Source organism: Streptomyces sp. BE303 (assembly GCF_036290945.1).
Lineage (GTDB): Bacteria > Actinomycetota > Actinomycetes > Streptomycetales > Streptomycetaceae > Kitasatospora.
The window spans coordinates 1-57,671 of sequence record NZ_JAQYWZ010000654.1; the positions used below are offsets into that span (position 1 = coordinate 1).

Here is a 57,671-nt window from a genome sequence, read left to right on the forward strand (position 1 = left end):
ATGCCGATGCGCTGGCGCTGGCCGCCGGAGAACTGGTGCGGGTACCGGTTGATGTACTCCGGGTTCAGGCCCACCACGTCCAGCAGGTCCTGGACGGCCTTGCGGCGGTCGCCCTTCGGGGCCACCTCCGGGTGGATCTCGAAGGGCTCACCGATGATGTCGCCGACCGTCATGCGCGGGTTCAGCGAGGTGTACGGGTCCTGGAACACCATCTGGATGTTCCGCCGCACCGCCTTCAGCCCGGCCCCGGAGAGCCGGGAGATCTCCTCGCCCTTGAACCGGACCGATCCCGCGGTGGTGGGCTCCAGGTTCATCAGCACCTTGGCCAGCGTCGACTTGCCGCAGCCCGACTCGCCGACGATGCCCAGTGTCTCGCCCTGCCGCAGGTCGAAGGAGACCCCGTCGACCGCCTTCACCGCGCCGACCTGCTTCTTGAACAGCACCCCCCTGGTCAGCGGGAAGTGCTTGACCAGGTCGCGGACCTCCAGGATCGGCTCGCCGCGCGCCACCTTCTGGGCGAAGGCGGCCTCCACGGGCGCAGCGCTCACCCCGGTCACCCTCGTCGCCCCGGCCCCCGTCCCACCGGAGCCCGTCGCCCCGGCGCCCGTCCCACCGGCGCCCGTCCCGTCAGCGGTCATGGAGGGTCTCCTTCCAGAAGAAGCAGGCACTGCCCCGCCCGGCCAGCTCGGTGCCGTCGTCCTCGGTGACCGGGAACAGCTCCGGCACCTCCCGCCGGCAGATGTCCTGCGCCCGCGGACAGCGCGGGTTGAACGCGCAACCCGGCGGGATCCGCAGGAGGTTGGGCGGCAGGCCCTTGATCGCGTAGAGCTCCTGGCCCTTCTGGTCCAGGCGCGGGATCGAGTCCAGCAGACCCCTGGTGTACGGGTGGGCCGGGCGCGCGTACAGGTCGTGCACCGGCGCCGTCTCGACGATCCGGCCCGCGTACATCACGGCGATCTTGTCGGCCACGTCGGCGACCACGCCGAGGTCGTGGGTGATCAGGATCAGACCCATGTGGTACTCGGCCTGGAGCTCCGCGAGCAGGTCCATCACCTGGGCCTGGACGGTGACGTCCAGGGCCGTGGTGGGCTCGTCCGCGATGATCAGGTCGGGCTCCAGCGCCAGCGCCATGGCGATCATGATGCGCTGGCGCATGCCGCCCGAGAACTGGTGCGGGTAGTCGCCGACCCGGTCCCTGGCGGCGGGGATGCGCACCCGGTCCATCAGCTCGATGGCCTTCTCCTTGGCCTCCTTGCGCGAGGCGCCGTGGTGGGCGCGGAACATCTCGCCGAGCTGGAAGCCCACCGTGAGCACCGGGTTCAGCGAGGAGAGCGCGTCCTGGAAGATCATCGCGATCTTCTGCCCGCGGATCTTCCGCCGTTCCTCCCTGCCCATGGTGAGCATGTCCTGTCCGCGGAACCGGATCTCGCCGCGGGGGATGCGGGCCGGCGGCATGTCGAGGATGCCCATGATCGCCTGCGCGGTCACCGACTTGCCCGAACCGGACTCGCCGAGCACCGCCAGGGTCTCCCCCGCCCGCACGCTGTAGTTGACCCCGTTGACCGCCTTGGCCACCCCGTCCCGGGTGACGAACTCGACGTGCAGGTCGCGGACGTCGAGCAGCGGCCCCTCGTAGGGCTTCTCGTGCTGGGATTTGCCGGTATCGACTGCTGTGGTCACGATGCGTCCCCTCGCTCAGCGAAGCTTCGGGTCGAGGGCGTCGCGCACCGCGTCGCCCAGCATGATGAAGGCCAGCACGGTGACGGAGAGTGCCGCGGCCGGGAAGAACATCACGTACGGGGCGGTCCGGATCACCTTCTGGGCGGAGGAGATGTCGATGCCCCAGGAGATGGTCGGATCCTGCAGGCCGATGCCGAGGAAGCTCAGCGTCGCCTCGGTGGCGATGTACCCGCCCAGGGCGATGGTGGCCACCACGATCACCGGGGCGACCGCGTTCGGCAGGATGTGCCGGAGCATCAGCCGGCCGGTGCCGGCGCCGAGCGCCCGGCCGGCCACCACGAAGTCGGACTGCTTGACCGTCAGCACCGCACCGCGCATGACGCGCGCGATCTGCGTCCAGCCGAGGAAGGCGAGCGCGATCACCACGCTCCACACCGTGCGGTGGGAGAAGGAGTTCAGCAGGACCAGCGCGCCGAGCAGCAGCGGGATGCCGAAGAAGATGTCGATGATCCGGGAGATCACCGCGTCCACGCCGCCGCCGAAGTAGCCGGCCACCATCCCGGCCAGTCCGCCGAGCACGGTCACCGCGGCGGTCACGCAGATGCCGACGGTGATCGACGCCCGGGCGCCGTACACCACCCGGGCGTAGATGGACCGGCCCTGGCCGTCGTAGCCGAACCAGCCGGCGCCGAAGAAGTCCGTCCAGTCCGGCCGCTTGAGGTAGTCGTTGACCAGGTCGGCCTTGCGCGGGTCGGCGTCGGTGAACGCCCAGGGGAAGATCGCCATCACGACCAGCAGCAGGATCAGCACCGCCGAGATCAGGAAGATCGGCCGCCGCCGGAGGTCCCGCCAGGCATCGCCCCAGAGGCTGCGGGCCTCCTCCCGCTTGACCGGGTCGGGCTCCACCAGGGTCTCCAGCTCGACCGCCATGCCCTGCTCACCGGCGTAGTCCAGGTGGTCCATCCCCGGCTTGGGGTGCGGTTCGTACGAGCTCTCGTCGTGGATGTCAGGCATAGCGGATCCTCGGGTCCAGGACCGCGTAGAGCAGGTCGACGATGAGGGAGGCGACCAGGTAGACGATCACCAGGACGGTCACGATGCCGACCACGGTGGGTCCCTCCTTCTGGTTGATCGCCCGGTACAGGACGTTGCCGATGCCCTGGACGTTGAAGATGCCCTCCGTGACGATCGCGCCGCCCATCAGCGCGCCCAGGTCGGTGCCGAGGAAGGTGACCACCGGGATGAGCGAGTTGCGCAGCAGGTGACGGGAGATGATGGTGCGCCGGGGCAGGCCCTTGGCGACCGCCGTGCGGAGGTAGTCGGCCCGCAGGTTCTCGCCGATCGAGGTCCGGGTGAGCCGCGCGACGAAGGCCAGTGAGAGCGAGCCCAGGACGATCGCCGGCAGGATCAGTTGGGAGAGGTCCGTCGAGTCCTGCACCGTCGGGGTGACCCAGCCCAGATTGGTCGCGAAGATCGTCTGGGCGATGTAGGCCAGCACGAAGACCGGGATCGAGATCACCAGCAGGGTGAGGACCAGCACCAGGGTGTCCTGGAGGCTGCCGCGCTTCAGACCGGAGACCAGGCCCAGGCAGAGGCCGAGGATCATCTCGAAGAGGAAGGCCATCACGGCCAGCCGGATGGTGACCGGGAAGGCGTCCGCCATGATCTCGGTGACCGGCCGGCCGGTGAAGCTGGTGCCGAAGTCCCCCTGGAAGAGGTTCCCCATGTAGTGCAGGTACTGCTTCCAGAGCGGCTGGTCCAGGTAGTACTTGTGCTTGAGGTTGGCCACCACGGCGGGGTCGGCGGCCTTGTCGCCGAACAGCGCCGAGACCGGGTCGCCCGGCAGGGTGTAGACCATCAGGAAGATCAGCAGCGTGGTGCCGAAGAACACCGGGATCATCTGCAGTACCCGACGCAGCACATAACTGCCCATCCGAGCCTCCTTCCTAGCTATCTGACCGAGTGCCCGGGCCCCGCCCTCCGTGCGGGGAGGGCGGGGCCGGCGCAGGGGGGCTGATCAGCCCTTGACCTCGACCTGGGTCCAGGCGGGGTTGCCGAAGGAGTCGAACTCGACGTTCTGCACCTTGGTGGAGTAGCCCGAGTTGGTGCGGTAGTACCAGAGCGGGACCGCCGGCATGTCGCCCGCCAGCACGGCCTCGGCCTGCTGGTAGCCGGTCACCGTGTCGGCCACGCTGGGAGCCTGGTCGGCCTGGTTCGCCAGCTGGTCGAACTGCGGGCTGCTGTAGCCGAAGTCGTTGGAGGCGGCGCCGGTGCGGTAGACGTCCGCGAGGAAGTTGGCGTTCAGCGGGTAGTCCTGCACCCAGCCGGTACGGAACGCACCGTTGATCTGGTGGCCGGTGATCGCCGCGCGGGCGGTCTTGAAGTCGGGCTTCGGGTCGCCCACGCAGTCCACGCCGGTGCTCTGCCGGATCGAGTTGCAGACCGCGTCGACCCACTCCTTGTGGCCGCCGTCCGCGTTGTAGGTGATCGTCAGCCTGTTGCCGGGCACGCCGCCGCCCTCGGCGATCAGCTGCTTCGCCTTGGCCGGGTCGAACGTGCAGTTGGCACCGCACTGGCCGTCCTTGTAGCCCTCGACGCCCTCGGCGACCCAGGCGGTGGCCGCCTTGCGCGAGCCCTGCAGCACCGTCTTGGTGATGGTCTCGCGGTCGATCGCCATCGACAGGCCCTGGCGGACCTTGGCCTTCTCCGGCGGGGCCCAGTCCGGCTGGTACAGGGTGAAGCCGATGTTCTGGATGGCGCCCTGCGGCGCGTCGATCGCCCGGTCGCCGAGGTCGCTCTTGTAGGTGGCCAGCGCCGACGGGGGCACCTGGTCGATCACGTCCAGGTTGTTGGACTGGAGGTCCGCGTAGGCGGCCTCCGCGGTGCTGTACATCTTGAAGACGATGCCGCCGTTCTTCGGCTTGTCGACGCCCTGGTAGTCCGGGAACGCCTTGGTGACCACCTGCTGGTTGTGGTCCCAGCTGACGAACTGGTAGGCGCCGTTGCCGACCGGCTTCTGGCCGTACCCGGCCGGGTCGTTGAAGAAGGCGTCGGGCAGCGGGGAGAAGGCGATGTAGCCGAGCTTGTACTCGAAGTAGGAGACCTTGCCGTTGAGCTTCACGGTGAAGTGCAGGTCGTCCACGACGGTCAGCCCGGACATCTTGTTCGTGGCGGGCTGGCCGCTCGTCGGGTGGACGTCCTGGTAGCCCTCGATGTCGGAGAACCAGGAGCTGTTGATCTGGTTGTTGCTGGTGGTCGCGGCCCAGTTCCACGCGTCGACGAAGTTCTTGGCGTGGACCGGGGTCCCGTCGTGGAACTTCCAGCCGTCCTTCAGGGTGATGGTGAAGGTCTGGGAGTCGCTCGTCTCGATGGTGTCGGCGACCTGCATCCGGATCTTCGCGTTGGTGGGGTCGTAGTCGACCAGGCCCTTGAACAGGTTCTGCAGGATGCGCCCACCACCCGTCTCGTTGGCGTTCGCCGGCTGCAACGGGTTCTGCGGTTCACTGCTCTGGTAGCTGAAGGTCTTGGTGCTGTCCGACGAACCGCTGCTGCTGCCGCCGCCGCTGCTGCACCCGCTGGCCACCAGGGCCACGGATGTCGCTGCGGCGAGGACCCATCGAGCACGGGTGGCTGCGGGCATGGAGGTCCCTCCTCAAGGTGTGTGACGCATCACACCCCATGAGAAGCGCGCCCGTGCGGCGGCGCGAGTCGGGTACCCCCGGACGGGTGCACCGGGGGCCGGAGGAGTTGACGGAACGCCGGAAGGGCCCGCAGCACGGGGCTGCGGGCCCTTCCGGGCGGAGTGAAGCGGGATCAGGCCGCAGCCGGCTCCCGGACCTCGGCGAAGTGGCACGCCGACTGGTGCTTGGCCGCACCGGTCAGCACCTCGGGGACCGCCAGCAGCGGGACCTCGGTGGAGCAGCGCTCCTCGGCCTTCCAGCAGCGGGTGCGGAACCGGCAGCCGGACGGCGGGTTGGCCGGCGAGGGGATGTCACCGGTCAGGATGATCCGGTCGCGGGACTCGCGCGCCGTCGGGTCCGGCACCGGCACCGCGGAGAGCAGCGCCTGGGTGTACGGGTGCGTGGCGTTCTCGTAGATCTCCTCGTCCGAGCCGATCTCGACCATCTTGCCCAGGTACATCACGCCGACGCGGTCGGAGATGTGCCGGACGATCGAGAGGTCGTGCGCGATGAACATGTACGAGAGCTCGAACTCGCTCTGGAGCTGCTCCAGCAGGTTGATCACCTGCGCCTGGACGGAGACGTCCAGGGCGGAGACCGGCTCGTCGCAGATGATGATCTCGGGCTTGAGCGCGAGGCCGCGGGCGATGCCGATGCGCTGGCGCTGGCCGCCGGAGAACTGGTGCGGGTACCGGTTGATGTACTCCGGGTTCAGGCCCACCACGTCCAGCAGGTCCTGGACGGCCTTGCGGCGGTCGCCCTTCGGGGCCACCTCGGGGTGGATCTCGAACGGCTCACCGATGATGTCGCCGACCGTCATGCGCGGGTTCAGCGAGGTGTACGGGTCCTGGAACACCATCTGGATGTTCCGGCGGACGGCCTTGAGGCCCGCGCCGGACAGCTTGGAGATGTCCTCGCCCTTGAACAGCACCTGACCGGAGGTGGCCCGCTCCAGGTTCATCAGCACCTTGGCCAGCGTGGACTTGCCACAGCCGGACTCGCCGACGATGCCGAGGGTCTCGCCCCTCGCCAGCTCGAAGGAGACGCCGTCGACGGCCTTGACCGCGCCGACCTGCTTCTTGAAGAGGATGCCCTGGGTCAGCGGGTAGTGCTTGACCAGGTCCTTGACCTCCAGGATGGGCTCAGCCATGGAGGGTCTCCTTCCAGAGGTGGCACGCGCTGCGGCGGCCGGTGAGCTCCTTGCCGTCCTTGTCGGTCACCTGGTGCAGCTTCGGGATCTCCGAGCGGCACAGGTCGGTGGCGACGTCACAGCGGGGGTTGAACGCGCAGCCGGCCGGGACCTTGAGCAGGTTCGGGGGCAGGCCCTTGATCGCGTACAGCTCCTGGCCCTTCTGGTCCAGGCGCGGGATGGAGCGGAGCAGGCCCTTGGTGTACGGGTGCGCCGGGTTGGCGTACAGCTCGTGCACCGGCGCCGTCTCGACGATCCGGCCCGCGTACATCACGGCGATCTTGTCCGCGACGTCGGCGACCACGCCGAGGTCGTGGGTGATCAGGATCAGGCCCATGTTGTACTCGGCCTGGAGCTCCGCGAGCAGGTCCATCACCTGGGCCTGGACGGTGACGTCCAGGGCGGTGGTGGGCTCGTCCGCGATGATCAGGTCGGGCTCCATGGAGAGCGCCATGGCGATCATGATGCGCTGGCGCATACCGCCGGAGAACTGGTGCGGGTAGTCGCCGACGCGCTGCCGGGCGGCGGGGATGCGCACCCGCTCCATCAGCTCGATGGCCTTCTCCCGGGCCTCCTTCTTGGAGGAGCCGCGGTGCACCCGGAACATCTCGCCGAGCTGGGCGCCGACGGTCATCACGGGGTTCAGCGAGGAGAGCGCGTCCTGGAAGATCATCGCGATCTTCTGGCCGCGGATCTGCCGGCGGTCCTCCTCCTTCATGGCGAGCATGTCCTGCCCGCGGAAGAGGATCTGGCCCTGGCTGATCTTGCCGGGCGGCATGTCGAGGATGCCCATGATGGTCTGGGCGGTCACGGACTTGCCGGAGCCGGACTCGCCGAGCACCGCCAGGGTCTCACCGGCGGCCACGGAGTAGTTGACGCCGTTCACGGCCTTGGCGACGCCGTCCCGGGTGTGGAACTCCACGTGGAGGTCCTTGACCTCCAGCAGCGGGGTGCCAACCTCCAGGCGGCCGGTCTTCTGGTTCTTCTCGATCACGGTGGTCATCGGGTCGTCACCTCTTCTCTCAGCGGAGCTTCGGGTCGAGGGCGTCGCGGACCGCGTCGCCGAGCATGATGAAGGCCAGGACGGTGACGCTCAGTACCGCGGACGGGAAGAGCAGCACGTGGGGCGCGTCGAGGAAGCGGACCGACGCGTCGCTGATCATCAGGCCCCAGGAGATCTCCGGCGGCTGGACGCCGATGCCCAGGTAGGACAGGGCCGCCTCGGCGCCGATGTAGACACCCAGGCTGATCGCGGAGACGACGATGACCGGCGCGATGGCGTTCGGCACGATGTGCCGGAAGGTGATCCGGCCGGAGCCGGCGCCGAGGGCGCGGGCCGCCATCACGTAGTCGTTGTTCTTGTTCGACAGCACCGAGGCACGCATGATGCGGAAGATCTGCGGCCAGCCGAGCACGGTCATCACGACCGAGACCGTCCAGGCGTTGCCCTTGCCGAGCATCGACATGATCAGCATGCCGCCGAGCAGCAGCGGGATCGAGAAGAAGATCTCGGTGAAGCGCGAGAGGAAGCTGTCGACGATCCCGCCCTTCCACCCGGCCAGCAGGCCGAGGAGGGCGCCCACCAGGGTGACCATGGTGGTGGTCAGGACGCCGACGATGATCGAGTTGCGCGCGCCCCACACCGTGCGGGTGTAGATGTCGCAGCCCTGGACGTCGAAGCCGAACCAGTGGTCGCCGCTCGGACGCTTCAGCGAGTCGGCCAGGTCGCAGGCCCCCGAGTCGAACGGGCTGCCGTCCGTGAACCACTGCGGCACGACGGCCAGCAGGAGCAGGAACGACACCAGCGCGGCGCCGATGATGAAGACCGGGTTGCGGCGAAGGTCGCTCATCGCGTCCGACCAGAGACTGGCGACGCGCTCCGGCTTCTGCTTCTTCTCCGGGGAGGACTTCGGGGAGTTGTCCTCGGAGGGGGCCTCGGCGCCCTTGGTGATGGTCTCACTCATAGCGGATCCTCGGGTCGAGCACGGCGTACAGCAGGTCCACGAGCAGGGTGGTGACGAGGTAGATCATCACCAGCAGCGTGACGACGCCGACGATGATCGTGCCCTGCTTCTGGTACACGGCCTGGGCGAGCAGACCGCCGATGCCGTGGATGTTGAAGATCTTCTCCGTGATGACCGCGCCGCCCATCAGACCACCGAGGTCGGCACCGAGGAAGGTGACGATCGGGATGAGCGCGTTGCGCAGGGCGTGCCGGCCGATCACCCGACGCCGCTTCAGACCCTTGGCGACCGCGGTGCGCACGTAGTCGGCGCGCATGGTCTCCATGAGGCTGGTGCGGGTCAGTCGGGCCACGTAGGCGAGCGAGGTCGACGCCAGCACGAAGGCCGGCAGCAGGTACGCCCGCAGACCGTCCTCCTCGTTGAAGGAGACGGAGAAGATCTCGAGACCGTAGTCGTTCTTGAGCTTGACGCCGAGCACGAGCTGGAGCACGAAACCGGTGACGAAGACCGGGATCGAGATCACGAACAGCGTGCTGATCAGGACCAGTTGGTCCAGGAACTTGCCCTTGCGCAGGGCCGCCATGACGCCCGCCAGCACACCGATGATCGCCTCGATGACGAAGGCCACGATGGCGAGGTTCACGGTGAAGGGGAACGCCTCGCTGATCATGTCGCTCACCGAACGACCGGTCAGGCTCTCGCCCAGGTTGCCCTGGAACACGCCGGAGATGTAGTTCCAGTACTGGAGCAGGAACGGGTCGTTCAGGTGGTACTTCTGGCGGATCATCTCCGCCACGAGCGGGTCGGCCTTCTTCTCGCCGGCCAGCGCCTGCACCGGGTCACCGGGCAGGCTGAAGCACAGCCAGTAGATCAGGAACGTCGCACCGATCAGGACAGGGATTGCCTGTATAAGTCGGCGGATGACATAGCGGCCCATCAGACCTCCATACTTTCGGACAAGGAAGGGAGGCGGGAGGACCCGGACTGTAGTCCGGTCCGCCCGCCCCCGTTCGTCTGATTAACCGGATCAGCCGGCGAGCTCGACCTCGTCCAGGTTCATGCGACCCTGGGCGTCGGTGTCGAAGTTCTTGATCTTCTTGCTGTACGCGGCGGAGGACATGTAGGTGTACACCGGGATGTACGGCAGGTCCTGGACCAGGATGTCGTCAGCCTGCTGGTACAGCTTCTGACCCTCCTCCGGGCTCTTCGCCTGGTCGGCCTGGTCCAGCAGCGCCTCGAACTTCTCGTTGACGTAGCCGCCGTAGTTCGAGCCGTTGTCGATCGCGACCTTGGAGAAGATCGGACGGAGGTAGTTCTCGATCGACGGGTAGTCCATCGACCACGCCATGCGGAAGCCGCCGGAGTACTGCTTGTCGCCCAGCGCGTCCAGGATCTTGCCGAACTTCTCGAACGGCTTGAGGGTGACCTCGACGCCCAGGTTCTTCTTCAGCTGGTTGGCGACGGCCTCGATCCACTCCTTGTGGCCACCGTCGGCGTTGTAGCCGAGCTCCAGGGTGTTGTTCGGGACACCGTTGGCCGCGGTGAAGATCTCCTTGGCCTTGGCCGGGTCGTACTTCGCCGCGTCGCCCATGGCGCCCTTGCGGTAGCCCGGGATCAGCGGGTTGACGAAGTCGTCGGCCGGGACGCGGGTGCCCGAGAAGATCGTCTTGGTGATCGCCTCGCGGTCGATCGCCATCGAGATCGCCTTGCGGATCTCCGGCTTGCCGTAGGTCTCCGGGTTGGTGGCGATCGGGAAGCCGATGTAGCCGACGCCGGACTCCGGCTTGTAGATGTAGCGGTCGCCGAACTCGCCCTTGACCGTGCCCATGGCCGAGATCGGGAGCTTGTCGGTGGCCTGGATGTTGTCGGCGCGCAGGTCGTTGTACGCCGTCTCCAGCTTGTCGTAGATCTTGAAGGTGACGCCCTGGAGCTTCGCCTTGCCGTCAGCGGCCGGGAAGCCCTCGAAGCGCTTGACCTTGATCTGCTGGTTGTGCTCCCACTTGCCGTCCATCTGGAACGGGCCGTTGCCGATGGGGGCCTCTTCGAAGGTCTTCTTGTCAGCGAAGAAGGCCTTCGGCAGCGGGTAGAACGCGTTGTAGCCCAGCATGGTCTTGAACTGGGAGAACGGCGCGGTCAGGGAGACCGTGAAGGTCTTGTCGTCGACGACCGTCAGGCCCTTGAGCTTGTCGGTGGCCGGCTTCTTGTCCTTGCCCGGGGCCAGGTCGGCGGAGCCGTCGATCTTGGCGAAGAACGGGAGGCCCTCGGCCGCGTTGTCCTGGTTGGCGCCCCAGTTCCAGGCGTCCACGAAGGACTGCGCGGTGACCTTCTCACCGTTGTGGAAGGTGTAGCCGTCCTTCAGCTTGATCGTCCAGACCTTGCTGTCGGGGGACTCGATCGACTCCGCGACGCGCAGCTTCGGCTCGTTGGTCTTGTTGTCGTACTCGACCAGGCCGGCGAAGAGGGCGTTCAGGACCTCGGCACCCTCGGACTCCGCGGTGTTCTGCGGAATCAGGCCGTGCTGCGGCTCACCGAGCTGAACGGCGATCGTGCCGCCGCCCGAGGCAGCCTTGTCGCTGCTCTTCGAGCTGGTGCTGCAAGCGGTCGCCGCAAGGGCGATCGCGGTCGCCGCGACGAGCCACTTGGTCTGGGTTGCACCACGCATGGGGGGATGCCTCCTGAATTCGACTTTCCAACGAGGAGAGCACCGCGGTTGGTCGGGACCGGATCCGCTGTGCCGTCCGCGCTCGTGGTTTCGGCGCGCACCCCTGCGCGTTAACCCTTGACCCGAGCCTGACTGCACCCACTATGTGTCACGCACGGACACGAAAGTGACCACTACCGATCTCAATTAGGTCACATGAACGGTCGGTAAGTTTCGAAAATCGGACATATGAGACATACTCAGACAGGCATTAAACGGACAGTCGTCATGAATGACGGACTGTCACGTTCGCTCAGCGGACACCTTGCCGTGGTAAGCGCTATTCCGTTTATACGCGCGTCGACAGCATGGAGTAGTTGAAAAAGTTCGCCCCCCTCTCCATCGGAAAGGGGGGCGACGGTTTCCGGCCAAAGCACGGCCGGAAGGCCTCAGAAGGCGGTGATCAGACCTTCTTGGCGCGCGAGGCGGTACGACCACGGTCCTTCTGGTCCAGCACGACCTTACGGATGCGAACAGTCTCCGGGGTCACCTCGATGCACTCGTCCTCGCGGCAGAACTCCAGCGACTGCTCCAGGGAGAGCTTCCGCGGCGGGACGATCGACTCGGCAACATCGGCGTTCGACGACCGCATGTTGGTGAGCTTCTTCTCCTTGGTGATGTTGACGTCCATGTCGTCGGCGCGCGAGTTCTCGCCGACGATCATGCCCTCGTACACCTCGGTGCCCGGGTCGCAGAAGAGCACGCCGCGCTCCTGCAGGTTGGTCATCGCGAAGGCGGTCACCACACCGGCCCGGTCGGCGACCAGCGAACCGTTGTTGCGGGTCGTCAGGGTGCCGAACCACGGCTCGTGGCCCTCGTGGATCGAGTGCGCGATACCGGTGCCGCGGGTGTTGGTGAGGAACTCGGTCCGGAAGCCGATCAGGCCGCGGGACGGCACCACGAACTCCATCCGGACCCAGCCCGAACCGTGGTTGGACATGTTGTCCATCCGGCCCTTGCGGATGCCCATGAGCTGGGTGACGGCACCCATGTGCTCCTCGGGGACGTCCACGGTGAGGCGCTCGACCGGCTCGTGCGTCTTGCCGTTGACCTGCTTGGTGACCACCTGCGGCTTGCCGACGGTCAGCTCGAAGCCCTCGCGACGCATGGTCTCGATCAGGATGGCCAGCGCCAGCTCACCACGGCCCTGCACCTCCCAGGCGTCCGGGCGCTCGGTCTCCAGGACGCGCAGCGAGACGTTACCGATCAGCTCGCGGTCCAGGCGGTCCTTGACCTGGCGGGCGGTGACCTTGCGGTCGACCCGGCCGCTGGACTTGGCGTCCGCGCCCTTGCCGCTGCCGCCACGGCCGACCAGCGGCGAGGTGTTGGTGCCGATGGTCATCGAGATGGCCGGCTCGTCCACCGTGATCAGCGGCAGCGCGATCGGGTTCTCCGGGTCGGCGAGGGTCTCGCCGATCATGATGTCGGAGATACCGGCGACGGCACAGATGTCGCCCGGACCGGCCACCTCGGCCGGCTTGCGGGTGAGCGCCTCGGTCATCAGCAGCTCGGAGATGCGGACGCTCGAAATGGTGCCGTCGCGCTTGATCCAGGCCACGGTCTGGCCCTTGCGCAGCTCACCCTGCTCGACGCGGAGCAGGGCGATGCGGCCGAGGAAGTTGTCCGCGTCGAGGTTGGTGACGTGGGCCTGGAGCGGCGCGTCCTCCTCGAACGTCGGAGCCGGGACGTGCTCCAGGATGGTGGAGAAGAACGGCTCCAGGCTGTCGCTGTCCGCGGGGACGGTCCCGTTGTCCGGCTTGGTCAGGGAGGCCACGCCGTCACGCGCACAGGCGTAGACGATCGGGAACTCGATCTGGTCCTCGTCGGCGTCCAGGTCCAGGAACAGGTCGTAGGTCTCGTTGATGACCTCGTCGATCCGGGCGTCCGGGCGGTCCGTCTTGTTGATGCAGAGGATGACGGGGAGCCGCGCGGTGAGCGCCTTGCGGAGCACGAAGCGGGTCTGCGGAAGCGGACCCTCGGAGGCGTCGACCAGGAGGACGACCGCGTCCACCATCGAGAGACCTCGCTCGACCTCGCCACCGAAGTCGGCGTGGCCCGGGGTGTCGATGATGTTGATGGTGATCGGAGCGCCACCATCCTTCGGGTGGTACTTGACCGCGGTGTTCTTCGCGAGAATGGTGATGCCCTTCTCGCGCTCCAGGTCGTTGGAGTCCATCATGCGGTCGTCCAACTGCTGGTGGGCAGCGAAGGCGCCGGCCTGCTTGAGCATGGCGTCGACCAGGGTGGTCTTGCCGTGGTCGACGTGGGCGACGATGGCGACGTTACGGATGTCGTTGCGCGTGGGCATGCCTAGCAGATTCTCCCGGAATCGTGGGTTTCGGCGCCCGGCTGCGTGACGCGCACTTGCGACCACTGTTGGTCGCCGCCGCCCGTTCCGCCTGCTACTACCGGTCCACCCGCCGGGCAGGACATGCCACGGCTTCCTCCTATGGTACGGGGAACCGCCCAGCTCGGCCGAAACGAGCAGGTCGGGCGGGATCAAGATCACAACTCGGACACCGGCTCTTCACCCTGTGGACGTCCGGCGGCACGTTCCGGACCCGTCCGCCGACCCGTCCACCGACCCCTCCGGCGGTCCCTCCGGCGGTCCCCTCCGCCGCGCCCGGCGACGCTCCACGGACCGGTCCGGTCGCACGGCGATCGGGTGACCGCGTCCGTCCGCCCTGCCCGCCGGGACCCGGCCCCTGTCTCACGGCTCCTGCCGGACGCACGAGACCCGGGAGAGCGGGCCTGACGGAGGGACTGACGGAGGGACTGACGGAGGGCCTGACCGCGACCTAGCCGGCCGACCACCCCACGTCCTGGAAGCGCGGCCGGCCGAAGCCCCAGACCCCCGCACCCGCGAGCCCCGCCCGGACGGCCGTCAGCTCGGGGCGCTGGAACAGCGGCACCGAGTGGCCCAGCTGCCAGATCCGGACGTCCGCCTCCTGGAGGAGGGCCTGGCGGGCGGCGGGGTCCGGTTCGGCGCCGGCACGCTCGAAGAGGCGGTCGATCTCCTCGGTGCCCGCGCGGGCGAAGTTGGTACCGGCCCGGAGGGCTCCGTCGGGGCCCGGCCGGGGCTTGGCGTAGACGGGCTGCTGCTCGCCGGCCGGGTCCGGCCCGGCCGGCCAGGAGAAGAGGGCGAGGTCGTAGTCCCCGGCGGCCAGGTGGTCGCGGACGAAGGTGTCCGCCGGCGCCTCCGTCACCCGGACCGCGATCCCGGCCGCGCCGAGGTCCGCCACCACCGCGTCCGCGGTGCGCCGGGCGGTGGCGGAACCGGCCGGGGCCAGGAGGGTGAGGGCGAGCTCACGGCCGTTCCGGGCCCGGGTGGCGCCGGCGGCGGGGCGCTTCCACCCGGCCGTGTCCAGCATCCGCCCGGCGTCGGTGGCGCCGAGCGCGTCGGCGTTGTCGCGGTAGCCGTCCTGGTCGCCGGTGAGCAGGTGGTGGCCGTGCGGGGCGGCCGGCAGCCCGAGCGGGGTGAGTGCGGCGTCGGCGGCGTGCCGGCGGTCGACCGCACGGGCGACCGCACGCCGCAGGACCGGGTCTGTGAGGAGGTCGCGGGCCGCGTTGAGGGTGAGCTGGGTGAGGGCGGCGCCGGCGGCGCGGTGCAGGATGACGCCGGGCAGGGTCTCCGCCCGGTGGAGCGCCTGGGCGGCCCCGCCCCCGGCCGGGGCGCCGGCCCCGCCGGCCGCGTGGTCGACGGCGGCCGTCAACGGGGCGATGTCCACCCGGTTCTGTTCGAGCGCGTCGGCACGTTGTTCGGCCGGGACGGCGAGGAAGTCGATCCGGTCGGCCTTGGCCGGCTCGCCCCACCAGTACGGGTTGCGGACGAGGGCGGCCCGTCCGCCGGCCGGGTCGTACCCGGAGACCAGGAACGGCCCGGCGGTCGGGTGGGCGGTGCCACCGGGCAGCGGGCGGCCGAAGGCGGCGGCGGTGGCGGTCTCGGCGGCCGGGTAGAGCGGGCCGAACAGGGCGCGCCACTGCGCGCAGGGCTGCCGGAAGGTGACCTTGACCTCCTGCGGGCCGGCGCCCTGGACGATCGAGTCGATCGTGCCGTAGCCGGCGGGGCGGGCGGAGGTATAGGCCGGGTCGAGGCCGGAGAGCGCGGCCCGCTGGGCGATGAAGTCGGCGGCGGAGAGCGGGGTGCCGTCGCTCCAGACCGCCCGCGGGTTGAGGCGGTAGGTCACCACCTGCGGCAGCTGCCCGGGCGGCGTGGACTCGGCGGCGGCCAGGTAGTCGGGGTCGGCCTCCCAGCCGCCGTGCGCACCGGGCCGGAACAGCGCGGGGTAGAGGGCGTGCGCGAGCAGCGCGGAGTCGGCGGTGGCGGCCGGCTGGTAGACGTTCAGGGTGGCGGGGACGGCGTCCACCGCCCAGCGCAGGGTACCGCCGTCCCGCACGGTGGAGCGGTCGACCGGGAGGACGTCCCCGGTCACGGTGGCCGGCGCGGGCGGTGCGGGGACGGGCGTCGGGGCGGTGCCGGCCGGGAACGGGCCGCCGGAGCAGCCGGCCGAGGCGGCGAGGGCGAGCAGCAGCGCGGCGGCTGCGGCGGGGAGGCGGGCGCGCATGGCGGCCATGGAACGCCGCCGCTCCGGGCCGGGCCGCGCCGACACGGCGGCTGCCCGGGGACTGCACCCGGTCGGCCGAGCCTCCGCCGCCCGTGCCGCGACGGCGCGCGGGGGCGGCGTGCGGGGGCGGCGGCCCCGGTGGGCCCGCGGCCCGGGCCCGTCTACAGCCCGAGCTCGAACCAGACGATCTTGCCCTTGGGCGTCCGCCGGCTGCCCCAGCGTTCGGCGAGCAGGCTGACCAGCTGGAGTCCCCGCCCGCCCTCGTCGGTCTCCTGGGCGCGCCGCTGCCTGGGCTGGGCGTAGCCGTCGTCCCAGACCTCGCACACCATGGTCCGGTCGCGCAGCAGACGGAGCCGGATCTCGCCCCGGCCGTGCCGCAGGGCGTTGGTGACCAGCTCGCTGACCAGCAGCTCGGTGGTGTCGACCAGCTCGTCGAGGCCGCGGGCCAGCAACCAGCTGCAGGCGAGTTCGCGGGCCTTGGCGACGGAGGTCGGCTCGGGCGGCAGGAACCAGTTGCCGACGGCGTCCTCGGGGAAGGCGTGCACCCTGGCCATGAGCAGGGCGATGTCGTCCTCCCCGTGGTGCGGGTTGAGCTCGCCGAGGACGTGGTCGCAGAGGTCCTCCAGGCCCTTGCCCTCGGCGGAGAGCGCGACGCGGAAGGCGCGGAGCCCCTCGTCGAGCTGGTGCTTGCGGCTCTCCACCAGGCCGTCGGTGTAGAGGCCGAGCACGGCGCCGTCCGGGAGGGTCAGCTCGACCTCCTCGAAGGGCTCGCCGCCGACGCCGAGCGGCAGGCCGGGCGGGACGTCCAGCATCCGGGCCGGTTCGCCGGGGCCGAGCAGGACGGGCGGCAGGTGGCCGGCGTTGGCGAAGGTGCAGCGCCGGGTGACGGCGTCGTACACCGCGTAGACGCAGGTCGCCAGGTAGACCTCGCGGGCCTCCTCGTCGGCGGTCGAGGTGAGTCGCCCGTACGGGGCGGGCACGACGGCCGGCGCGGTGTCGTCGCCGAGGCCGCGGGCGATCTCGTCGAGGGCGGTGAGCACCTCGGCGGGGTCGAGGTCGAGCATGGCCAGGGTGCGGACGGCAGTGCGCAGCTGCCCCATCGCGACGGCGGCCCGCAGGCCGCGGCCCATCACGTCGCCGATGACCAGCGCGGTGCGGTTGCCGGGCAGCGGGATGACGTCGAACCAGTCGCCGCCGACCTCGGTGTTGTTGTTGCTGGGCAGGTAGCGGCAGGCGATCTCCAGGCCACTGGCGGCCGGGTTGCCCGGGGGCAGCAGGCTGCGCTGGAGGATCAGCGCGCGCTCGTGCTCGCGGCGGTAGAGCCGCGCGTTGTCGATGCAGACCGCGGCCCGGGCGACCAGTTCCTCGGCGATGGCGACGTCGCGGGCGTCGAACGGCTCGCTGCCGATCGCGCGGGAGAGCTGGACGAGGCCGAGCACCTGGTCGCGGGCGACCAGCGGGACGATCAGGGTGGAGCGGAGCAGCGGGTCGGGCCCGGGCTCGGGGACGACGCTGCGGCCGGTGCGCAGGGCCCGGGCGTGCGGGGAGCGGCGCGGGTAGCAGAGGGTGCCGCCGGCCTCCGCGATGGGCAGGCCGGTGACCGAGCCGAGCACCGAGGAGGCGCCGCCGACCACGCTGGAGACGGCGACCCGGCGCAGTTCGCCGCTGCCGTCGGTGAGCACGCCGTCGCCGTACCGGCCGGCGCTGGGGACGGTCTCGCCGGAGAGCAGCGCGGTGTAGAGGTCCACGGTGGCGAGGTCGCAGAACGGCGGGACGACGACGTCCAGCAGCTCCTTGGCGGTGGTCTCCAGGTCGAGGGTGGAGCCGATGTGGGCGCTGGCCTCGTTGAGCAGGGCGAGGTTGCGGCGGACGCCGTCGGCCTCGCGCTCGGCGACGTGCCGGCTGGTGACGTCGGAGACCTGTCCGGCGACGCCGGTCGGCTGGCCGGCCGCGCCGTTGAGGCGGTAGAGCGAGACGGCCCAGAGCCGGTTGCCCTCGCGGGTCGGGACGGTGGAGTGGAAGCGCAGGTCGAAGACGGGCTCGCCGCTGGCGAGGACCTTGCGCAGGGCGGCGGTGAGCCGGTCGGCCTCGGAGCCGGGGAAGAGGTCGTGCGGGGTGAGCCCCTCCAGGTCGGTGGGGGCGAGGCCCATCCCGGAGGCGAAGGCGTCGTTGACCCGCTGGAGCCGGAGCCGGTCGTCGAAGAGGATGAACCCGGTCGGAGTCTGGCCGAAAACCGCCTCGGAGGCGGCGAGGTCGGTCTCGATCCGGCGGAGCCGGCCGAGGTCGACGGCGAGACAGGTGGCGCCGGCGGTGGGCAGCGCGCTGTCGGGCATCAGGTAGAGCTCGGCGAGGCCCTCGCCGCCGTTGGCGTCGCGGTACGGGGTGGTGCCGACCCACTCCTCGCCGGCCAGGGTCCGTTCGAGCCGGGCCCGGCCGCGCTGCCAGAGCTCGCGCGGGACGAAGGTGGTGACCGGGTCGGCGCCGACCGCCTCGGAGGCGGGGACCCCGAAGAACTCGGCGGCGCGCTCGCTCCACTGGCTGATCCGGCCGTCGGGGCCGATCGCGAAGGTGGCGACCCGGATGTAGTCGTAGATCGATCCCGGGTCCCCGGCGCCCCAGCGGTGTGCCTCGGCCACCCGGTGGGCGGCGGGCCCGACGGTCGGGGCCGCCGCGCGCGCGACCGAGCGGGGCACGGCGGGCGCGGACACGTGTTGGGCACCGGCCTGCCCGGGTACAGCGGCATGACCGCTGCTGCTCGGCGCGTTACGCGCCGGGGTGCTGTTCAACGGACCGACCCCTCCAAACCCGCGACCGTCCGGATGTCGAGAAGACCGAGTATTCATCATCGAGGGGTACGTTCACACGCCCTCAACATCACAACATCAGATCGGGCGAAGGTTTTTGTCCTACCGCCCGCGCAACCACAATGCCACGCTCGCGCCCCCTGCCGGAGCGCGCGCTCCCCCTGGCCGCCTCCCGGCATATGCAGCACCGTTCTCCTCGCCGTCCGCTCGCCCGCCCGGCGGGCCTACTCGGCTGCCGACTCGTGGGGCTCACTACCCGGCAGCGCCTGCTCGAACCAGACCACCTTGCCCATCCCCTCGGCCCGGGCCCCCCAGCGCAGCGCCAGCCGGCGGACCAGCTCCAGCCCCCGGCCGCCCTCGTCGGCCTCGGCCGCGTGCCGCTCGCGCGGCGGATCGGGCAACGGGTCGGAGATCTCCACCAGCAGCGTCTCCCCGAGCGTCAGCCGCACGCCGATCGGTGCGCTCGCGTACCGGACCGCGTTCGTGACCAGCTCGCTGACCAGGAGCTCGGCCGTGTCGGTGAGCTCCTCGACGCTCCACTCGACCAGCGTCGCGCGGACCAGCCGGCGGGCCCGGGAGACGGCGGTCGGCTCGGCGGGCAGCGTCCAGCCCGCCGTCGGGGTGCCGGCCTGCCCGTGGCCGAGCCGGGCCAGCAGCAGCGCCACGTCGTCCGGCTCGCGGCCCTGCTCCATGGTGTCCAGCACCGCCTCACAGGCGGCCTGGATCGACGCGTACGGCGCCTCCAGGACGGTGAGCAGCCGGCCCAGGCCCACGTCCAGGTCCTTGTCCCGGGACTCCACCAGCCCGTCGGTGCAGAGCGCCAGCAGGCTCCCCTCCGGGATCTTCAGTTCGACCGACTCGAACGGGACTCCGCCGACCCCGAGCGGGGCTCCGGACGGCAGCTCCAGGATCCGCCCGACGCCGCCGAGCAGCGGGCCGCCGGTCCGGGTCGGTTCGTCGGTCCCCTCCGCCGGCACCACCAGCACCGGCGGGATGTGGCCGGCCTTGGCGACGGTCATGGTGGCGGTCGCCGGGTCGAACACCGCGTACACGCAGGTGGCCAGCAGCGCCTCGTCCGGCCCTTGGGCCAGGTCGTCGGCCAGCTCGTGGACGTGCCGCAGCAGCACGTCCGGCGGCAGGTCCAGGGCGGCCAGCACGCGGACGGCGGTGCGCAGCCGACCCATCGTCGCGGCCGCCCGGAGTCCGTGGCCCATCACGTCGCCGACCACCAGCGCGGTGCGGTCGCCGGGCAGCGGGATGACGTCGAACCAGTCGCCGCCGACCTCGGTGCCGCTGCTGCCCGGCACGTAGCGGTAGGCGACCTCGACGCCGGTCGGCTGGGGGACCTGCTGCGGGAGCAGCGTGCGCTGCAGGGTCAGCGCGGCGGTGCGCTCACGGGCGTAGAGCCGGGCGTTGTCCAGCGAGGAGCCGGCCCGGTCGGCCAGCTCCACGGTGAACGCCAGGTCGTCCCGGTCGAAGCCCTCCCGGTAGCCGGCCCGGCTGACGAGCAGCAGGCCGATCACGATGCCCCGGGCGCGCAACGGCACCACCAGCATCGAGTGCACGCCCAGGTCGTGCGCCGCCTGCATCTTCGGGTCGCCCGGGTACGTGACGTCGCTCAGCTGGTCGGCGCCGGAGAGCAGCTCGGGAACGCCGGTGCGCAGCACCCGGCCGCAGGCCGAGTCCTCGGCGAAGGTGATCCGGGCACCGCGCCGGAGCATCGTCTCCACCTCCGGACCGTCCTGGACGGAGGCGGTGCCCAGCTGGAGGAGCGAGGTGCGGCGGTCGTGCCCGTGCCGGGGCAGGTCGTCACCGTGCGCGACCGCCTGGAGCAGGATCACCGCGGCGTGGTCGGTCAGCCGGGGGACGACCGCGCCGGCCAGCTCCTGGGCGATCCGGGAGGCGTCCAGCAGGTCACCGACCCGGGAGCCGAACTCGTTGAGCAGTGAGAGCCGGCGGCGGGCGTGCTCGACCTTGGCCACCGCCCGGTAACGTTCCGTCACGTCCATCACCGTGCCGGAGATGCCGAGCACCCGGCCGGCCCGGTCGGTCATCCGGCTGTAGGAGATCGAGCGGTAGCCGGAGCGTGCGGTGATCGGGGAGGCGAGGGTGACGTCGATGACCGGCTCGCCGGTGGCCAGCACCTGGCGCTGGATCGCGGTGATCTCGTCGGCCGCCCGCTCGGGGAGGGTCTCCCCCGTGGTCCGGCCGACGTGGTCCTCCGGCACGACGCCGTTCATCTCGGCGAGGGTCTGGTTGACGGCGGTGTAGCGCAGGTCGGTGTCGAGGATCGCGATGCCCAGCGGGGACTGCTCGAACAGCGCGTCACGGACGGCGAGGTCGCGCTCCACCGCCCGGACGGCGGCCGCCTCGGCCAGGTTGACCTGGAGGAACGGGGTGCCGTCGCCGTCGACGAGCAGCGAGATCCGGGCGTCGACCAGCACCGGATCGCCCTCCCGGTCGCGCAGCTCGGCCAGACCGGACCAGCGGCCGTGGCGCAGGGTGTCCTGGATCGCGGCCCGGATCCGGACCACCTGGTCGGCGTCCGGGATCAGCTCGTCGATCCGGCGGCCGACCAGCAGCTCGTTCGGCCAGCCGAGCAGTTCCTCGGCGGCCGGACTCCAGAGCACCACGCGGCCGGCGGTGTCGAGGATCGCGATGGCGACCTTGACCACGTCGAAGAGGGTGCCCTCGGGATGGCCGGCCGTACCGGGACCGGGGCGCCCCCCGAGTGCCGTCCGGGGGCCTGCGGTGCCGCTTCCCGGCCCGCCCGGGGCGTCTCCCCGGCCGCCTCCCCCGGCACCTGCCGGAGGCTGCGCCTGGGTGTTCCGCGGTCCGCCGGGGAACGGCCGGCCGGGTCTGCTCCGGACACCGCCCGGCGGCGCCGCGTCGGGCACCACCAGGGACGGTGCGGGCTGCGTCGGCACCGGCCCCTCGGGCGGACCGCCGCCCTCGCTCCGGCCACGCCCGGCCGACGGGTACGCGGCCCGGTTCTCGCCGCGCACGTCCGCCCGGCTCGCGCCGCGGCGCAGCCGGGCCCGGGCGGCGGCGCTCCCCCCGGCGCCCGCCCGTCGCGCTCCCCCGCCACCGTTACCGGTATTCGACACCGACGGGGCCTCCGGCTCTGGTCGGGATCGGCGTCGCCGGCTGGGGGCGGCTCACCGATGGTGACGAATAGTGCCGAAAAGTGACATACCCAGCAGAACCAAGGCTATCCCGGTCAGCGCGTCGACTTTTCCGATTGCCCGGCCCACCGCCCCACGCGTCGCGCGGGAGCCGCCCCGTCCGCGTCCCCGCTCCGGGACGGGGACGCGGACGGGGACGGCCTGCGGGGACGGCAGGGGGCGCCCCGGGGGGCGGCGCCGGCGAGGCGGTCCGCAGCTCGTCCGGAGGCGGTGAGGGCGGGCGGGAGCATGGGCGGGCACGCGTCCGGACGGGGCGCCGGGGTTCAGGTCACCGGCTTCGGGGCGCGGGGGTTCAGGGCGCGCGGTTCAGGGCGCCAGGCGGCGGGCGACGTCCGGGAGCACGGCGCGGTCGTGATCGAGCCAGTCGACGTCCGACAGCTCGGCCGGTCCGAGCCAGCGGAGCTCGTCGTGGTCCTCCAGCGGGCGCGGATCCCCGGAGAGCAGCTCGGCGGCCCAGAACCGCAGCTCCAGGCCCGGCCGGACCAGCCACGAGCCCGGCAGCCGGGTGACCGCCCGGGCGCGTACGCCCAGTTCCTCCATCAGCTCGCGTTCGAGCGCCTGGCTCTCGGTCTCACCGGGCTCGGCCTTGCCGCCGGGGAACTCCCAGCGGCCGGCCACCTCGGCGGGCGCGCTCCGGCGGGCGGCGAGCACCCGGCCCCGGTGGATCAGCGCGCCGCCGACGACGATCCGGTTCTCTGCCGTGTCGCCCGCGGCCGGCCGGTCGTTGGGCTTGTCCATGGCCGAAGACCCTAGCCGCCCGCCCGCCGTGCTACTCGTCCGGTCCCCGCGTCCGCGACGCACCGGCGGGCTCGGCCTCGACCCAGTACAGCTGCTTGTGACCGCGCGCCTCGAACTCGGCCGCCAGGCGATCGGCCGCCTCCCGCTCGACGCCCCCGGCGACCACGAAGCGGTTGCCGTTGTCGTCCTGCCGCATCACCCGAAAGGTGTCCATGGCGGCCAGCGTAGGCCGGGCCCCGGCCCGCGTGGGGGTCGGGCCGGGGCGGGCCTCCTCGGGACGCTACGCCGGGTTCGCTTCCGGCAGGTACGGGCGCGGTTAACGGCCGGTAAGCCGGGCGCCGCCGGGGCCGCGGCGACCGGCGGACCACCCCCGCGACCGGTCGCCGGGGCCCGCGGCGTCAGACCTGGTACTTGGCGATGTGCTCCCCGGTCTGCAGGCCCAGCTCGCGCCGGATCTCCACGGTGCCCTTGTCGCTCCTCGCGAGCAGCGCGTCGGCGCGCCGCACCTCGCGCTGCAGCGTGGTGTCGTCGACGGACCTGCCCGCCGCGTCCCAGATGTTGGCGGCCTCCAGCTGTACCGCCGCCAGCTCGGCCAGCTTCGGCTTCACGCCCGCCGGCCAGACCGCCGTGGGGCTGACGACGTCCGCGGCCTCCTTGCGCGACGCCGCGGCCATCTGCACGGCCCACGTCCGGTAGGCGGCCGGCTGGAGGGAGACCTCCGCGGGCGGCCGCTTCGCGTACACCCGCTCGTAGGCCCGGGCGGCTTCGAGGTAGGCGAGCTGGGCCGGGTTCAGACTGCCCCGGTCGGTGCGGACGGTGCCGAGGTGCTCGGCGCGGGCGTCCTCCAGGACGCAGATGACCTCGTGGTCGCCCGCCTGCCAGTTGTCCCGGCCCGGGTAGTACTCGGACGGGTTCATGCCCTCGGGCACCGCCCAGAAGTCGAGGGCGTACGCGTCGCGGACCGGCCGGCAGAGCTCGATCGCGCGGTCGCGCACGGCGGTCTCGCCCGGGTACTCGGAGCTCCCCTCGTCGGGCATCGGGACGATCCCGGCCACCTCGCCCTGGTGCGGGGCCGAGCAGGGCTTCTTGAGCACCCAGTAGACGACGCCCGGGGAGCCCTCCGCCGCGTCGGACCCGGGATCCGCCCGGGTGAAGCAGTCACCGGTACGCAGCGACCCCCAGGACACCGCGCCGGCCGGCCGTGACGGCTGGTCCCTCTCGCGTTCCTCGGCCTGGATCCCGAGGACGGCGAACCCGATGAACGCGACCAGGGTGACGATCACACCGAACACGCCGAGGACCAGGCCGGTGACCGCCATGCCCCGGCCGCGCTGGTTCCGCTTCGATATCCGGACCAGCGCGACGATCGCGAGGACGAGGGCGGGCGGCCAGAGGCAGAACAGGCCGGTGACCAGGGCGGCGACGGCGAAACCGCTGGTGCCCGTGGGGGCCGGCGTATAGGCGAACCCGGGCTGGTACCCGGAGATCGCGCCGGGCGGGACGGCCCCCCAGCCGGACGGCTGCGGGGTGGCGGGCGGCAGGTCCGTACCGGGGGCGGCCGGAGCGGCCGGCGTGGTCGCGCGGGCGCCGTTTCCCGGGGCGGCCCACGGGTCGGCGGGGGCGACCGGAGCCGCCCAGGGGTCGGCGGAGGCGGCGGGGGCGGCAGCGGCCGGAGCCGCCCCCGGGTCGGCGGGGACCGTCTCCTGCGCCGGCGGGCCGGCGGCGGCCAGGGGCTTCATCAGTTCGACCCGCGGGTCCGCGGGCCGAGCCGCGGGCGGGGCCACCGGTTCGGCCGCCGGTTCGGCCACCGCGTCATCCACCGCCTCGGCCGGGAGCCCGGCCGCAGGCGAGACCGCGGTCTCGGGCCCGGCTGGGACCGCACGCTCGGGCCCGACCGCGGGCTCGGGCTCGGGCTCGGGCTCGGGCTCGGGCTCGACCGCCGGTCCGGCAGCCGCGCCGGCCGTCGGCTTGGTCAGCTCAACCCGCAGGTCCGCGGGCGGCGGAACGTCGTCGGGCTCGGGCTTGGACACGTACGACTCCCCCGGCCCGCAGGTCACGGGCCCTACTCGGCAGTTCGGTCGGAAGAGCCCACGGGGCGAACCGCCGCGATCGGAGAATCGCCGCAGTCACGGCGGATCCGTGGGAACAGGCGCGCGACTCTACCCGATCTTGAGGAACGGCCACCCGTGCGCGTCCCGCCCGCCGCCCCTGTCCCTCGGGCCGGCCGCCCGGGGGCTCACCCCCGGGCCAGGACCTCTCCGTGCAGCATCGCGAACCAGCCGTCCTCGGAGGCCACCCACTCCCGCCACCCGGCCGAGATCCGCTCCAGCTCGGCCTGCTCCGCGTACCCGTCGGCCACCGCCGTCCGCGCGATGCCGGAGGACACGACCCGGTCGGCCCACAGTCCGCCCCACCACTCGCGCTGCTCGGGCGTCGCGTACGTCCAGGTGCCGGACGTCGCGGCGACGTCGGTGAACCCCGCCTGCCTAGCCCAGGACAGCAGCCGCCGACCGGCGTCCGGCTCGCCGCCGTTGGCGCGGGCGATCCGCCGGTACAGGTCCAGCCAGCGGTCCAGTTCGGGCGACTCCGGGTACCAGGTCATGGTCGCGTAGTCGACGTCCCGGACCGCGACCACGCCGTCCTCGGCGACGACCCGGCGCATCTCCCGCAGCGCTCCCACCGGATCGGTGACGTGCTGCAGCACCTGGTGCGCGTGGACGACGTCGAACTCCCCGTCCGCGTAGGGCAGTCGGTGGACGTCTGCGACCTCGAAGACGACGTTGGCCGACCCGCGTCCGGCGACGTGCCGGGCGGCCTCCTCCAGCACCTCGGCGGAGGTGTCCACGGCCACCACCCGGCCCTTGGGGCCGACCAGTTCGGCCAGGTCGGCGGTGATCGTGCCGGGCCCGCATCCGACGTCCAGCACGACCTGACCGGGCCGCAGTTCGGGCTGCAGGTAGGCGGCGGAGTTGGCGACGGTCCGGGAGCGGTGCGAGCGCAGCACGGGCTCCTGGTGGCCATGGGTGTAGACGGCGGGCTTCGGTGCGGTCACGGTGACGTCCCCTTCGGGTGCGATCGGCTCCTCGACGCCTCCGACGCTACTCCTCGTCCCGCATGACGAGAAGAATCGTCTCACATCGCGAACGCCTCGCGGCACACGGAGGCCCCCGCCCGCACGCGGCGAACGGGGGCCCGATCGGGCTGCGGAGCAGGTCAGTTGAGGGCGAACCAGGTGGTCCGGGACTTCTTCCACTCCGGGTGGGAGAGGTCCTTCGCCTCGGTGCCGTCGCCGTACAGGTCGGCCGAGCCGTCGTCGGTGATCAGCTGTGCCCGGGCGCCGGGGACGGTGAGGTCCGGGACGTCCACCACGGCCTCCCAGCCGCCCGCGTCGGTGGTCGGCAGGTCGAGCAGCTTGACCGGCTGCGAGCCGGGCTGCCCGTCCCAGCGGTAGAGCGCGTACGGGTCGGAGTTGTCGTCCGCCGCCCAGGATCCGGCCACGATCAGGTACTGGCCCAGGGCGTTGCGCCGCAGGTCTCGGACGGCCAGCCCGCCGAGGTTCAGCTCGATCGGCTCGCCGAACGTCGCGTGCACCGAACCCCCGGGCAGCGAGGAGAAGTTGGTGACCGGCACGATCAGCGCCCGGCCGCCGGTGACCGCCGGGGTGAGCGGCGCGCGGAAGCCCACGTAGGCCGTGGTGCTGCTGCCCGGCGCGAACTCCAGCCCCTCCACGTTGAACCCGTCGATCTGCTTGGGCACCTCGCCGGACGCCGCGCCCGCCGCGAAGCCGTAGCGGTCGCCGTGGGCACGGTCCCAGGCGATCAGGTCGGCCCGCAGGCCCTTGTACGAACCGGCGAGCGCCAGCTGGGTGCCGGCACCCGAGCCGGTGACGGCGGTGGCGAAGACGGTGTGCCGGTCCGCCTTGATCTCGCCGTCCTTGTTGTTGCCCAGCGAGCCGGTCCAGTAGATCGTGTTGCCGACCCGGGTGGCGCCCTCGATGTCGATCTCCTTGGAGACGCCGAGCGCCGAGCCGAAGTCCCAGGTGCGGACCGGCGCACCGGAGGCGTTCCGGTCGTACAGCCGCAGCACGTTCGACTCGTCGTCGGCCACCACCACGTACCCGCCGCCCGCGTCCACCGCCGCCGAGGCGTCGCTGGAGCCGGTCAGGTAACGGCTCTCGGACGCGAACTGCACCGTCGGCGAGGCCGCGTAGTGCAGCGTCTTCGACGCGGTCTTGCCTCCCAGGCCGGTCACCTTCACGGTCAGGTCGGTGTAGCCGACGCCCCGCGCGGCGACCGCGAGAGTACGGGCCGCGCCGGTGCCGGCGACGGTGACGTCGCCGGTCCGGGCCACGGTGCTGCGGGTGCTCGCGGTGGCGGCCACGGTCAGGGCGGAGGCCGCGGCGCCGCTCTGGGCCACCGTCACGGTGACGGTCGGGTCGCCGGCGGCTCCGACCGCGCCGGACAGGTAGGCGGCGGAGAGCGTGATCGTCGGCGTGCCGTAGGACGCGGCGGAGACGGGCCCGGCCGGCAGGGCGAGCAGCGGCAGCCCGGCCGCGGCGACGGCGAGCGGCAGCAGGCGGCGGGAGGAACCGGACGGACGGCTGGAGCGGGACGGACGGGACACGGTGACAGCCCTTCGACGTGGGGCGGTGCGAGGTCCGGACCAGGGTGGGGCCCTTCGGCGAACGGCGCCCCGACAGCAGCGGGCCACCGGGCGAACACCGCCCCTCGCGCGGACCCTCCCGCCCGCCGGGGCCGTACCGTGGACGGGCACCCGACAGAACGGTTCCACGATGCCCGCCCCGCGCCCCTTCGTCCTGCTGAGTGCCGCGATGTCACTCGACGGGTACCTCGACGACGCCTCCCCCGAGCGGCTGCTGCTCTCCGGCCCGGCCGACTTCGACCGGGTCGACGCGGAGCGCGCCGCGTGCGACGCGATCCTCGTCGGCGGCAACACCCTGCGGGCGGACAACCCCCGGCTGCTGGTCAACGACCCGGACCGGCGGGCCGCCCGGCGCGCGGGCGGCCGCCCCGAGTACCCGCTGAAGGTGACGCTCAGCGCGAGCGGGCGGCTGGACCGGTCGCTCCGGTTCTGGCACACCGGCGGCGAGCGGCTCGCCTACACCACGGACCGGGGCGCCACCGCCCTGCGCCCGGAGCTGGCCGGGCTGGCCGAGGTCGTGGCACTCGGTCCGACGGTGGAGCTGGGCACGGTGCTGGACGACCTCGGCGCGCGCGGGGTCCGCCGGCTGATGGTCGAGGGCGGCAGCGGGGTGCACACCCAGTTCCTGGCCCAGGGCCTGGCCGACGAGCTCCACCTGGTGGTCGCGCCCCTGCTGGTCGGTGACACGGACGCCCCGCGGTTCGTCGGCCCGGCGGCGTTCCCCGGCGGATCGGCGCACCGGATGCGACTGCTGGAGGCCCGTACGGTGGGCGACGTCGTCCTGCTCAGGTACGCCCCGAAGGAGTCCGCCCCGTGACCGACCCCCGCCCGTCCGCCGACCTCGTCTTCCTCCGCCGGGCGGTCGAGCTCTCCCGCCGCTGCCCGCCCTCCGCCACCGCGTTCTCGGTCGGCGCGGTGGTCGTCGGAGCCGACGGCACGGTGCTGGCCGAGGGCTGGAGCCGCGAGACGGACCCGCACGACCACGCCGAGGAGGCCGCGCTCGGCAAGCTCCCGGCCGGCGACCCCCGGCTCCGCGGCGCGACCGTCTACAGCTCGCTGGAGCCCTGCGGGCAGCGCGCCTCCCGCCCCGTGCCCTGCGCCCGGCGGCTGATCGCGGCCGGGGTCCCGCGAGTGGTGGTGGCCTGGCGCGAGCCGTCCACCTTCGTCGCCGACACCCGGGGCGCGGCGCTGCTGGAGGCCGCGGGGATCGAGGTCGTGGAGCTGTCCGAGCTGGCCGAAGAGACACGGGCGGTCAACGCCCACCTGGTGAGCTAAGCTTTTGTATCCTTATTAAACAATCAGCTCACCTTTCTCGGTCCTGACCGATCCGCCCCGCGAGGAGCCGCCCCATGCCCGCCGCCCCCGTCTCCTTCACCACCCGCGCCCTCCTGCTCGACATGGACGGCACCCTGGTCAACTCCGACGCCGTGGTCGAACGCTGCTGGCACCGCTGGGCCGACGGGCAGGGTCTGGACCCGGCCGAGGTCCTCGCCGTCGCCCACGGCCGCCAGGGCCACGCCACCATGGCCGCCCTGCTGCCCAACCGCCCGGTCGAGCTCAACCTCGCCGACAACAACCGGATGCTCGCCGAGGAGAAGGCCGACACCGACGGCGTCGTCGCGATCCCCGGCGCCCCCGCCTTCCTCGCCGCCCTGGCCGGCCTCCCGCACGCCCTCGTCACCTCGGCCGACGAACCGCTCGCCGCCGTCCGGATGGCCGCCGCCGGCCTGCCGCTCCCGGCCGTCCGGGTCACCGCCGAATCGGTCGGCGCCAGCAAGCCCGACCCGGAGGGCTTCCTCAAGGGCGCCGCCGCCCTGGGCTTCGCCCCCGCCGACTGCCTCGCCTTCGAGGACTCCGGGGCCGGCATCGCCGCCGCCCGGGCCGCCGGCGTCCCCGTCGTCGGCATCGGCCCGCGCGCCGGCGCCCACGGCCCCGCCGCCCACGCGGCCACCCTGGAGACGGTCACCGTCACCCCCGGCCCGGACGGCACGATCACCGTCACCGTGGGCTGACGAGGGCCCCGGCACGGGGCCCGTCCGCAAACGGGCGAGGGGTCGGCCCCCGAGGCCGGCCCCTCGCGACCTCGGAGGTCACCACGCCGCCGACACGCCGCCACCCCGGGGAAGTCGACACCGGGTCGGCGCGGGAACCAGCCAGGGGCCCGCCCCCGAGAGAGCGGACCCCGTCCGACCTGCGCAGTCGACAGGTCAAGCTAGCTCAGAGCAGTGCGCTCACACGTTGAAGCGGAACTTCCACCACAACGCTGCGACCTGCGGAAACGTTGATCCTGGCGGTCCAAGTCAGCACGGAATCAGCACGGTGGGACGACCTTCACCAGAGGACGATCAGTAGTGATAGCGAGCAGCGAGGATGATGATCTCCTCACCCGTGACCAGGTAGACGAGGCGATGCTCGTCGTCGATCCGCCGTGACCAGGCGCCAGCCAGGTGGTACTTCAGCGGCTCGGGCTTGCCGATCCCGGCGAAGGGATCACGGCGAGCGTCCTCAATGAGCTTGTTGATCCGGGCGAGCATCTTGCGGTCGCTCTTGCGCCAGGACGTGTAGTCCTCCCAGCCCTGATCCTCGAAGACGAGCCTCACGCGTCGCCCTGCCCCGCATCCGCCGCATCGGGGTCGATCAGTTCGCGCTCGGCGAGGTTGATGCGACCGAGAGCGTTTTCGTACGCCTTGAGCAGGCGCCGGGCATTGGCGGGCGAGCGCAGCAGATAGGAGCCCTCGCGCAGGGCGGCGTAGTCCTCGGCGGATACGAGGACGGCATTCCCGTGCTTGGAGACGATCTCGATGGCCTCGTGATCGTCATTGACTTTCTTGATGAGCGGGAAGAGATCCTTGCGGGCCTCGCTCGCAGTGATGGACATGGCAGGAAACCCTTCGAGAGTGGTACCAAATAACGTACCACTCACGGCGATCGCCAGTGGGGCATTCAGCGCGATACCGACCCGGAGAAGTCAGCACCAGGTCAGCACGGGAACAAGTCAGGGGCCCACCCCCGAGAGAGTGGACCCCATCCGACCTGCACAGTTGACAGGTCATCTAACGCAAAGTATGCGAATCGTCACACGTTGAAGCGGAACTCCACGACGTCGCCGTCCTGCATGAGGTATTCCTTGCCCTCGATGCGGGCCTTGCCCTTGGCGCGGGCCTCGGCGATGGAGCCGGTCTCGACCAGGTCGGCGAAGGAGATGATCTCCGCCTTGATGAAGCCCTTCTGGAAGTCGGTGTGGATCACACCGGCCGCCTCGGGGGCGGTGGCGCCCTTCTTGATGGTCCAGGCGCGGGCTTCCTTGGGACCGGCGGTGAGGTAGGTCTGCAGGCCGAGGGTGTCGAAGCCGACCCGGGCGAGGGTGGCCAGGCCGGGCTCCTCCTGGCCCATGGACTGGAGGAGCTCCAGGGCCTCGGCGTCGTCCAGCTCGATCAGCTCGGACTCGATCTTGGCGCTGAGGAAGATGGCCTCGGCCGGGGCGACCAGCGCGCGCTGGGCGTTCTTGAAGTCCTCGTCGGCCAGCTCGTCCTCGTCCACGTTGAAGACGTAGAGGAAGGGCTTGGCCGTCAGCAGGTGCAGCTCGCGGATCGGGGTGGTGTCGAAGCCGGCCTCGAAGAGGGTCTTGCCGGTCTCCAGGATCGCCTGGGCGGCCTCGGCGGCGGCCAGGACGGGGGCGGTCTCCTTCTTGAGGCGCGCCTCCTTCTGGAGCCGGGGCAGGACCTTCTCGACGGTCTGGAGGTCGGCCAGGATCAGCTCGGTGTGGATGGTCTCGATGTCGTCCTTGGGCGACACCTTGCCGTCCACGTGCACGACGTCCGGGTCGGTGAAGGCGCGCACGACCTGGCAGATCGCGTCGGACTCACGGATGTTCGCGAGGAACTTGTTGCCGAGGCCCTCGCCCTCGCTGGCGCCGCGGACGATGCCCGCGATGTCGACGAAGTCGACGGTGGCCGGGAGGATGCGCTGCGAGCCGAAGATCTCGGCGAGCTTGGTCAGCCGCTCGTCCGGGACGCCGACGACGCCGACGTTCGGCTCGATGGTGGCGAACGGGTAGTTGGCCGCCAGCACGTCGTTCTTGGTCAGGGCGTTGAACAGGGTCGACTTGCCGACGTTCGGCAGGCCGACGATTCCGATCGTGAGCGACATGAAGCGCAGTCCCGTGGGCTTGGAGGAGTTGGGCCGGCCCCGGACGGGCCGATCCCCCAGTCTACGGGCAGCGGGTCAGGCGTCGGCCGCCGCCGGCGAGGGCCCCGGCGGGGACGTCGAACCGCACGCGGTGGAGTTGTTCGAAGCCGAATCCGCCGCCCGTACGAACCCCCGGTGAAGTTGAGCGACGATCACATCAGTACTCCGTCCGGAGACACGGAACAAGGCCCGGAGACCCATTACACAGTGTGGCGATGATCGGACCGTACGTTGGGTGGGTGGAGCAGCGCATCCGTACCCAGCCGCCAGGGCCCAGACGCCGACCGCCGAACGGCGCGGCCGGGGCCGCCGTCCCCGGGCCCGGGCGGGCCCCCGAGACCGCCGACGGGCCCGCCGGGAAGCCGGACGGGAGGGGCGGCGGGAAGCCCTCGGCGAAGGGCACCGGGAGGGCCGCCGGGAAGGCCGCGCTCTCCTCCCGGCTACGCCCCGTGTCCGGCCCCCCGGGGCGCGCCCGGATCGCCGGCCGGCTCTACGGACGGCGGCGGACCGGCCGGCCGACCCGGCTGACGGCCGTCGGCACCGGGGTGGCCGCGCTGGTGACGACCGTCGCGGTCGCCGGCCTGGACCGGCTGGCCTTCGGCGGTCTCGGCGTCCTGTTCGGCCTCGGCTACCTGGCGATCTGCTTCCAGCTGGCCGTCCGGGTCCGGTTCGCCGACCTGCTGGCCGCCCCGATCAGCGGCCCGATCGCCTTCGCCGTCGCGATGCTGCTGTTCGGTCCCGTCACCTCGTCCGGCGTGACGGCCCAGGTGGTGGCGCTGGCGACCAACCTGGCCACCCGGGCCGGCTGGCTGTTCTCCGGCACCGGCCTGGCCGCGGTGATCGTGCTCGCCCGGTTCGTGGCCCAGCACCGGATCCACCGCGCGCGCTGAGGAGTGGGAAGCCGATTCCCACCGGTTTCCCACTTCTCGGCCCGCCTCCCGCACGGTCCCCGGCACGAGCTCCCGGCCCGCCTTCACGGCCCGCCTTCACGGCCCGCCTTCACGGCGCGGGCGGCCGGTTCGCGCGGCGGCCGGTCCGGACGGTCAGGCGGAGGCCCGCGCCGCCGCCATGGCCGCGCCGACGATCCCGGCGTCGTTGCGCAGCTCCGCCGGGACGACCCGCGCCTCGCGCCCGCGCAGCAGCGGCAGGAACTTCTCGTGCTTGCGGCTCACCCCGCCGCCGATCACGATCAGCTGCGGCGAGAACAGCATCTCCACCACGTCCAGGTACTCGTCGACCCGCCCGGCCCACTGCTCCCAGTTCAGCCCGTGCCGCTCCTTGGCGGCCGAGGAGGCGCGCCGCTCGGCGTCCTTGCCGCGCACCTCCAGGTGGCCGAGTTCGGTGTTGGGCACCAGGGCGCCGTCCACGAAGAGGGCGCTGCCGATGCCGGTGCCGAAGGTCAGGACCAGCACCACGCCCTCCTGGTCGCGGCCGGCGCCGTGCGTGGTCTCGGCGAGACCGGCCGCGTCGGCGTCGTTGAGCACCACCGCGGGCAGGTCGAGCGCCTCGCGGAAGAGGCCGGCGGCGTCCACGCCGATCCAGCCCTTGTCGACGTTGGCGGCGGTCCTGGTCTGTCCGTTGACGACCACCCCGGGGAAGGTCAGGCCGACCGGTCCCCGGTGGTCGAAGTGTCTGACCACCTCGCGGACGGCGGCGACCACCGCCTCGGGCGCCGAGGGCTGCGGGGTGAGGACCTTGTGCCGCTCCTCGGTGAGCACCCCCCGGCCGAGGTCGACCGGGGCCCCCTTGATGCCCGATCCGCCGATGTCCACACCGAATACCGCCGTCATGTCCGACTGCCCTCCGCCGAAGTTGTCCACAGACCTGTGCATGGTTGTGCACAAAACTACGAGAGGCCCACCCGCCCCGCACAGCAAAGACCCGGTACCCGTCCGGGTACCGGGTCTCCCGGGCGTGCTGCGGTCGGTCAGAGCTTGCCCGCGGCCTCCGCGCGCAGGTCGCGGCGGAGCTCCTTGGGCAGCGAGAAGATCAGGTGCTCCTCGGCGGTCTTGACGGTGGAGACGTCGTCGTAACCGCGCGCGGCCAGGTACTCCAGGACGCCGTCGACCAGGATCTCCGGCACCGAGGCGCCGCTGGTCAGGCCGACCGTGGTGACGCCGTCCAGCCAGGACTCCTGGATCTCCTCGGCGAAGTCCACCAGGTGGGCGGCCTTGGCGCCGTACTCCAGCCCGACCTCCACCAGACGGACGGAGTTGGAGGAGTTCTTGGAGCCGACCACGATCAGCAGGTCGGTCTCGGGGGCCATCTGCTTGACGGCCACCTGGCGGTTCTGGGTGGCGTAGCAGATGTCGTCGCTGGGCGGGCTGACCAGCAGCGGGAAGCGCCGCTTCAGCTCGCCGACGGTGGCCATGGTCTCGTCCACCGAGAGCGTGGTCTGGGAGAGCCAGACGACCTTGGACTCGTCGCGGACCTGGACCTGGGCGACGTCCTCGGCGCCGTCCACCAGGTGGATCCGGTCCGGGGCCTCCCCCATGGTGCCGACGACCTCCTCGTGACCCTCGTGGCCCACCAGCAGGATGTCGTAGCCCTCGTCGGCGAAGCGCACGGCCTCCTTGTGCACCTTGGTGACCAGCGGGCAGGTCGCGTCGACGGTGGCGAGCTTGCCGGCCCGGGCCTCGTCGTGGACGGAGGGTGCGACGCCGTGTGCCGAGAACACCACGATCGAGCCCTCGGGCACCTCCTCCGTCTCGTCGACGAAGATCGCGCCCTTCTTCTCCAGGGTCTGCACCACGTACTTGTTGTGGACGATCTGCTTGCGCACGTAGATGGGTGCCCCGTACTGCTCCAGGGCCTTCTCGACGGCGATCACGGCGCGGTCGACGCCCGCGCAGTAGCCCCGGGGGGCGGCGAGCAGGACACGGCGCTGCGCGGTGTTGGACGACATGGCTCCATCGTACGGGCGGAGCCGTGCCGCGCCGACGTGAGCCGCCTTCCGGCCGGAATCGGTCACGGGTGCTCAAATGTGGAAGCTATGAGCGAGCGAGTCGAGTCCGGCGGGCTGCGGCGCAGCCTGAGCGTCCGCGATCTGATGGTCTACGGGCTGCTGTTCATCGCCCCGATGGCCCCGGTCGGCGTGTTCGGGGTGCTGGACGCCAAGAGTCACGGCGCGGTCGCCGCCGTCTACCTGGTGGCGACCGTCGCGATGGGTTTCACCGCCTTCTCGTACGCCCAGATGGTGCGGGCGGTGCCGCAGACCGGATCGGTGTTCGCCTACGCACGGGCCGGGCTCGGCGAGGGGCCGGGGTTCATCGCCGGCTGGATGGCGATGCTCGACTACCTGCTGATCCCCGCGGTCGCGTACCTCTTCTCCGGCATCGCGCTGAACTCGCTGGTCCCGGACGTCTCGCGCTGGGTGTGGACGGCGCTGGCGGTGGTGGTCACCACCGCGCTGAACCTCGCCGGGGTGCGGACCGCGGCGGTGGTCGGCTTCGCGGTGCTGGCCATGGAGATCGCCGTGCTGGCGGTCTTCGTGGTCGCGGCGGTGGTGGTCCTCGTCCGGGACGGCGCGCAGCGCGGCTGGGCGACGCCGTTCACCGCGGTCGGCGACTTCTCGGCGGCGGCCGTGCTCTCGGCCGTCTCGGTGGCCGTCCTCTCGTACCTCGGCTTCGACGCGATCGCGACCTTCGTGGAGGAGGCGGTCGGTGCCTCGGCGGCGGTGGCCAGAGCGGTGCTGTGGTGCCTGGTGGTGTCCGGGGTGCTGTTCGTGACGCAGACCTACCTGGCGGCGCTGCTGGAGCCGCTCGCCCCGCAGCAGCTGGCGGCGGACCCCGCGGCCCAGGGGTCGGCGTTCTACGACACGGTGGAGAGCGGGGTCGGGCACTGGCTGCACGTCTTGGTCGCGGCGAGCAAGGCGATCGGCGCGGCCTTCGCGGCGCTCGCCGGGCAGGCCGCGGCCGCCCGGCTGGTCTACGCGATGGGCCGGGGCGGGCGGCTGCCGCGCTTCCTGGGCGTCGTCGACCCGAAGACCGCGGTGCCGCGCCGGGCGCTGCTGGTGGCGGCGGCGATCACCCTGGCGGCGGCGGTCTGGGCGGCCGGGCGCGACGACGGGCTGGACCGGCTGACCTCGGTGGTGGACGTCGGGGCGCTCACCGCGTTCGCGCTGCTGCACGCCTCGGTGGTGGGCTGGTACGCGGTCAAGCACCACTCGCGGGACTGGCTGCGGCACGTCGTGGTGCCGGTGCTGGGCGTGGTGGTGATCGGGGCGGTGGTGTTCGAGGCTTCGGGGACGGCCCAGGTGGTGGGGCTGGTCTGGCTGGCCGTGGGATTCATGGTCCTCGTCGTCCAGGGCGCCTCCGGCGCGGGCATCCGCCGCTGAGTCCCGCGCCCGGCCGGGGGCGCGGCGTCCCGGCGCGGCGTCCCGGCGCGGTGTCCCGGCGGGGGCGCGGTGTCGGCGGCGGTCCGGGCGGCCGGACGCGACGACGGGGTGCGGTGTCGCCGGGCGCCGCTAGCCTCGTACGCATGGCCAACCCCAGTTCCCCCGAAGCACCGATCCCGGTCGGCAAGGTCTCCGCGCTGATCGGGAGCTGGATCGACCGGCTCGGCGCGGTCTGGGTGGAGGGGCAGATCACCCAGCTCAGCCGGCGCCCGGGCGCGGGCGTGGTGTTCCTGACGCTGCGCGACCCGCAGGCGGACGTCTCGCTCACCGTGACGTGCTTCCGCTCCGTCTTCGACCAGGTCGCGGACGCCGTGCAGGAGGGGTCGCGGGTGATCGTGCACGCCAAGCCGGAGTGGTACGCCGCGCGCGGACAGCTCTCGCTGCGGGCGGCGGAGATCCGGTTGGTCGGGCTGGGCGAGCTGCTGGCCCGGTTGGAGCAGCTGAAGCGACGGCTGGCCGGCGAGGGCCTGTTCGCGGCGGACCGGAAGAAGCCGCTGCCGTTCCTCCCGCAGTGCGTCGGGCTGGTCACCGGCCGGGGCTCGGCGGCCGAGCGGGACGTCCTGGAGAACGCCCGGCGACGCTGGCCGGCCGTCCGCTTCGAGGTCCGCAACGTGCCGGTGCAGGGCGTCAGCGCGGTCGAGCGGGTGAGCGCGGCGGTGCGCGAGCTGGACGAGCACCCCGAGGTCGACGTGATCGTCGTGGCCCGGGGCGGCGGCAGCGTGGAGGACCTGCTGCCCTTCTCGGACGAGGGACTGGTCCGGCTGGTCGCCGCCGCCCGGACACCGGTGGTCAGCGCGATCGGGCACGAGCCGGACCAGCCGCTGCTGGACTTCGTCGCCGACCTGCGCGCGTCCACGCCGACCGATGCGGCCAAACGGGTGGTCCCCGACGTCGGCGAGGAGCTGGCCAGGATCCGGCAGCTGCGCGACCGGGCGCGGCGGCACGTGGTCGGCCGGGTGGACCGGGAGCAGCACGGGCTGGACGGCGTGCGCAGCCGCCCGGTGCTGGCCGCGCCGCACCGGATGCTGGACGGCCGCGGTCAGGAGGTGGCCGGTCTGCTGGAGCGGGCCCGGCGCACGCTCGGGCACCGGCTCGACCACGCGCAGACCGACCTCGGGCACACCCTGGCCCGGGTGGTCGCGCTCTCCCCGTCGGCCACCCTGGAGCGCGGTTACGCGGTGCTGCAGCGCGGCGACGGCACGGTGGTGACGGATCCGGCGCAGGTCGCGGCCGGCGAGGGACTGCACGCGCGGGTCGCGGGCGGCGGGTTCGACGTCACGGCGGCGGGCGGCGCCGGGGGGTAGCGGCAGGGCCGGCGGGGGACGCGGCGGGCGGGTCCCCGCGCTGTCGGCCCGGCCCCCTACGCTGGCTCCCATGGCAGATCAGGAGCAGGACGCGACGACGTCTCCGGCCGCGGCCCCCGTCGCGGACGACGCGCTGGGGTACGAGCACGCGCGGGACGCGCTGCTGGAGGTGGTCCGGCAGCTGGAGAACGGCGGCACCTCGCTGGAGGAGTCGCTGGCGCTGTGGGAGCGCGGCGAGCAGCTGGCGAAGGTCTGCCAGCGCTGGCTGGACGGCGCCCGGGCCCGGTTGGACGCCGCCCTGGCGGCCGGGGAGGACGCCCCGGAGGGCCCGCCGTCCGGGGAGTGACACAGGTCACCTGGAACCCGGGGAACAGTTGAATCTTCACTCATGTTGGGACCGAATGACCGGCGGGAGCCGGTCACGCGACACGGACCCCGTTCCTTCCTCCCCATGAGGTGCAGAAGCACATGACCACCGACGCCCTGGTTCTCGACGCCGCCGCTCAGGACCTCCTGTTCCGCGAGGCCCGCACCGCCAACACCTTCACCGACGAGCCGGTCTCCGACGAGCAGATCCAGGCCATCTACGAGCTGGTCAAGTTCGGCCCGACCGCGCTGAACCAGCAGCCGCTGCGCGTCGTCCTGGTCCGCTCCACCGAGGGTCGCGAGCGCCTGGTCCAGCACCTGTCGGACGGCAACAAGGCCAAGACCGCCGCCGCGCCGCTGACCGCGATCCTGGCCGTGGACAACGAGTTCCACGAGGAGCTGCCGACCCTGTTCCCGCACTTCCCGCAGGCGAAGGACGCCTTCTTCGGCGAGCGCCCGGTCCGCGAGGCCTCCGCCCTGATGAACGGCGCCCTGCAGGCCGGCTACTTCATCGTCGGCGTCCGCGCCGCCGGCCTGGCCGCGGGCCCGATGACCGGCTACGACGCCGAGGGCATCAACAAGGAGTTCTTCTCCGACGGCGAGCACTCGGTGCTGGCCGTGGTGAACATCGGCAAGCCGGGCGAGGACGCCTGGTACCCGCGCTCCCCGCGCCTCTCCTTCGAGCAGGTCGTCACCACCGTCTGAGCCTGACGGAGACGACGAGAAGGGCCCCGCACACCGGTGCGGGGCCCTTCTCGTCGTCCGGGGAGGCCCTGCGGCCCGCGGCCCCACCGCTCCGGGTGGAGCGGGGCCGGCGGGGCGGGGCCGGCCGGCGGGCTACTTGAGCGCCTGCGCCAGCTCCGCCAGCTCCTCGTAGGAGGCGGTACCGGTCAGGACGGTGGTGCCGCCGCCCTCCTGGACGGCGATCGCACGGGACTTGGCGCCCTGCAGCCGCTCCCAGGTCCGGCCGGCCACCTCCGCGGTGCCGTCCGGCTTGCCGCCCGCCACCGCGGAGTCGAGCACCGCGTCACGCGGGGCGTCGCTCTGCTCCACCGCCGCGTACTGGCCGGACGGGGTGACGAAGCCCAGGTGCCAGGCGTTGCCCTTGCCGCCGCCGAGCGACGCCGGGTTGTAGGACACCGACGTGGCCCGCCACTGCGCGGGAAGGCCCTCCGGGGAGAGCAGCGGGTACGGCGCGGCGCGCTTCGCCGAGGCCGCGGCCACCTTGTACTCGACCGTCCGCACCCCGTCGCCGCCCGCGTCGTGCGGAAGGAACAGGTACCCGACCCAGACCACCGCGCCGACCGCCAGCATCGACAGGACCATGTCCCGCACGGTCTGCCGGCCCCTCATGCCCTTGCTCTCTCCTGCCACCCCCACATGGTGACTCATCGACCCCCCGCGGGCACCACCCGGGGGTATCCGCGTACGGGTGAACGGGGGCCGGACCTGCCGGTCCCGTCGGCCCGTGGCGACCCGCGCCACAGACAGTCATCTCGTGGGCAGATACGATCGCAGGACCCTCACCACGGCGTTCGACCAGGCAGTAGTCGGGCGCTCACTGGCCGTCGCGTACAGAGAGGTAACGACGATGACCACGCAGTACCCGCACAACCTTCCCAGCTCCCTCGAGGTGGCGCCGGAGGCGCCCGACCGGAACCTCGCACTCGAACTCGTCCGGGTCACCGAGGCGGCCGCGATGGCCGCCGGCCGCTGGGTCGGCCGCGGCGACAAGAACGGCGCCGACGGCGCCGCCGTCAAGGCCATGCGCACCCTCGTCTCCACCGTCTCGATGAACGGCGTCGTCGTCATCGGAGAGGGCGAGAAGGACGAGGCCCCGATGCTGTACAACGGCGAGCGGGTCGGCGACGGCACCGGCGCCGAGTGCGACGTCGCGGTGGACCCGGTCGACGGGACCACCCTCACCGCGAAGGGCATGAACAACGCCGTCGCCGTGCTGGCCGTCGCCGACCGCGGCACCATGTTCGACCCGAGCGCCGTCTTCTACATGGACAAGCTCGTCACCGGGCCCGAGGCGGCCGACTTCGTCGACATCACCGCCCCGACCGCCGTCAACATCCGCCGGGTCGCCAAGGCCAAGGGCATCGCCGTCGAGGACGTGACCGTGGTCGTCCTCGACCGCCCGCGCCACCAGGGCCTGATCCGGGAGATCCGCGAGGCGGGCGCCCGGATCAAGTACATCTCCGACGGAGACGTCGCGGGCGCCATCATGGCCGCCCGCGAGGGCACCGGCGTCGACCTGCTGATGGGCGTCGGCGGCACCCCCGAGGGCATCATCGCGGCCTGCGCGATGAAGTGCATGGGCGGCGTGATCCAGGGCCGTCTCTGGCCCAAGGACGACGCCGAGCGCCAGAAGGCCGTCGACGCGGGCCACGACCTCGACCGCGTGCTCAGCACCGACGACCTGGTCAGCGGCGAGAACGTGTTCTTCGTCGCCACCGGCATCACCGACGGCGAGCTGCTGCGCGGGGTGCACTACCGCCAGGAGACCGCCACCACCAGCTCGCTGGTCATGCGTTCCAAGAGCGGCACCATCCGGGAGATCCACTCCACCCACAAGCTGTCCAAGCTGCGGGCCTACAGCGCGATCGACTTCGACCGCGCCAACTGATCCCCCGGCTCCCCGCACGCGGCGCAGCGCGACGCGGCGCGGGGAGCACCGCGCCGCGCCGCACGACACGGCTCAGCGCCCGGCGACGCGCCGGAACACGACGTCGCGCGCCCGCGGCCTCGGCGAAATCCCCCTTCGCCGAGGCCGCGGGCGTTCGCGGTCCCGACCGGGCGTCAGCCCGCGATCCGGCGGCGCGGAGCAGGCACCCGGGCCGTCTCGCACAGTTCCACGTCACGGCGGCGGCGGCGCGCCAGCACGACCCGCCGCTCGGCCGCCGTCAGACCGCCCCACACCCCGTACGGCTCCGGCTGCGCCAGCGCGTGCTCCCGGCACTCCAGGAGCACCGGGCAGCGGGCACACACCTGCTTCGCCTGCTCCTCGCGCGACAGCCGGGCGGCCGTCGGTTCCTTCGACGGTGCGAAGAACAGGCCCACCTCGTCCCGTCGGCAGGCCGCGGCGGTGTGCCACGGATTGTCCTCACCCGCCGGCTGCGGAGCCGGGCGCCGTTCCAGCAGCCGGGCCGCCGCGACCACCGGCGAAGCGGCGGCGGACGGCGGCGTGGCCGACGACGGGGCGGCGGGCGAGGTGGTGCGGGACTCGATCGGATGCAGCACGGCCGTACTCCTGACGAGGCTCTCGGACACGGGGAAGCTCGCTCCCCTGCGGGCTGCGGGCCCCCGTTCCTCACACCCCCCGGGCCGGCCTCAGGCCGCCTCCGGTACGCAGCCGTACAAGAAGCGATGTGCCAGAGGAACTACCCCACGGCGCCGCGATTCATGCACACTGCACGCAATCGACTACAGCGTGCACCCGAGGCAACGTCGAGTGCCCGGCCGGGAGTTGACTCCGGCCGGGCACACGGGACGCGGTCCGTACGCGAATCAGTCGGCGCCGAGCTGCTTGCGCACCCACTCCTTGAGCTTCTTGCCCTTGCGCGGCTTCGCCTCGCAGCCGCCGAAGACCGCGGTGCCCTTCACCCGCACCACCGGCGCGTAGGGATCGGCGGCGGTCTGCTCCTTGACGTCGAAGCCCCCGAAGATGCCGACGCCGCTGCCGTGCAGGCTGACGTTCTCCGGCACCTTGATCTCCACCCCGCCGAAGATCGCCACCACCTCGATCACCACCTCGGGCGACTCGAAGACGGCGTCGGTCAGGTCGATCTCCACCCCGCCGAAGATCGCCACCGCCCGCAGGTTCGACCCCACCCGCCAGCGGCCCTTGCGGGACGATCCGCCGAAGACCGCCAGCATCGTCGGCGCCTCCGTCCGGGCCGGCAGCCGCACCGGACCGTTCTGGCGCGGGGCGCCGCCGGCCGCGGAACCCAGCGGCGGCTCCTCGAAGGAGACCTCCGTGTGCACCGGGAGGTCCCGGGTGAGCGGCACGAGTTCGCCGAGGGTCTTGGCGGAGTAGGCCGCCTCGATCCGCTCGGCGTGCTCGTCGACGTCCAACCGCCCCTCGGCGTAGGCGTCGCGCAGCAGCTCCGCCACCCGTTCGCGGTCGGCGTCCGAGGCCCGCATCTCGGCCTGCGCCACCGGCGCGTGGCCGGCTCCGGCGGGCGGCTCCGGCGCCGGCTTGGTCATCGGTATCGGCGACTGCCCCCGCGGCACGGGCGACGCCCCCCGGTCGTCCTTCTGATCGTCCATCGACGGCGAGTTGTCCACGGGGCAAGCCTAGCCACCGGGGCAAGCCTCGTACGCACGTGCGGGTGACGCCGGTCACGCAGGCTTACCTGTCCGCGTGCTTCGTTCGCGCGGGTCCTACCCTTGAGGGTGCTTCCGCCCTTGAGGGTGCTTCGCCGACGCAGCCGGAACACTGGATACCTAAGGACCGCCCCGATGGCTCCCACGCCAGACTTCGAGTACAGCGACCTGCTCCCCCTGGGCGCTGACCCGACCCCCTACCGCAAGCTCACCTCCGAGGGTGTCTCCACCTTCGAGGCCGGCGGGCGCACCTTCCTCCAGGTCGAGCCCGAGGCCCTGCGGCTGCTCACCGCCGAGGCGATGCACGACATCTCGCACTACCTCCGCCCCGCCCACCTCGCCCAGCTGCGCCGCATCCTGGACGACCCGGAGGCCAGCCCCAACGACCGCTTCGTCGCGCTGGACCTGCTGAAGAACGTCAACATCTCGGCCGGCGGCATCCTGCCCATGTGCCAGGACACCGGCACCGCCATCGTCATGGGCAAGCGCGGCCAGAACGTGCTGACGTCCGGCGGCGACGAGGCCGCCGTCGCGCGCGGCGTCTACGACGCGTACACCAAGCTCAACCTGCGGTACTCCCAGATGGCCCCGGTCACCATGTGGGACGAGAGGAACACCGGCAACAACCTGCCGGCCCAGATCGAGCTGTACGCCGCCGACGGCGACGCCTACAAGTTCCTCTTCATGGCCAAGGGCGGCGGCTCCGCCAACAAGTCGTACCTGTACCAGGAGACCAAGGCGATCCTCAACGAGGCGAGCATGCTCGCCTTCCTGGAGCAGAAGATCCGCTCGCTGGGCACCGCGGCCTGCCCGCCGTACCACCTGGCGATCGTGATCGGCGGCACCAGCGCCGAGTTCGCGCTGAAGACCGCCAAGTACGCCTCCGCGCACTACCTCGACCAGCTGCCGACCGAGGGCGACGCGAAGACCGGGCACGGCTTCCGGGACCTGGAGCTGGAGGCCAAGGTCACCGAACTGACCCAGAGGATCGGCATCGGCGCCCAGTTCGGCGGCAAGTACTTCTGCCACGACGTGCGCGTCGTCCGCCTGCCGCGCCACGGCGCCTCGCTGCCGGTCGCGATGGCCGTCTCCTGCTCGGCGGACCGCCAGGCGCTCGGCAAGATCACCGCCGAGGGCGTCTTCCTGGAGCAGCTGGAGACCGACCCGGCCAAGTACCTGCCGGACACCACCGACGACCACCTCGACGACGACGTGGTCCGCATCGACCTCGACCAGCCGATGTCCTCGATCCGGGCCGAGCTGTCCAAGTACCCCGTGAAGACCCGGCTCTCGCTCACCGGCACGCTCGTCGTCGCCCGCGACATCGCGCACGCCAAGATCAAGGAGCGCCTGGACGCCGGCGAGGGCATGCCCAAGTACCTCCAGGACCACCCGGTGTACTACGCCGGCCCGGCCAAGACCCCCGAGGGCTTCGCCTCCGGTTCGTTCGGCCCGACGACCGCCGGCCGGATGGACTCCTACGTCGACCAGTTCCAGGCCGCCGGCGGCTCGATGGTCATGCTGGCCAAGGGCAACCGCTCCAAGCAGGTCACCGACGCCTGCGCCGAGCACGGCGGCTTCTACCTGGGCTCCATCGGCGGCCCGGCCGCCCGCCTCGCCCAGGACTGCATCAAGAAGGTCGAGGTCCTGGAGTACGCCGAGCTGGGCATGGAGGCCGTCTGGCGGATCGAGGTCGAGGACTTCCCGGCGTTCGTCGTGGTGGACGACAAGGGCAACGACTTCTTCCGGGAGACCACCGAGGGCCCCCTGATCACCAGCCTGCGGGTCCGCTCCAAGGAGTAACGGACACCCGGACCCCCGGACACCCGAACGACGCCCCGGTCGCGCACCCCGCGACCGGGGCGTCGCCGTCGGCGTGCCGCCGGTTCCGGCGGTGCCGGCGGTGCCTGTACCGCCGCCGGGGCCGCCGGGGTCACGCGTCGAAGTCGTACTCCAGCACGTAGGACGCGGCGTCGAGGATCATCTCGTTCAGCTCGACGACCTGGCCCTCGTCGGCGAAGGCCGTCCGGCAGATGAGGATCACCGGGGTGCCCGCCGACAGCTCCAGCCGCGCGGTCTCCTCCGCGCCGGGCATCCGGGACCGGACCTCCTCGCGGAAGTGCACCGGCTTGGCCCCGATCTCCGCCAGCCGCGCGTACGTGCCGCCCGGGCCGGTGTCCTCGCGGGTGATCGCCGTCCCCGCGACCAGGCCGGCCGGCAGGTAGGACGTCGACAGCAGCACCGGCTTGCCGTCCAGGACGAACCGCCGGTGCCGCACGCACATCGGCGCACCCGGGTCGACGCCCAGCACCCGCGCCACGTGGTCCGGCGCCCCCTGCTCGGTGACCGAGACCTGGTCGACGACCAGGTTCCGCCGGTCGATGTCCGCCGACCATATCGAGCGGCCGGACCCCCACTGCCCCTGCGCGAGCCTTTGGATCCCGCGCCGCCGCAGCGGCCGGAAGTCCCGGACGAACACCCCCGAGCCCCTGCGCGCCTCCACGATGCCCTCGCTCTGCAGGACGCCGAGCGCCTGACGGGCCGTCATCCGGGCCACGCTGTACGCGTCCATGAGGTCGTTCTCGCCCGGTAGCCGGTCGCCGGCGCGGTACTCGCCCGCGTCGATGGCCGCCTTCAGGGTGTCGGCGATCCGTTGGTACTTGGGCTGTTTGTCGCCACTGCTGCCGGCCATCGCCTGCTCCCTCGTCCTCGCCGGAAATCGTAGGCGCGTTCGCGGCCTCCGGTAAGCCGATCGGACCGGTCAGGCCGTTGACATCTCTAGAGATATTAGCTTCTCTAGAGATGCTGGGTAGTCGCCGAGCAGAGCCGAACCGAGCCAAGCCACGACAGCGACCAGGGGCGGCCGCACCGGCGCCGCGCCCGCACCGGAGCAAGGAGCACTGCGGTGAGCACCCGTAAGCGCAACGCCGCGGCCTACCGGCCGCGAGTGGGTGAACTCGTCCTCGACACCAGGACCGGACGCACCGGCATCTACATGGACACCATCGGCGGGGAGCACTATCTCCGCCCACCGGACGGCGGCTGCGAGTGGACCGCCGACCCCGGACACATCGGCCCGGCCGGCGCCGGGGCGTCCCTCGCGGCGCTCGGAGCGCTCGGGGCCGCCGGACACGAACGACCCTGCGGTACCGGGGCCGGGGACACCGGACCGGCGGTCCGGGGCCGGATCGGGCGGCAGGCCGAACGGACCGGCAGGACGGACGGCGAGATCCGGCCACGGGGCACCGGCAGACACGCCCCCGAACCCGACCGCGGGCGCCCGCCGGAGCGCCGGACGGGGCCGGGCGCCTCGGCCGCCGCCGCGGGCGGCTGGTGACCTCCACCGGCCGGCCCGGCACCCGCGCCGGCCGGGCCGGAGCGGTCACGGGCGGGACGGCGAGTGCCCCACCCCGTCCTGCGGGGTGGGGCACTCGGGTGCTGGTGGGCTACGGGTGACCGGTGATGATGCCGGCGGAGGCGCCGGCGGCCGTCACGACACAGCCGGTGGTCACCACGATCGTCGAGACGGCGACGACCGCGAGGCGACGGAGCCTGTTCACACGGGTTCCCCCCTGGTGAGCGGCGGGTGCGGAGCGTCCGCGCCTACGGGTGGCTGGAGATGATGCCCTGCGGCTCGCGGTCCGTGCCGTGCACGCCGTCGGCCGAAGCGTCGGGCTCCACCACGTACGCGGCCTCGTCGCCGAAGAGGTCGTCCTCCAGGTCCGCCTTCTGCGCGGCGGTCGGCTCGGTGTACTCGGCCGGGTTCGAGGTCGCGGCCACCGCGCCCTCGACGGCCTCGCCCGCCTCCACGGAGACGGCGTCCTCGGCCGGCGTCGTCGGCGCGGGGGTATCGCTCTGGTTGTTGGCCATGGGCGGCTGCCTTTCGGTCATCACATGTCTTCTGCCCCACCGGCTTGGCGCGGGCCCGCGGTCAGTATCGTAGGGTTGATTAAATGTCCGATAAACATCGTGCGGCTTACCGTGCCGTCCGGCAGAGTCGGCCCTCCGCCTAAGCTGAAGCCACCACACAACGGCGGACCGCCGAGCGCCCTACCGGGATCATCGACACCAGGCCATCGGGGGACTTCATGGAGTTTCGGGAGACGCCGCCTGCACCGGCGCTGCGCTTCCAGGTACTCGGTCCGGTCCAGGCCTGGCTCGACGGCAAGCAGCTCGCACTCGGCTCTCCCCAGCAACAGGCCGTCCTCACCACCCTCCTGCTGCACGCCGGACGCCCGGTCACCACCCAGGACCTGGTGGACGGCCTCTGGGGCGACCGGCCGCCGGCCCAGGCCATCGCGGCGCTGCGGACCTACGTGTCCCGGCTGCGCACGGTCATCGAGCCCCGCCGCGAAGTGCGCGCGCCCGCCGAGCTGCTGATCTCGATCGCCGACGGCTACGCCCTGCACATCCCGGGCCGGGCCCTCGACCTGACCGTCTTCGAGCAGCTCGCCACCGAGGCCGCGACCGCCCGCGCCGGCGGCGACCTCGACAAGGCCCACCACCTCCTGGTCCGCGCGCTCGGCCTGTTCGCCGGCCGCCCGCTCACCGGCGTCCCCGGCCCGTACGCGGACGCGCAGCGGCTCCGGCTCGCCGAGCGGCAGATCGCCGTCGCCGAGGACCGGTGCACGATCGCGCTCGACATCGGCCTGCACGCCGAGGTGGTCGGCGAGTTGAACTCGCTCACCGCCGAACACCCGCTCCGGGAGCGGCTGCGCGAACTGCTGATGCTCGCTCTCTACCGGTGCGGACGGCAGGCCGAGGCGCTCGGCGTCTACACCGACACCCGCAAGCTGCTGATCGACGAACTCGGCGTCGAGCCGGGCTCGGGGCTCTCCGCGATGCACGCCCGCATCCTCGCGGCCGACCCGGCGCTGACCCTGCCGGCCGTCACCGCACCCGTGCCCGCCGCCCGCGAGGACGGCCCGGCCGCACAACCCGCCCCGGCCCAACTGCCGGCGGACGTCTCCGACTTCAGCGGACGCTCGGAGATGGTCGCCGACCTCTCCACCGTCCTCATGAACGCCACCGGCCAGGCCGTGGTCGTCACCTCGCTGGCCGGCATCGGCGGCGTCGGCAAGACCACCCTCGCCGTGCACGTCGCCCACCGGGTCCGCGCCGAGTTCCCGGACGGGCAGCTGTACGTCGACCTCCGGGGCGCGGGCGCCTCGCCCGCCGATCCGGCCGTGGTGCTCGGCGACTTCCTGCACGCCCTCGGCGTCACCGAGAACCCCGACTCGCTGGAGCAGCGCGCGGCCCTCTACCGGTCGCTGCTCGCCAGCCGGCGGATGCTGATCCTGCTCGACAACGCCCAGGACGCCGAGCAGATCCGACCGCTCATCCCGGGCGTCTCCGGGTGCGCCGTGCTCGCCACCAGCCGTTCCCGGCTGGCCGGCATCCCCGGCGCGCACCTCGTGGACGTCGAGGAGCTGACGCCCGAGGAGGCGCTGGCGCTCTTCTCCGCGATCGTCGGCGACCAGCGCGTCGCCGCCGAACCCGACGCGGCCATGGCGGTCGTGACCGCCTGCGGATTCCTTCCGCTCGCCGTCCGCATCGCCGCCGCCCGGCTCGCCAGCCGGCCCCGGTGGAGCGTCTCGGACCTCGCCCGCCGCTTAGCCGACCAACGGCGCCGCCTGGACGAACTCCAACTGGGCAACCTCGCCGTGGAAACCACCATCGGCCTCGGCTACGGGCAACTGTCCGCCGCCGAGGCCCGCGCCTTCCGGCTGCTCTCGGTCGTGGACTCGCCCGACCTGCCGCTGGCGGCGGTGACGGCGCTGCTCGGCGTCGAGGAGACCGAGGCGGAGGACCTCGCCGAGGCCCTCGTCGAGGCCAACATGCTGGAGACCTTCTCGCCGGGCCGCTACCGGTACCACGACCTGCTCCGGCTGTACGCACAGCGGCAGAACGAGCGGGCGGACGACACCGGGGAGCAGCAGGCCGCCCTCCGGCGCCTGCTCGACCTGCTGCTCGCGACCGTCCGCAACGCGGCGCAGGCCGTCGAGCCCGACGACCAGCTGCCCGAACCGCTGAACCCGCCCGCGTCGATCGGCATCCCGCTGATCACCAGCGACTTCGCCCAGGAGTGGCTGCGGACCGAGACCGCCCTGCTGCTCAGCTCGGTCGAGGCCGCCGTCCAGGGACCGAGCGAACTGCTGCGACCCGCCGTCGACCTGCTGATCGTCCTGAACAGCCTGGTCGAGGACCCCACGCACGGCTCCCGGGTGCGCCACATGCTGGAAGCCGCCGACCGGAACGCCACCTCGCACGCGGACTCCGCCGCCCTCGCCCGGGTGCACTTCGCCTTCGGCACGCTGCAGTCGATCACCAACGACTTCCAGAGCGCCGAGCAGTCCCTGCGCAAGAGCCTGGACCTCCAGGACGCCGAGGACATGACCGTCCTGCGCTCCGCCGCCGCCAACGACCTGGGGATCATCCTCAGCCTGGCCAACCGGCCCGCCGAGGCGCTGCCGTTCTTCGAACTGGCGCTCGCCATCAGCCGCGTGGTCGGCGCACCGATCGGCGAGGCCCGGCTGCTCGGCAACATGGCCCGGGCCCAGCTCGGTCTCGGCATGCTCGAAACGGCCGTCCGCTCCGTCACGGACGCCGTCGGCACCGCCCGCGCGTCCAAGAACGGCCCCTGCCTGGCCGACACGCTGTACCAACTCGGTGTCGTCCTCTCCTCCGCCGACGACCCGGCCACCGCCGCCGAGCACCTGCGCGAGTCGCACCGGCTCTACCAGTCCCAGCAGAACCGGCTGCGCGAGGGCTACACCCTCGCCCGCCTCTCCTCGTCCCTCCTCGCCGCCGGCCAGCAGGCCGAGGCGGCCGAGACGGCGGAGGAGTCCCTCGCCATCGGGCACGAGATGGACTCCGCCTACTGCCAGGGCCTCGCCAACGCCGCGCTGGGCGGGGCGCTGCTCGGCCTCGCCCAGCCCGCCCGTGGACTGGCGTGCCTGCGGGAGGCCCACGCCGTCTTCACGCGGCTCGGTGTGCCCGAGGCCTCCCCCGTGGCGGACCTCATCTCCCAGCAGCACACCGAGCCCCTCTCTCCCCCCGCGCCGTAGGTCTCCAATCCCCCGATCGCCCCCCTGGAGACCTTCCCGTAGGCGTTCGGCGCTCCCGCAGCCCCCCGGCTGCGGGAGCGCCTTCAACGCTTCCCCGGCGCTGACACCACTGTGCACCGGACCGATTGACGTTCGATAAACGCCCGGAAGTCCGCTCACGGATCGACGAAGTCCCAGGTCGGCGCGGTCGTACGGCCGAACTGCCCGGCGCGCGGGGTCGCACCGCACCACCCCGGCCCGCGACCCTGCGCTCCCGGGGCGGGGGGCAGCTCCGGCCAACCACCACGAGTTGGCCGAAAACGGACCCCATGGCGGAGTGATCACGCATATTCTCGGATGCCAGTACACACACGAGTGCACTTCTCCGGTGGAGCATCCGGAAAAGGCAGCGCGGCGACGCTCCCACGGTGCAGAGTGTCCCTGTGCAAAGAGTCTGTGCAAAGTGTCAGAGGGCAGTCAACGTGACAGTGTGACGCGGGGAGCGTGACGTACCGCCACCGGCAGCAGGCCGGCGGGGCAGCGCGGGCGCCGGGAGGACGGCAGCCCGGCCTCGCGCCTCGTCCAGCCGACCGGAGGCCCGGGTGGAAAGGTGCCTCTCAATCGTGACGACCGGACAGATATCCGATCCGTTCCCCGTCGACGGGGACGCGGACGGCGACGGCGGGCCCGACGTCCTGCGCCGTCGTGCCGAACGCGCCCTGCAGGCTGTCGCCTTCGACACCATCGGCTCCGGCTACGGCGAGGCGTTCCCCGCGAAGGACGGCCAGCTGGCCTGCGGCGCCCGCCTGCTGGCCCGGCTCGAACCGGGTGCCGCCGTCCTGGACGTCGGCTGCGGCAGCGGCGAACCGACCGTCCGGCAGCTGGGCGCGGCCGGCATGCGGGTCACCGGAACGGACCTGTCGGACGTCATGCTGGCCCTGGCCCGGGAGTCGCGCTTCCCGGGGCCGCACCCGCCGGTCCTCCACCGCATCGACATGTACGACCTGGCGACCGACCGCGCCGACCGGGCCTGGAACGCACCGGAGCTCGGCCCCCGCGGGCAGGGCACGTTCGACGCCGTCACCGCCTTCTTCTCCCTGATCCTCCTCCCCCAGGACGAGATCCCCACCGTGCTGACCCGGCTGCGCACCCTGCTGCGTCCCGGCGGGGTCCTCGCGCTCGGTATGGTCGAGGCCGACCTGGACCACGTTCCGCTGCCGTTCCTGGGGCGCGAGCTACGGATCAGCGGATACCTGCGGGAGGATCTCGAACGGGTCCTGGTGGCGTCCGGCTTCGCCGTCGAGGAGCAGGTGGGGCACCCGTACGCACCCGCCAGCACCTCGCTGCCGCCGGAGGAGCAGTTGTTCCTCTGCTGTCGGCGGGTCGGCTGACACGCGGTCGGGGCCGGCAGGTCGGGACGGGCGCGGTCGGGGCGGCGCGGGAGACGGGCGGGACAGGAGACGGGCGGGACGGGAACCGGCGGACCGGCCGCGAACGACGAGGATGAACGAGGGCCGAGGACCTGCGGCCCGGAACCGGGACACCCCGGAAGCGTCACACCACAGACAGACCAACAGACCGAACCGATCCCAGGACAGGCACCCGTGCGCGACCAGCTCAAATCCGAGGCCGGACAGCCGCCTGCCCTGCCCAGCCCGCGCCGGTCGCCGCCGGCCCAGCCGGATCCGGGGACCGGACCCGCGCCGGAGGCGGGGACCGGGCCGGAGGCGGGCCCCGGGACCGGATCGGACGGCCACGACCGGGTCGCCGAGCGCCTGGCCTACCTCGACTCCGCGACCCGGCGGATCAACAGCGCGCTCGACCTGGCCGCGACCCTGCGCAACGTCTGCCGCGTCCTCGTGCCGACCCTCGCCGACGCCGCCGTCGTCCACCTGCGCGACCCGCTGCCCAACGTCGAGCGCGAACCCGGCTTCCCGGAGCAGCTGCGGATCCACCACAGCCACGGCACCCGGCTGGGCCGCCGCGGCCGCCCGGCCGGCGACGACCGCCGCGACTCCCGGTACGGCTCGCACTACGGCAGCCGGTACGGCGCCCGCTCCACCGCCGACACCGGGCCGGCCACCCCGGTCACCCGCGGCGGCGCGCTCGCCCACACCCTGCTCAGCCGCCGCCCGGCCGAGCCGGTCGTCCTCGGCGCGACCGACGACTCCGGCAGCGCCCGCACCACCGAGCTGCTGCGCGAGCTGTACGGCGCGCGCGGTCTCTCCCGGCTCGGCCCCGGGACGTCCGTCCTCGCCCTGCCGCTGCGCGGACGGAAGGCCGTGCTCGGCCTGCTGGTGCTCATCCGCCGGCCTCCCGAACGGACCGGCCGGCCCTCCTTCGACGCCGCCGACACCGCGACCGCCGCCCACCTCGCCACCCAGGCCGGGCTGGCCGTCGACACCGCGCTCCGGTACGCCCGCGAATGGGAGATAGCCAACGAGCTCCAGCGCAGCATGCTGCCGTTGCGCCTCCCCCAGCCGCACGGCGTCCGGCTCGCCCAGCGCTACCTGCCCGGCGAGCGGGGCGCCCAGGTCGGCGGCGACTGGTACGACGCCGTGCCGCTGCCCGGCAACCGGGTGGCGCTGATCGTCGGCGACGTGATGGGCCACTCGCTCACCTCGGCCGCCATCATGGGCCAGCTCCGCACCAGCGCCCAGACCCTGGCCGCGCTCGACCTGCCGCCGCACGAGGTGCTGTACCACCTGGACGAACAGGCCCAACGGCTCGGCCGCGAACAGCACCTGGCCACCTGCGTCTACGCGGTGTACGACCCGATCGCCAACCGGGTGGTGCTCGCCAACGCCGGCCACGTGCCGCCGGTGCTCGTCCAGCCGGACGGGACGGCCGAACTCCTCGACCTGGAGTCGGGTGCGCCGATCGGCGTCGGCGGTGTCGACTTCTCCTCCGTCGAACTCCCCGCGCCGCCCGGCTCGGCCCTGCTGCTGTTCACCGACGGCCTGGTGGAGACCCGCAGCCGGCCCCTCAGCGACGGACTGGAACTGCTCCGGGCCCGGCTCGCCAACGCCCACCGGCACACGCCCGAGAACCTCTGCCAGGAGGCGTTGCGCATCCTGCCGCCGGGCGACCGCGGGGACGACATCGCCCTGCTGGCCGCCTGCTTCGACGGCATCCCGGCCGGGGACGTCGCGCACTGGTACCTCCAGCCGCGCAACGAGACACCTGGGCGGGCCCGCCGGCTGGTCGCGCACACCCTGCGCCGCTGGGGTCTGGAGAAGCTCACCGAGGCGACCGAGCTGATGGTCAGCGAGCTGGTCACCAACGCCGTCCAGCACGCGACCCGCCCGATCACGCTGAGCCTGGTCCGCACGTCCCGGCTGCGCTGCGAGGTCGGGGACGACAGCCCGCTGCTGCCCCGGCCGCGCCGGACCGGGCCGGAGGACGAGCGCGGACGGGGACTGCAGATAGTGGCCCGGTGCGCGGAGCGCTGGGGTGCCACCCGCCTGGGCACCGGCAAGGTCGTCTGGTTCGAGCAGCGACTGCCGTAGCCCGGGGCCGTCCGGCCGCCGCGGCGACTCCCGGCCGGGTACGCCGGGAGCCGCGCGCGCACGGGCCGTCCGGACCCGTCGGGCCCGTGCGCCGGGCGATCAGACCCGCGCGGCCGGCCTGCCGGCGTCGTCGGCCGCACCGCCGGCCGCACCGCCGTTCTCGTCACCGACGTCGCCGACGTCGCCGTTCGCACCGCCGTTCGCGGGCTTCTCCAGTCGGGCCAGCAGCTGCTCACCCTCCATGTCCACCCGCGGCACCACCTTCTCCAGGCTCTTCGGGAACCACCACGCGGCCTTGCCGAACAGCGCCATCGCGGCCGGCACCAGGGCCATCCGCACCACGAAGGCGTCCACCAGCACGCCCACGGCGAGCGCGAAGCCGATCGGCTGGACGATCGGGTCGTGGCCGAAGACGAAGGACCCGAAGACCGCGATCATGATCAGCGCGGCGGCGGTGACCACCCGGGCCCCGTTCTTCACCCCGGCCACCACGGCCTCCTGCGGGGCCGTGCCGTGCACGTGGTGCTCCTTCATCCCGGAGACCAGGAACAGCTCGTAGTCCATCGCCAGCCCGAACAGCACGCCGATCAGCAGGATCGGCACGAAGCTCACCACCGGGCCGACCTTCGGCACGTCGATCACGCCGTCCAGCCAGCCCCACTGGTAGACGGCGACGACGGCGCCGAGCGAGGCGGTGATGGAGAGCAGGAAGCCGGCCACCGCCTTGAGCGGCACCAGGACGGAACGGAAGGCCAGCGCCAGCAGCACCATCGCGATGCCCGCGATCACGGCGACGAACGGCGGGAGCGCGTCGGTCAGCTTGGCGGAGACGTCGATGTTGGCGGCCGTGGTGCCGGTGACGTCGATCCGGGCCCCGGTCGCGGCCTTGAGGCCGTCCCGCTGGTCGCGGATCTCGGTGACCAGGTCCCGGGTGTCCGCGTGGTCCGGGCCGGTCTTCGGGATGACGGTGAGCAGGGTGGTGCCGCTCGGCTCGTCGACGGCCGGCGGCAGCAGGGTCCGGACGCCGTCCAGGCCGGAGAGCTTCTCGGCGACGCCCTGCACGGCGGCGTCCGGCCGGCCGGCGCCCCCGGTGTCCACGACGACCACCAGCGGCGCGTTGAAGCCGGGCCCGAAGCTTCGGTCGATCAGGTCGTAGGCCGTGCGGGCGTCGGTGCCCCTGGCCTGGGAGCCACCGCCCGGCAGGCCGAGGGTGAGGCTCGCGGCGGGCACCGCGAGGGCGACCAGGGCGGTCAGTCCGGTGAGCAGGACGACCAGCGGGCGGCGGACCACCAGTTCCGCCCAGCGCTCGCCGAGCGTGGTCCGGTCGGGGGCCCGGAGCGCGCGCCGCCAGACCGGCAGCCGGTCGATGGCACGCCCGGCGAAGCCGAGCAGCGCGGGCAGCAGGGTGATCGCGACCAGTACCGCGACCACCACGGCGCCGGAGGCGGCGAGGCCCATCACGGTGAGGAAGGGCACGCCGGCGACGGCCAGCCCGGCCAGCGCGACGACGACGGTCAGGCCGGCGAAGACCACCGCGCTGCCGGCGGTCGCGTTGGCGCGGGCGGCGGCCTCGTCCGGCTCCAGCCCCTCGGCGAGATGGCGCCGGTGCCGGGAGACGATGAACAGGGCGTAGTCGATGCCGACCGCGAGGCCGACCATCAGGGCCAGCACCGGCGCGGTGGAGATGATCTCGAACGAGCCGGCCAGCGTCAGCAGCCCGGCGAGTGCGACCCCGACCCCGACCAGGGCGGTGACCAGCGGCAGCCCGGCCGCGACCAGCGAGCCCAGGGTCATCACCAGGACCAGTCCGGCCACCGCCAGACCGACCGCCTCGCCGCCCTCGACCTGTGCCATCCGGTTGTACGCGTCGCCGCCGAAGGCCACGGTCAGCCCGGCCGCGCGGGCCGGCTCGGCGGCCTCCCTGACCGCGTCGCGCTGCTGGTCGGTGATGTCGCCGAGCTCGCGGTCGAAGGAGACCAGGGCGAGCGCGACCCGGCCGTCCGGGGAGAGCGCACCGGTGGCGTACGGGTCGGGCGCGGCCGAGACGCCGGGGACGTCGGCGATCCGGCCGACCGCCTCGCCGACGGCCCTGGCGGTGTCCGGGGCCGCGACGCCGCCGGCGCCGTCGGTGGCGAAGACCACCTGGGCGGAGCCGTGGCCCTGCTCGGGGAAGGTGTCGGTGATCCGGTCCAGGGTGGCCTGCGCCTCGGTCCCGGGGACCTTGAACTCGTCGCTGGTCTTGCCCGCGAACGCCCCCGCGGCGCCGCCGACGGCGATCAGCAGGGCCAGCCAGACGGCGAGCACGGTGCGCCTTCGGCGGAAGCAGAGTCGGCCCAGGCGGTACAGGTACGTGGCCATGCGGGCACCTTCGATCGGGTCGGTCGAGGCAGGCGGCTGCCTGAACAGGTCTCGGACCACCGTACGCGCAAGTTTGTCGGGCGACAAAGTCGCCCGACGCGAACCTGTGACGCATTCGTCCGATCAGGTTGCCTGAACATGGCGATACCCTGGCCCAATGGCACATGTCCCCGCCTCCGAAAGGCGCCCCCAACTGATCCAGGCCGCCATCGACCTGATGGCCCGGGAGGGGATCGCCGCCGGCAGCACCCGGGCGATCGCGGCCGAGCTGGGCGTGGCGCAGGCGACGGTGCACTACACCTTCGGCACCAAGAAGGACCTCTACCGCTCCGTCGTCGAGGAGCTGACCGCGGAGTTCATCCACCAGGTCCGCGCCGCCTCCCCCGGCGACGGGTCGTTCGGCGAGCAGGTGCGGACCATGGTCTACGCACTCTGGGAGAGCGCCGTCGCCGAGGGCGGGCGGTGCGCGCTGATCACCGAGTTCACGGCGCTGTCACTGCGCGACCCGGATCTCCAGGAGATCATGCGCGCGGTCCAGCACGAGATCGAGAGCACCGCCGCCGAACTGCTCACCGCGCTCGCCGAGGCGCACGGCCAGACCCTGGCCGTGCCCGCCGACGAGATCGCGGTCCTGTTCCTGGTCGGCTTCAACGGGCTGACCGACCGCTACATGGTGCTGCGCCGGGCCGGCGAGCGGCCGGACGCCGTGGCGCTGCACACCCTCGACCTGCTGATCGCCACCACGATCGGACTCTGCCTGGGAGCACCGGCCCGCCTGCCCTGACGGGCGCCCGACGGGCCGGCTCGCGATCCGCGGCCCCCTCGGAGCATCAGAGCACCAGGCGGACCGGCAGCTCGGCCAGCACCTCGCGCAGCGAGACGGCGAACCGGTCGTACTCGGCGCTGCGGGCCGAGCCCGGCCTGGTGGCGAGCCCGATCCGCCGCCCCGGCGCCGGGGCGGCGAAGCGCACGGCGGCCAACCGGTCGGTGCGGCTCGTCTCGACGTCCAGCGCCGTGGCGGGCAGCAGGGTCACCCCGAGGCCGCCGGCGACCAGCTGGACCAGGGTGGAGAGGCCGGCCGCCCTGGTGGTGGCGCCGGCCGGGTCCGCGCCGACCTCGCGGCAGATGTCGAGGGCCTGGTCGCGCAGGCAGTGCCCCTCCTCCAGCAGCAGGACGTCCAGGTCGAGCAGGACGTCGCGCGGCACGTCGACCCGGCCGGCCAGCTCGTGGTCGGCCGGGGTGACCAGGACGAAGTCCTCGTCGAACAGCGGGATGTCCCGGGTCGGCGCGGCCCCGCCGGCCGGCAGCGCCAGCAGCAGCACGTCCAGCCGCCCGGCGGCCAGGCCCTCCAGCAGCGACGACGTCCGTTCCTCGTGGACGTGCAGCTCCAGGTCCGGGTAGCGGTCCCGGACCAGCCGCAGCACCGGCGGGAGCAGGTACGGCGCGACGGTCGGGATGACGCCCAGGTGCAGCGGCCCGGTGAACGGGCGGCGGGCGGCCTCCACCTCCTCGGTCAGCCCCTGCAGGGAGGCGAGCACCCGGCGCGAGTGTTCGAGCACGCGCTCCCCCAGCTGGGTGATAATCACCTTCCGCGTCGTACGCTCGATCAGCTGCGCGCCCAGCGACTCCTCCAACGCCGCGACCGCCGCGGACAGCGCCGGCTGACTGGTCCCGGTGGCCGCCGCGGCCTCCCGGAAGTGCCGGTGCTCGGCCACCGCGACGAAGGCCCTGAGCTGGGCGACCGTCGGTGTGCGGGGGGCGCGGGATGTGGCACTCGCCACAGCGCCCTCGGGTTTGCGGGCGGGAGCCCTGCGCCCCGTGGGGCGGGAGGGGGGCTTGGGGGTATTGATAACTCTCTCCGATCAGACACATCGAGTGTAGCTATTTCCCTGATCAGTCCACGATGTGGAATGGTAGAGACCGTTCCGCAAAACGGACAAACCCCCCTCAGTCTCACTTCAGGAGAAGCGAACGTGCTCACGATCGGTGACAAGTTCCCCGAGTTCGAACTCAACGCCTGCGTCGACCTGGACGCCGCGAACGCCTTCGCCGAGATCAACCACAAGTCCTACGAGGGCAAGTGGAAGATCGTGTTCTTCTGGCCGATGGACTTCACCTTCGTCTGTCCGACCGAGATCGCCGCGTTCGGCAAGCTGAACGACGAGTTCGCCGACCGCGACGCCCAGATCCTCGGCGTCTCCGGCGACTCGGAGTTCGTCCACCACGCCTGGCGCAAGGACCACAAGGACCTCCGCGACCTGCCGTTCCCGATGCTGGCCGACGTCAAGCACGACCTCATGCGCGCCTGCGGCGTCGAGGCCGCGGACGGCACCGCCCAGCGCGCCGTCTTCATCGTGGACCCGAACAACGAGATCCAGTTCGTCATGGTGACCGCCGGCTCCGTCGGCCGTAACCCCAAGGAGGTCCTGCGGGTGCTGGACGCCCTGCAGACCGACGAGCTGTGCCCGTGCAACTGGACCAAGGGCGAGGACACCCTCGACGCCCAGGCCCTGCTGGCCGGCTGACCCATGGCCCTCGACGACCTGAAGTCCGCCCTCCCGGACTACGCCAAGGACCTCAAGCTCAACCTGGGCTCGGTCATCGGCAACTCCGACCTCCCCGCCCAGCAGCTCTGGGGCACCGTGCTCTCCTGCGCGATGGCCACCCGCAGCGCCGCCGTGCTGCGTGAGCTGGAGCCCGAGGCCAAGGCCAACCTCTCCCCGGAGGCGTACACCGCCGCCAAGGGCGCGGCCGCGATCATGGGGATGAACAACGTCTACTACCGGACGCTGCACCTGCTCTCCGACAAGGAGTACAGCAGCATGCGGGCCGGTCTGCGGATGAACATCATCGGCACCCCGGGCGTCGAGAAGGTCGACTTCGAGCTCTGGTGCTTCGCGGTCTCCGCGATCAACGGCTGCGGCCAGTGCCTCGACTCGCACGAGGGCGTCCTCCGCAAGGCCGGCGTCGACCGCGACGTCATCCAGGCCTCGATGAAGATCGC

General features: G+C 72.3%; 46 protein-coding genes and 1 pseudogene (1 of these 47 running past the window's edge). 16 read left to right on the forward strand and 31 right to left on the reverse strand.

The genetic code is table 11. The annotated features are described in order from the left end of the window. From PUR56_RS15335 to PUR56_RS15425, 19 genes are all read right to left on the reverse strand, one after another. The coding region (locus PUR56_RS15335; RefSeq protein ID WP_443034506.1) for an ATP-binding cassette domain-containing protein at positions 1 to 638 on the reverse strand (638 nt) is incomplete at its 3' end. After that, positions 628 to 1,680, reverse strand: coding sequence for an ABC transporter ATP-binding protein (locus PUR56_RS15340; protein WP_329949328.1), 1,053 nt, complete (start codon positions 1,678 to 1,680; stop codon positions 628 to 630). The genes PUR56_RS15335 and PUR56_RS15340, both read right to left, overlap by 11 nt. A gap of 15 nt (positions 1,681 to 1,695) precedes the next feature. Beyond that, positions 1,696 to 2,610, reverse strand: a complete 915-nt coding sequence (locus PUR56_RS15345; protein ID WP_329874638.1) for an ABC transporter permease — start codon at positions 2,608 to 2,610, stop codon at positions 1,696 to 1,698. 76 nt (positions 2,611 to 2,686) lie between these two features. Further along, the gene (locus PUR56_RS15350; protein ID WP_329874632.1) at positions 2,687 to 3,613 is read right to left on the reverse strand and encodes an ABC transporter permease; all 927 of its coding nucleotides are present in this window, start codon (positions 3,611 to 3,613) and stop codon (positions 2,687 to 2,689) included. 84 nt (positions 3,614 to 3,697) lie between these two features. Continuing rightward, positions 3,698 to 5,320, reverse strand: a complete 1,623-nt coding sequence (locus PUR56_RS15355) for a peptide ABC transporter substrate-binding protein (protein WP_329874634.1) — start codon at positions 5,318 to 5,320, stop codon at positions 3,698 to 3,700. Positions 5,321 to 5,493: 173 nt separating this feature from the next. After that, complete coding sequence (locus tag PUR56_RS15360; protein WP_329949329.1) at positions 5,494 to 6,510, reverse strand: ABC transporter ATP-binding protein; 1,017 nt, start codon at positions 6,508 to 6,510, stop codon at positions 5,494 to 5,496. Next, on the reverse strand, positions 6,503 to 7,552 hold the full coding sequence (locus PUR56_RS15365; RefSeq protein WP_329876241.1) for an ABC transporter ATP-binding protein: 1,050 nt from the start codon (positions 7,550 to 7,552) through the stop codon (positions 6,503 to 6,505). The genes PUR56_RS15360 and PUR56_RS15365 overlap by 8 nt, the downstream gene beginning before the upstream one ends. Before the next feature lie 19 nt (positions 7,553 to 7,571). After that, entirely contained in the window at positions 7,572 to 8,513 is a 942-nt protein-coding gene (locus tag PUR56_RS15370) for an ABC transporter permease (RefSeq protein WP_329949330.1), read from the reverse strand. Beyond that, a complete protein-coding gene (locus PUR56_RS15375; RefSeq protein WP_329876237.1) occupies positions 8,506 to 9,450 on the reverse strand; it encodes an ABC transporter permease in 945 nt (314 codons plus the stop codon). The genes PUR56_RS15370 and PUR56_RS15375 overlap by 8 nt, the downstream gene beginning before the upstream one ends. A gap of 90 nt (positions 9,451 to 9,540) precedes the next feature. Continuing rightward, positions 9,541 to 11,175, reverse strand: a complete 1,635-nt coding sequence (locus PUR56_RS15380; protein ID WP_329876235.1) for a peptide ABC transporter substrate-binding protein — start codon at positions 11,173 to 11,175, stop codon at positions 9,541 to 9,543. Positions 11,176 to 11,617: 442 nt separating this feature from the next. Then, positions 11,618 to 13,522 (reverse strand): translational GTPase TypA, encoded by a 1,905-nt coding sequence (typA, locus tag PUR56_RS15385; protein WP_329876233.1) that lies wholly within the window; start codon positions 13,520 to 13,522, stop codon positions 11,618 to 11,620. 490 nt (positions 13,523 to 14,012) lie between these two features. Beyond that, on the reverse strand, positions 14,013 to 15,779 hold the full coding sequence (locus tag PUR56_RS15390) for an ABC transporter family substrate-binding protein (protein ID WP_329949331.1): 1,767 nt from the start codon (positions 15,777 to 15,779) through the stop codon (positions 14,013 to 14,015). Positions 15,780 to 15,940: 161 nt separating this feature from the next. After that, positions 15,941 to 18,622 (reverse strand): SpoIIE family protein phosphatase, encoded by a 2,682-nt coding sequence (locus PUR56_RS15395; RefSeq protein WP_380356733.1) that lies wholly within the window; start codon positions 18,620 to 18,622, stop codon positions 15,941 to 15,943. Positions 18,623 to 18,807: 185 nt separating this feature from the next. After that, entirely contained in the window at positions 18,808 to 21,258 is a 2,451-nt protein-coding gene (locus PUR56_RS15400; RefSeq protein ID WP_329876229.1) for a SpoIIE family protein phosphatase, read from the reverse strand. A gap of 816 nt (positions 21,259 to 22,074) precedes the next feature. Then, on the reverse strand, positions 22,075 to 22,506 hold the full coding sequence (locus PUR56_RS15405) for a (deoxy)nucleoside triphosphate pyrophosphohydrolase (RefSeq protein ID WP_329876227.1): 432 nt from the start codon (positions 22,504 to 22,506) through the stop codon (positions 22,075 to 22,077). Positions 22,507 to 22,537: 31 nt separating this feature from the next. Next, a complete protein-coding gene (locus PUR56_RS15410; RefSeq protein WP_329876225.1) occupies positions 22,538 to 22,720 on the reverse strand; it encodes an SPOR domain-containing protein in 183 nt (60 codons plus the stop codon). Between the two features lie 184 nt (positions 22,721 to 22,904). After that, the gene (locus PUR56_RS15415; RefSeq protein WP_329949332.1) at positions 22,905 to 24,536 is read right to left on the reverse strand and encodes a DUF4190 domain-containing protein; all 1,632 of its coding nucleotides are present in this window, start codon (positions 24,534 to 24,536) and stop codon (positions 22,905 to 22,907) included. Positions 24,537 to 24,742: 206 nt separating this feature from the next. Then, positions 24,743 to 25,558, reverse strand: a complete 816-nt coding sequence (locus PUR56_RS15420; protein ID WP_329949333.1) for a methyltransferase domain-containing protein — start codon at positions 25,556 to 25,558, stop codon at positions 24,743 to 24,745. Positions 25,559 to 25,719: 161 nt separating this feature from the next. Beyond that, positions 25,720 to 27,051, reverse strand: a complete 1,332-nt coding sequence (locus PUR56_RS15425; RefSeq protein WP_329949353.1) for a hypothetical protein — start codon at positions 27,049 to 27,051, stop codon at positions 25,720 to 25,722. A gap of 247 nt (positions 27,052 to 27,298) precedes the next feature. On the opposite strand from PUR56_RS15425, the pseudogene PUR56_RS15430 reads away from it, so the two are divergent. Continuing rightward, positions 27,299 to 28,443 (forward strand): annotated as a pseudogene (locus PUR56_RS15430) (dihydrofolate reductase family protein). 74 nt (positions 28,444 to 28,517) lie between these two features. Further along, positions 28,518 to 29,180 (forward strand): HAD-IA family hydrolase, encoded by a 663-nt coding sequence (locus tag PUR56_RS15435; protein WP_329949334.1) that lies wholly within the window; start codon positions 28,518 to 28,520, stop codon positions 29,178 to 29,180. A 333-nt stretch (positions 29,181 to 29,513) separates the two neighbouring features. Here PUR56_RS15435 and PUR56_RS15440 read toward each other — a convergent pair whose 3' ends face one another. The 3 genes from PUR56_RS15440 to ychF all read right to left on the reverse strand — a co-directional run bounded on the left by PUR56_RS15440 (position 29,514) and on the right by ychF (position 31,317). Continuing rightward, positions 29,514 to 29,768, reverse strand: a complete 255-nt coding sequence (locus PUR56_RS15440; RefSeq protein ID WP_329876216.1) for a Txe/YoeB family addiction module toxin — start codon at positions 29,766 to 29,768, stop codon at positions 29,514 to 29,516. Continuing rightward, positions 29,765 to 30,046 carry a type II toxin-antitoxin system Phd/YefM family antitoxin gene (locus PUR56_RS15445; protein WP_329876214.1) on the reverse strand — a complete coding sequence of 94 codons (282 nt, stop codon included), beginning with the start codon at positions 30,044 to 30,046 and terminating at the stop codon, positions 29,765 to 29,767. Before PUR56_RS15445 ends, PUR56_RS15440 begins: the two co-directional genes overlap by 4 nt. 197 nt (positions 30,047 to 30,243) lie before the next feature. Then, the gene (gene ychF / locus PUR56_RS15450; RefSeq protein ID WP_329876211.1) at positions 30,244 to 31,317 is read right to left on the reverse strand and encodes a redox-regulated ATPase YchF; all 1,074 of its coding nucleotides are present in this window, start codon (positions 31,315 to 31,317) and stop codon (positions 30,244 to 30,246) included. A 278-nt stretch (positions 31,318 to 31,595) separates the two neighbouring features. Between ychF and PUR56_RS15455 the strand changes: the two genes are divergently transcribed. Further along, entirely contained in the window at positions 31,596 to 32,246 is a 651-nt protein-coding gene (locus PUR56_RS15455; protein ID WP_329949335.1) for a DUF6542 domain-containing protein, read from the forward strand. 153 nt (positions 32,247 to 32,399) lie between these two features. Here the strand turns inward: PUR56_RS15455 and ppgK are convergent, their stop codons facing one another. Together ppgK and PUR56_RS15465 are read right to left on the reverse strand one after the other, a co-directional pair. Next, positions 32,400 to 33,188: a polyphosphate--glucose phosphotransferase gene (gene ppgK, locus PUR56_RS15460; RefSeq protein ID WP_329949336.1), complete on the reverse strand. Its 789-nt coding sequence runs from the start codon at positions 33,186 to 33,188 to the stop codon at positions 32,400 to 32,402. A 95-nt stretch (positions 33,189 to 33,283) separates the two neighbouring features. Next, the gene (locus PUR56_RS15465; protein ID WP_329949337.1) at positions 33,284 to 34,261 is read right to left on the reverse strand and encodes a 4-hydroxy-3-methylbut-2-enyl diphosphate reductase; all 978 of its coding nucleotides are present in this window, start codon (positions 34,259 to 34,261) and stop codon (positions 33,284 to 33,286) included. 87 nt (positions 34,262 to 34,348) lie between these two features. On the opposite strand from PUR56_RS15465, the gene PUR56_RS15470 reads away from it, so the two are divergent. The 4 genes from PUR56_RS15470 to PUR56_RS15485 all read left to right on the forward strand — a co-directional run bounded on the left by PUR56_RS15470 (position 34,349) and on the right by PUR56_RS15485 (position 38,127). After that, the gene (locus PUR56_RS15470; RefSeq protein ID WP_329949338.1) at positions 34,349 to 35,692 is read left to right on the forward strand and encodes an APC family permease; all 1,344 of its coding nucleotides are present in this window, start codon (positions 34,349 to 34,351) and stop codon (positions 35,690 to 35,692) included. Between the two features lie 143 nt (positions 35,693 to 35,835). After that, complete coding sequence (xseA, locus tag PUR56_RS15475; protein WP_329949339.1) at positions 35,836 to 37,056, forward strand: exodeoxyribonuclease VII large subunit; 1,221 nt, start codon at positions 35,836 to 35,838, stop codon at positions 37,054 to 37,056. A 70-nt stretch (positions 37,057 to 37,126) separates the two neighbouring features. Next, the gene (locus PUR56_RS15480) at positions 37,127 to 37,402 is read left to right on the forward strand and encodes an exodeoxyribonuclease VII small subunit (protein ID WP_329949340.1); all 276 of its coding nucleotides are present in this window, start codon (positions 37,127 to 37,129) and stop codon (positions 37,400 to 37,402) included. A 122-nt stretch (positions 37,403 to 37,524) separates the two neighbouring features. Next, positions 37,525 to 38,127, forward strand: a complete 603-nt coding sequence (locus PUR56_RS15485) for a malonic semialdehyde reductase (protein WP_329876198.1) — start codon at positions 37,525 to 37,527, stop codon at positions 38,125 to 38,127. A gap of 132 nt (positions 38,128 to 38,259) precedes the next feature. Here PUR56_RS15485 and PUR56_RS15490 read toward each other — a convergent pair whose 3' ends face one another. Next, positions 38,260 to 38,796 carry a DUF4245 domain-containing protein gene (locus PUR56_RS15490; RefSeq protein WP_329949341.1) on the reverse strand — a complete coding sequence of 179 codons (537 nt, stop codon included), beginning with the start codon at positions 38,794 to 38,796 and terminating at the stop codon, positions 38,260 to 38,262. A 217-nt stretch (positions 38,797 to 39,013) separates the two neighbouring features. Here PUR56_RS15490 and glpX point away from each other — a divergent pair, with 217 nt between their 5' ends. Then, positions 39,014 to 40,054 (forward strand): class II fructose-bisphosphatase, encoded by a 1,041-nt coding sequence (gene glpX, locus PUR56_RS15495; protein WP_329876194.1) that lies wholly within the window; start codon positions 39,014 to 39,016, stop codon positions 40,052 to 40,054. A 173-nt stretch (positions 40,055 to 40,227) separates the two neighbouring features. Here the strand turns inward: glpX and PUR56_RS15500 are convergent, their stop codons facing one another. Together PUR56_RS15500 and PUR56_RS15505 are read right to left on the reverse strand one after the other, a co-directional pair. Continuing rightward, complete coding sequence (locus PUR56_RS15500) at positions 40,228 to 40,587, reverse strand: WhiB family transcriptional regulator (RefSeq protein WP_380361454.1); 360 nt, start codon at positions 40,585 to 40,587, stop codon at positions 40,228 to 40,230. 348 nt (positions 40,588 to 40,935) lie between these two features. After that, the gene (locus PUR56_RS15505; RefSeq protein WP_443034507.1) at positions 40,936 to 41,697 is read right to left on the reverse strand and encodes a DUF1707 SHOCT-like domain-containing protein; all 762 of its coding nucleotides are present in this window, start codon (positions 41,695 to 41,697) and stop codon (positions 40,936 to 40,938) included. A 192-nt stretch (positions 41,698 to 41,889) separates the two neighbouring features. On the opposite strand from PUR56_RS15505, the gene PUR56_RS15510 reads away from it, so the two are divergent. After that, positions 41,890 to 43,557: a fumarate hydratase gene (locus PUR56_RS15510; RefSeq protein ID WP_329949342.1), complete on the forward strand. Its 1,668-nt coding sequence runs from the start codon at positions 41,890 to 41,892 to the stop codon at positions 43,555 to 43,557. A gap of 130 nt (positions 43,558 to 43,687) precedes the next feature. Here the strand turns inward: PUR56_RS15510 and PUR56_RS15515 are convergent, their stop codons facing one another. Next, positions 43,688 to 44,446 (reverse strand): GntR family transcriptional regulator, encoded by a 759-nt coding sequence (locus tag PUR56_RS15515; RefSeq protein ID WP_329876190.1) that lies wholly within the window; start codon positions 44,444 to 44,446, stop codon positions 43,688 to 43,690. A gap of 213 nt (positions 44,447 to 44,659) precedes the next feature. Here PUR56_RS15515 and PUR56_RS15520 point away from each other — a divergent pair, with 213 nt between their 5' ends. After that, entirely contained in the window at positions 44,660 to 45,091 is a 432-nt protein-coding gene (locus tag PUR56_RS15520; RefSeq protein WP_329949343.1) for a hypothetical protein, read from the forward strand. Between the two features lie 266 nt (positions 45,092 to 45,357). Here PUR56_RS15520 and PUR56_RS15525 read toward each other — a convergent pair whose 3' ends face one another. Continuing rightward, positions 45,358 to 45,645 (reverse strand): hypothetical protein, encoded by a 288-nt coding sequence (locus tag PUR56_RS15525; RefSeq protein ID WP_329949344.1) that lies wholly within the window; start codon positions 45,643 to 45,645, stop codon positions 45,358 to 45,360. A gap of 197 nt (positions 45,646 to 45,842) precedes the next feature. Between PUR56_RS15525 and PUR56_RS15530 the strand changes: the two genes are divergently transcribed. The 3 genes from PUR56_RS15530 to PUR56_RS15540 all read left to right on the forward strand — a co-directional run bounded on the left by PUR56_RS15530 (position 45,843) and on the right by PUR56_RS15540 (position 52,309). Next, entirely contained in the window at positions 45,843 to 48,821 is a 2,979-nt protein-coding gene (locus PUR56_RS15530; protein ID WP_329949345.1) for an AfsR/SARP family transcriptional regulator, read from the forward strand. Between the two features lie 602 nt (positions 48,822 to 49,423). Then, entirely contained in the window at positions 49,424 to 50,191 is a 768-nt protein-coding gene (locus PUR56_RS15535; RefSeq protein ID WP_329949346.1) for a class I SAM-dependent methyltransferase, read from the forward strand. Positions 50,192 to 50,404: 213 nt separating this feature from the next. Beyond that, positions 50,405 to 52,309 carry an ATP-binding SpoIIE family protein phosphatase gene (locus PUR56_RS15540; protein WP_329949347.1) on the forward strand — a complete coding sequence of 635 codons (1,905 nt, stop codon included), beginning with the start codon at positions 50,405 to 50,407 and terminating at the stop codon, positions 52,307 to 52,309. Between the two features lie 99 nt (positions 52,310 to 52,408). Here the strand turns inward: PUR56_RS15540 and PUR56_RS15545 are convergent, their stop codons facing one another. Beyond that, positions 52,409 to 54,667: an MMPL family transporter gene (locus PUR56_RS15545; RefSeq protein WP_329949348.1), complete on the reverse strand. Its 2,259-nt coding sequence runs from the start codon at positions 54,665 to 54,667 to the stop codon at positions 52,409 to 52,411. Between the two features lie 157 nt (positions 54,668 to 54,824). On the opposite strand from PUR56_RS15545, the gene PUR56_RS15550 reads away from it, so the two are divergent. Next, complete coding sequence (locus PUR56_RS15550) at positions 54,825 to 55,451, forward strand: TetR/AcrR family transcriptional regulator (protein WP_329876176.1); 627 nt, start codon at positions 54,825 to 54,827, stop codon at positions 55,449 to 55,451. Positions 55,452 to 55,497: 46 nt separating this feature from the next. On the opposite strand, the gene PUR56_RS15555 is transcribed toward PUR56_RS15550, so the two are convergent. Further along, complete coding sequence (locus tag PUR56_RS15555; protein WP_329949349.1) at positions 55,498 to 56,448, reverse strand: LysR substrate-binding domain-containing protein; 951 nt, start codon at positions 56,446 to 56,448, stop codon at positions 55,498 to 55,500. Positions 56,449 to 56,640: 192 nt separating this feature from the next. Between PUR56_RS15555 and PUR56_RS15560 the strand changes: the two genes are divergently transcribed. Together PUR56_RS15560 and PUR56_RS15565 are read left to right on the forward strand one after the other, a co-directional pair. Further along, positions 56,641 to 57,192: a peroxiredoxin gene (locus tag PUR56_RS15560; protein WP_030397082.1), complete on the forward strand. Its 552-nt coding sequence runs from the start codon at positions 56,641 to 56,643 to the stop codon at positions 57,190 to 57,192. Positions 57,193 to 57,195: 3 nt separating this feature from the next. After that, a protein-coding gene (locus PUR56_RS15565) for an alkyl hydroperoxide reductase (RefSeq protein ID WP_329876167.1) crosses the window boundary here: on the forward strand, positions 57,196 to 57,671 show its 5' portion. Its footprint extends 67 nt past the window's final position; 476 of the gene's 543 nt are visible here — the first part of the coding sequence; its start codon is at positions 57,196 to 57,198; its stop codon lies off the right edge, out of view.

Coding starts and splice junctions, on each gene's coding strand:
- PUR56_RS15345 (WP_329874638.1), bottom strand. CDS start 2,610: ATGGCGGTCGAGCTGGAGACCCTGGTGGAGCCCGACCCGGTCAAGCGG.
- PUR56_RS15350 (WP_329874632.1), bottom strand. CDS start 3,613: ATGGGCAGTTATGTGCTGCGTCGGGTACTGCAGATGATCCCGGTGTTC.
- PUR56_RS15355 (WP_329874634.1), bottom strand. CDS start 5,320: ATGCCCGCAGCCACCCGTGCTCGATGGGTCCTCGCCGCAGCGACATCC.
- PUR56_RS15360 (WP_329949329.1), bottom strand. CDS start 6,510: ATGGCTGAGCCCATCCTGGAGGTCAAGGACCTGGTCAAGCACTACCCG.
- PUR56_RS15365 (WP_329876241.1), bottom strand. CDS start 7,552: ATGACCACCGTGATCGAGAAGAACCAGAAGACCGGCCGCCTGGAGGTT.
- PUR56_RS15370 (WP_329949330.1), bottom strand. CDS start 8,513: ATGAGTGAGACCATCACCAAGGGCGCCGAGGCCCCCTCCGAGGACAAC.
- PUR56_RS15375 (WP_329876237.1), bottom strand. CDS start 9,450: ATGGGCCGCTATGTCATCCGCCGACTTATACAGGCAATCCCTGTCCTG.
- PUR56_RS15380 (WP_329876235.1), bottom strand. CDS start 11,175: ATGCGTGGTGCAACCCAGACCAAGTGGCTCGTCGCGGCGACCGCGATC.
- typA (WP_329876233.1), bottom strand. CDS start 13,522: ATGCCCACGCGCAACGACATCCGTAACGTCGCCATCGTCGCCCACGTC.
- PUR56_RS15390 (WP_329949331.1), bottom strand. CDS start 15,779: ATGCGCGCCCGCCTCCCCGCCGCAGCCGCCGCGCTGCTGCTCGCCCTC.
- PUR56_RS15395 (WP_380356733.1), bottom strand. CDS start 18,622: ATGAATACTCGGTCTTCTCGACATCCGGACGGTCGCGGGTTTGGAGGG.
- PUR56_RS15405 (WP_329876227.1), bottom strand. CDS start 22,506: ATGGACAAGCCCAACGACCGGCCGGCCGCGGGCGACACGGCAGAGAAC.
- PUR56_RS15410 (WP_329876225.1), bottom strand. CDS start 22,720: ATGGACACCTTTCGGGTGATGCGGCAGGACGACAACGGCAACCGCTTC.
- PUR56_RS15435 (WP_329949334.1), top strand. CDS start 28,518: ATGCCCGCCGCCCCCGTCTCCTTCACCACCCGCGCCCTCCTGCTCGAC.
- PUR56_RS15445 (WP_329876214.1), bottom strand. CDS start 30,046: ATGTCCATCACTGCGAGCGAGGCCCGCAAGGATCTCTTCCCGCTCATC.
- ychF (WP_329876211.1), bottom strand. CDS start 31,317: ATGTCGCTCACGATCGGAATCGTCGGCCTGCCGAACGTCGGCAAGTCG.
- ppgK (WP_329949336.1), bottom strand. CDS start 33,188: ATGCACAGGTCTGTGGACAACTTCGGCGGAGGGCAGTCGGACATGACG.
- PUR56_RS15465 (WP_329949337.1), bottom strand. CDS start 34,261: ATGTCGTCCAACACCGCGCAGCGCCGTGTCCTGCTCGCCGCCCCCCGG.
- PUR56_RS15470 (WP_329949338.1), top strand. CDS start 34,349: ATGAGCGAGCGAGTCGAGTCCGGCGGGCTGCGGCGCAGCCTGAGCGTC.
- xseA (WP_329949339.1), top strand. CDS start 35,836: ATGGCCAACCCCAGTTCCCCCGAAGCACCGATCCCGGTCGGCAAGGTC.
- PUR56_RS15480 (WP_329949340.1), top strand. CDS start 37,127: ATGGCAGATCAGGAGCAGGACGCGACGACGTCTCCGGCCGCGGCCCCC.
- PUR56_RS15485 (WP_329876198.1), top strand. CDS start 37,525: ATGACCACCGACGCCCTGGTTCTCGACGCCGCCGCTCAGGACCTCCTG.
- glpX (WP_329876194.1), top strand. CDS start 39,014: ATGACCACGCAGTACCCGCACAACCTTCCCAGCTCCCTCGAGGTGGCG.
- PUR56_RS15505 (WP_443034507.1), bottom strand. CDS start 41,697: ATGGACGATCAGAAGGACGACCGGGGGGCGTCGCCCGTGCCGCGGGGG.
- PUR56_RS15510 (WP_329949342.1), top strand. CDS start 41,890: ATGGCTCCCACGCCAGACTTCGAGTACAGCGACCTGCTCCCCCTGGGC.
- PUR56_RS15515 (WP_329876190.1), bottom strand. CDS start 44,446: ATGGCCGGCAGCAGTGGCGACAAACAGCCCAAGTACCAACGGATCGCC.
- PUR56_RS15525 (WP_329949344.1), bottom strand. CDS start 45,645: ATGACCGAAAGGCAGCCGCCCATGGCCAACAACCAGAGCGATACCCCC.
- PUR56_RS15530 (WP_329949345.1), top strand. CDS start 45,843: ATGGAGTTTCGGGAGACGCCGCCTGCACCGGCGCTGCGCTTCCAGGTA.
- PUR56_RS15545 (WP_329949348.1), bottom strand. CDS start 54,667: ATGGCCACGTACCTGTACCGCCTGGGCCGACTCTGCTTCCGCCGAAGG.
- PUR56_RS15550 (WP_329876176.1), top strand. CDS start 54,825: ATGGCACATGTCCCCGCCTCCGAAAGGCGCCCCCAACTGATCCAGGCC.